This window comes from Saccharopolyspora shandongensis, from assembly GCF_900106995.1.
In the GTDB taxonomy this organism is placed as follows: Bacteria; Actinomycetota; Actinomycetes; order Mycobacteriales; family Pseudonocardiaceae; genus Saccharopolyspora; species Saccharopolyspora shandongensis.
On record NZ_FNOK01000027.1, the window covers coordinates 1 to 57,671 of the forward strand.

The window sequence follows — 57,671 nt, forward strand, 5'->3', positions numbered from 1 at the left end:
TCAGCCGAAGATGATGTTGAGGGCGATGATCAGGACCAGCGCGATCCCCGCCAGCAGACCCGGACGGCGATACCAGCCGGCATCCTCACCACTGGTCGACGCCTGCAAGCTCGCCCGCGGCGTCAACCCGTACACCAACCCCACCAGCTCCGCCGCCGGCTTCGGCCGCGTCACCAGCGACACCACCACACTCACCACGATGTCCACCACGAACGCCACACCCGCACCCACGAAACTCGCACCCTGCCCCGGCAGATCCAGCACCCCGGTCTCCGACAACCCGAACACCACCACCGCCGACACCGTCCCCAACACCAGACCCGCCCACCCCGCATGCGGCGTCATCCGCTTCCAGAACATCCCCAGGATGAACGTCGCGAACAACGGCGCGTTGAAGAACGAGAACAACTGCTGCAGGTAATCCATCAAGTTCGAATACCCCGCCGCGATGAACGCCGTGCCCACCGCCGCCAGCGTCGCCCCCACCGTCACCCAACGCCCCATGCTCAGGTAATAACCATCCGCCCGGTCCCGCACCACATAGGACTGCCAGATGTCATAGGTGAACACCGTGTTGAACGACGACAAGTTCGCCGCCATCCCCGCCATGAACGACGCCAGCAACCCCGCCAGCGCGACCCCCAGAATCCCGTTCGGCAGCAGATCCCGCATCAACAACAAGATCGCATCGTTGTAATCCACACCCCCACCACCGGACCCACCGGCCTGCTTGAACGCCGCCAACTCCGGGATCAGCACCGCCGCGATCATCCCCGGAATGATCACGATGAACGGAATGAACATCTTCGGGAACGCCCCGATGATCGGCGTCCGCTGCGCCGCCGACATGCTCTTGGACGCCATCGCCCGCTGCACCTCGACGAAGTTCGTCGTCCAATACCCGAAACTGAGCACGAAACCCAGCCCGAACACCAACCCCACCACCGACAACACACTGTTGTCGAACCCGGTCAACTGATTACCCGGCCACGCCGACAACTGCTCCGCACCACCCGGCCCCGCCGACACCTTCTCGACCAGACCCTGCACCCCACCGACCTTCACCAACCCGATGATCGTCAACGGCAACAACGCCGCCACGATCACGAAGAACTGCAACACCTCGTTGTAGATCGCCGCCGACAACCCACCCAACGCCGTGTACGACAACACGATCGCCGCCGCCAGCAACACCGACAACCACAACGGCCACCCCAGCAACGCATTCACGATGCTGGCCAGCAAATACAGATTCACCCCCGCGATCAACACCTGCGCCACCGCGAAACTGATCCCGTTCACCAGATGCGCCGCCCGCCCGAACCGGCGCAACATGAACTCCGGAACACTACGCACCTTCGAGCCGTAGTAGAACGGCATCATCACCACGCCCAAGAACAGCATGGCCGGCACCGCACCGATCCAGAAATAATGCATCGTCGGCATCCCGTACTCGGCACCATTCGCCGACATACCGATGATCTCGATCGCACCCAGATTCGCCGAGATGAACGCCAACCCCGTCACCCACGCCGGCAACGCCCGACCCGACAGGAAAAAATCCAAACTGGTGGAAACCGCACGCCGCGCCAGATAACCGATACCCAGCACAAAAACGAAGTACAACGCCAACAACGCAAAATCCACCGCGTTGGCGTCCAGCAGCTGACCTTGAGCCAGCACCTGGGTGGCGGCCCATCTCCCAGTGAACAAAGTGGTCCCCTCTTTTCGCAGGAGCGTCGGCGTGGCGCGCCGAGAACGCAGGACGCGAAGGTGTCCCCGGCCGACTCTAGGCCGATCGGGTCAATATGTTGTCCGCAGCAACTTATCATCGGGAGATGGCGACACCGCCGGGCGTAACCGCATCGCAATGTGCGTGTTTCCCAACCGGGGCAACGGTTTCCGCCGATCGGCTCAGCGGCTGGCCAGCACCTGCTCGAAGGCCAGCTCGGCGGCGCCGAGCAGCTTGCCGTCCGCGCCGAGTGAGGACGTGACCAGCTTGGTGCCGCCCATCGCGCGGCTGACCAGGCTGCGCTCGGTGACCAGCTTGCCGACGTGGTCGATCAGGGTGCGCGGCAGCGCGGTGAACAGATCGCCGAGCACCACCAGCTGCGGGCACAGCAGGTTGACCACATTGCACAGCCCGACGGCGAGCCACTCGCCGAACTCGCCGAGTCGCTGCAACACCTCGTCCGGCTGCTGCGCCAAGGCGTGCAGCTCGGCGACGACCACGCCGCGCGGCGAATCCTCCGGCAGGCCCAGCGCCCGGCTCAGGGCTCGCTCCCCCACCTCGGTCTCCCAGCATCCCCTGCTGCCGCAATAGCATTCGTGCCCGTCGGGCCGCACCACCATGTGCCCGAGCTCGCCGACGTAGCCGCCGCTACCGCGCAATGGCATCCCGCCGGAGATCACCCCGCCGCCGACGCCGACATCCGCCCCGACGAAGACCGCATCGGTCGCGCCGCGCGCCGCCCCGCGGAGGTGTTCGGCGAGCGCGCTGAGCTCCGCGTCGTTGCCGACCTCCACCCGCCGGCCGTCGAGCGCCCGGGAAAGCCAGTCGCCGAGCGGCACTTCGGTCCAGTGCAGGTTCGGCGCCTCGCGCACCATCCCGTCCGCGCGGCGCACCACGCCGGGCGCCGAGGCGCCGACCGCCACGACGTCGACGCCGGCCTCCTCGATGAGCACCGCACTGTTGTCGACGATCTTGGTGAAGACCTCGCGCGGATTCCGGCTGGTCGGGCGCAGGCTCCAGCTGCACCGGTTGAGGATCTCGCCGCCGAGCCCGATCAGCGCCATCGCCACCTGCTCGACCCGGATGTCCACCGCCAGCGTCACCGCCGCTTGCGGCTGCGGCAGCACCAGCAGCGACGGCCGGCCGGCGCCGCTGCGCTGGGCGGGCACCCGCTCCACCACGAGCCCGTCCTTGACCAGCTCGTCGACCAGGGCCTTGATGGTGCTGCGGTTGAGCCCCATCTCGGCGGCCAGCGCGGCCCGGGTGCAGGGCCCGCCGGTGTGCAGCCGACGCAGCAGTACCGCCCGGTTGTGCTGACGCACCTCGTCGGGCCGCGCTCCCGCTGTTGGTGTCGTGGTCAACTCGGCCGCTTCCTCCGCCTGCTTCGGGCTTCCGATCCGGGACAAGCTGTAGCACAGCGGATGCTTGCGCTGCGCACCGTGCTCCCCGGCTCAGCTGTCATGCTGCGCCGTCGACCGCCGCCGGGACAACGCGTCCACGCCTGCGGCGGCCACCAGGACCAGCCCGGTGATGATGTTCACCGGCGCGGCGGCGAAGCCCAGCAGGTTCAGGCCGTTCTGGACGGTGGCGAGCACCGCGCCGCCGAGGACCGCGTCCTGCAGCCGGCCCTTCCCGCCGAACAGCGACGTGCCGCCGATGACGGCCGCGCCGACCGCGAACAGCACGAGGTTGCCGTTGCCCGCGCTGCCGTCGACCGAGCCGACCTTCGAGGTGTAGACGATGGCGCCCACCGCCGCGACCGACGAGCAGATGATGAACGCGCTCATCCGGATCTTGGCGACGTTCACCCCGGCCCGGTGCGCGGCGTCCCGGTTGTTGCCGACGGCGCACAGGTGCCGGCCGAAGCGGGTGCGGTCCAGCACGTACGTGCCCACGATCAGCAGCACCAGGATGATCGGCACCACGTAGGGCACGCCGCGGATCGACGCCAGCTCCGGGTGCGGCGAACGGTTGAGCGTCAGCAGGTACGTCGCGACGCCGCCGCAGCCGAGGACGGCGCCGACCTTGGCCACCACCAGCACCGTCGGCTGCGCGACGAGCCCGCGCCGGAGCCTGGTCAGGTGCCGGTGGGCCACCACGGCGGCATATCCGGCGCCGGTCACCAGGAAAAGCAGCCAGCTGCCCGCCACGCCGAGGCTGCCGTTGGCGACGGCGAACAGCTCCGGGCTCTGCCGGACCGAGATCGTGCCACCCGGGCCGACCAGCTGGAGCACCACGCCGGACCAGGTGATGAACAGCCCCAGCGTCACGACGAACGACGGGATGCGGACCTTCGAGACCGCGAACCCCGTCACGCACCCGATCGCCGCCCCGACGCACACCGCCAGCAGCATCTCCAGCCACGGGTTCGCGCCGACCCCGGCGACCACGAGCACCAACGCCAACGCGGAAAGCCCGGCACCGAGCCAGATCCGCAGCAGCAGCGCCAGCAGCGCCGCGCCCGCGAGCCCCAGCGCGAAGGCGTAGAACACCGAACCGCCCATCGCGCCGAGCAGGTTCCCGTCGTGCTGGAAGTGCAGTGCGAGCACCGACGCCGCCACGCCGGAGGCCGTTCCGGCGGACAGGTCGATCTCGCCGATCAGCAGCACGTAGACGATGCCCATCGCGATGATCGCCTGCCCAGCGCCCTGGTGCAGCAGGTTGGCCAGGTTGTTGAGGGTCAGGAAGTCCTCGGACAGGGCGGCGAACAGCACCAGCAGCACGGCCAGCATCACCAGCGCGGGCAACGCGCCGAGATCGCCGCGGCGGATCTTGCCGACGTAGTCGCGCAGGGCCTCGCCGGTGGCGCGGGAGGTCGTGTCGATGCCGAAGTCGGCGATGCGCAGCGCCGGTTCGGCCGCGCCGGTCGGGCTGTTGGTCATGGACGCTCCTCAGAATCTTCTTTGAAGCGGCGCAGCCGCTTAGCCCACGTACGCAACCGGCACCGCCGCGGGTTCACGGTGCCGACCCCTCTGGGGTTCTCCCAGTGAGGACAGCCCCGACGTGATGAATTGGCATTCATGATGTCGGGGATCCCACAGCGAGAAGGCCTCTGTAACTCCCGCAGGGGGGCCTCCACCCGCACCGCTGTGCAAGACGAGTTCAACGCGGTACCTCACACTGCTGTCGGGCGGGCGAGGCCGAGGTCACCGGAGCGGCCGGCGGTCATCAGCTCGACGACCTGGCCGTGGGTCAGGTCCCGGGCGGGCAGTTCGGCGGCCATGCGTCCCAGGTAGAGGGTGGCGATCCGGTCGGCGACCTCGAACACGTCGGACATGTTGTGGCTGATCAGCACCACGCCGAGGCCCTGGTCGGCCAGGCGGCGGATGAGGTCGAGGACCTGCCGGGTCTGCGCGACGCCGAGCGCCGCGGTGGGTTCGTCGAGGATCACCACCTTGCTGTTCCACAGCACGGCCTTGGCGATGGCGACGGTCTGCCGCTGGCCGCCGGAGAGCGAGCCGACCTTCGCGCGCACCGAACCGACGGTGCGCACCGACAGGGAGCGGAGGGTGCGCCTCGCGGCCAGCTCCATCTCGGTGTCGTCGAGCAGCATCGCCGGGCCCCGCTCGCGGCCGAGGAACATGTTCTGCACGACGTCGAGGTCGTCGCACAGCGCGAGGTCCTGGTAGACGACCTCGATGCCCAGCGCGGCGGCGTCGCCGGGCCGCTGGATCTGCACGGGGTCGCCCTCGAAGAGCACCTCGCCGCCGTCGATGCGGTGCATGCCCGCGATGCATTTGACCAATGTGGACTTCCCGGCGCCGTTGTCGCCGATCAGCGCGGTGACCTCGCCGGCGCGCACGGTGAAGTCCACCTCCCGCAGCGCGCGGACCGGGCCGAAGCTCTTGTTGACCCGGCGCAGCGCCAGGATCGGCTCGTGCACACGCCCTCCTTCGAACAGGTTTCTTTCAGAATGCGGCGTCAGCCGCCACCCGCACCGCCACGCAAGCCAATTGAAGGCATCACCTCCATCAGGCGATGCCGAGCTGGCGGCAGGTGCTCGCCAGCTCGCCGCCGCAGATCTCCTCGGCCCGGACGTCCGCCGGGCCGAGCACCGACTTGATGTTCTCCCGCGTGATCAGCTGCGGCGGCAGCAGGACCGACTTCACCTCGCGCCCGCCGACCGGATCGGGCGTTCGCTGCTGGGCCAGCGCGTCGGCGGCCGCGGTGTCGCCGCGGGCGAGCGCGGCCGCCAGCGCCGCCGTCACCGACGCCTCGTCGCGGATCGGCTTGAACACCGTGGACGACTGGTAGCCCTGCAGGATCGCGCGCAGGCCGTCGACGGTCATGTCCTGGCCGGTGACCGGGACCGCGCCCGCCAGGCCGTACTTCTGCAGCACGGTGATCACCGCCGAGGCCAGCCCGTCGTTCGCGGCGAGGACGCCGTCCACCCGCCCGCCGTTGGCGGTCAGCAGCTGTTCGAAGACCCGGCCGCCGGCCTGGTTGTCCCAACCGTCGACGAACCGGCTGCTCGCCAGCTTCAGCTCGCCCGCGGCGTAACGGGGGCCGAGCTCCGCGGACTGGCCGTGGTGCACCAGCGTCGCGTTGTGGTCGGTCGTGGCGCCGCCGATCTCGATCACCTGGCCGCCGGGCTTGTCGCGCATCGCCGTCGCGAGCGCCCTGGCCTGCAGTTCGCCGACCTTCTCGTGGTCGAAGCTGACGTAGTAGTCGGCGCTGCCGCCGACGTTGAGCCGGTCGTAGTCGATCACCGGGACGCCGAGCCGGTCTGCCTTCTGCTCGACGGTGGCCCCGGCGTCGCCGCTGGGCGCGGCGATGATCAGCACCTGCACCCGCTGGCTGAGCATGCCGTCGGCGATCTGGGCGAACTTCTGCGCGTCGCCCTGCGCGTTCTGCACGATCGGCGTGAGGCCTTCCCGGCGCAGCGCCGCCTGCAGCATCGGCTGGTCGAAGTGCGCCCAGCGCGCGGAGGTCGCGGTGTCCGGGAGGATCACGCCGACCCGCGGACCGCCGGTGCCCGGCGCGGCCGCGTCGGCGTCCGGCTCCGGCAGCCTGTTGTTCCCGCAGGCCACCAGCAACAGCCCGATGCTGCAGGCCAGCGCGATCAGCGCCGCGGGCGTTCTCCCCATCGAGAAGCCTTCCCCACTCCCGAACGGAATCGTGCAGAACCAAACGTTGCGACAAACAACTTATGACACAACACCGCGAGCGGAGAAGTTGACCTGATCGATGCAGGGCCGAGACTTGATCGATGTAGCCCATCTCTCAGAGGTGGCATCCGATGGTATGTTGCCGCCTGCAACATATTCTTCGCGGCCCTTCTCCACCCAACGGCAGAGCGCACCCGCGCCCCGCGCAGGCCGCCGGTTCCGCAGTTCCACCCCGCACGGATGACCTCCGAACGCAGAGGAGAACGGCATGACCCGTTGGTTAGGCACGACCCGTTCGCGGCTCGCGCTGGCGCTCACCGCGGTGGCCTGCACCGCCGCGGTCACCCCCGCCGTGGCAGCGGCACCGCCCGCCTACCGCGACGCGACGCGTCCGGTCGCCGACCGGGTGGACGACCTGATGGCGCGAATGTCGTTGCAGGACAAGATAGGCCAGATGACGCAGGCCGAGCGGCTGGCCGCCGACCCGGGCGCCGCGGCGGCCGCCGGGATCGGCTCGATCCTCAGCGGCGGCGGATCGGCGCCGACGCCGAACACCGCGGAAGCCTGGGCGGACATGTACGACGCCTACCAACGTGCGGCCATCGCCGCCCCGCTGGGCATTCCGATCATCTACGGCGTCGACGCGGTGCACGGGCACAACAACGTGCACGGCGCGACGATCTTCCCGCACAACATCGGGCTCGGCGCCACCAACGACCCGGGGCTGGTCGAGCGGATCGGCCGGGCGACCGCCGAGGAAGTCGCCGGCACCGGCATCGACTGGGACTTCGCACCATGCTTGTGCGTGGCGCGCAACGACCGCTGGGGACGCACCTACGAGTCGTTCGGCGAGACCCCGGAGCGGCCCACCGCGATGGCCTCCGCCGTGACCGGCCTGCAGGGGTCCACTCTGGACGGTCCGGCGTCCGTGCTGGCCACGGCGAAGCACTACGTCGGCGACGGCGGCACGACCGGCGGCGACGACCAGGGCAACACCGAGGTCGACGAGGCCGGACTGCGCGCGGTGCACCTGCCGCCGTTCCAGGCCGCGATCGAGCGCGGCGTCGGCTCGGTGATGATCTCCTACAGCAGCTGGAACGGCGTCAAGATGCACACCGGCGACTACCTGATCAACGACGTGCTCAAGGGCGAGCTGGGCTTCACCGGTTTCGTCGTGTCGGACTGGCAGGCCATCGACAAGATCGACGGCCAGGAGGGCTTCACCGCCGACGAGGTGCGCGATTCGGTCAACGCCGGGCTGGACATGATCATGGTGCCGAACGAGTACCAGGAGTTCATGGCCCTGCTGCGCGCCGAGGTCGAGGCCGGCCGGGTGCCGATGGAGCGCATCGACGACGCCAACCGCCGCATCCTGACCAAGAAGTTCGAGCTCGGCCTGTTCGAGCGGCCGTTCACCGACCGCAGCCTCACCGGCACCGTCGGCAGCGCGGAACACCGCGAACTCGCCCGCGAGGCGGTCCGCGAATCGCAGGTGCTGCTGAAGAACGACGGGAACCTGCTGCCGCTGGCCAAGGACGGCGGCAAGATCTTCGTCGCGGGCAAGAACGCCGACGACATCGGCAACCAGAGCGGCGGCTGGACGATCAGCTGGCAGGGCGGCAGCGGCCCGATCACGTCGGGAACCACGATCCTGCGGGGAATCCAGCAGGCCGTCTCTCCCGGCACCGAGGTGACCTACGACCGCAACGGCAACGGCATCGACGGCAGCTACCGGGCGGCGATCGCGGTGGTCGGCGAAACCCCCTACGCCGAGGGCGAAGGCGACCGCCCGGAGGGCATGGGCCTGGACGAGGAGGACCAGACGACGCTGGCCCGGCTCCAGGAGTCCGGCGTGCCGGTGATCGTGGTGACGGTGTCGGGCCGCCCGCTGGACATCGCGGCGGACCTGCCGGAGTGGGACGCGCTCCTAGCGGCCTGGCTGCCCGGCACCGAAGGCGCCGGCATCGCCGACGTCCTCTTCGGCGACCACAACCCGACCGGAACCCTGCCGATGACCTGGATGGCGGGCGCGGATCAGCAGCCGATCAACGACGGAGACGGCCAGAAGCCCCTGTTCCCCTACGGCTACGGCCTGAACTACTGACGAAGCCCGAAGAGTGCCTGCCGCCGATCGGCTCGGCGGCAGGCGCCCTTCTCGCAGAACTACAACCCGATGTTCGTCGGGGCGGAGCCGGTCGGCGTCACCGGGTGGGTGGCGGACTTCCACGGCGTCGAAGCACCATTTCTCGATGCTCCACGAACGGCCGCCCGACCCGGCCAGTGCTGGTCATCGACCGGTGGCTAGCCTCGGGCTGCGTGACTGCGATCTCTAGTGTGGTGACCCGCTTCGTGGCCGGGTCTGTCCACGCCTACGACTTCTCCGGGAGCCCTGCGGTGGAGTCGGCGGCGGTGCCGGTCGCCACGTTTCCCGTCGGGGCGGCCATCGAGCCGAGAAGCCACGCGGTGGCGCCGAACCTACTGCGTGCGGTGTATGCGACGGCCGACGAGATGGTATGCATCGACCGCGAAGGCAAGACGCTGTGGCAGCTCGGCTTCGGCCCTGGGGCGCAGGAGCCGTACAACGCCATGGCGAGTTGTGAGTTTTCGCTGGCCGGGACCGTGGTGTGGCTTTACATGCCGGACGCCATGGCAGGGCGCGGTGACGGCCTGGACCACTGGCTCGCCATCGACGCCGAGACGGGAGGCGTCATCGCGCGGACCGAACTCGACTGCGCCGGTCACGGTGGGCACAAGTTTGCCCACCCCGATGGCGCGCACATGCTGCTCGACGTCGGCGAGGGGCAGGACGGTTCGCGGGTGTACCGAGGTCATCTCGACCGGGACGTCATCGAACTGACCGCCTACCCGTGGACCGACCGTAGCCTCGTAAGTCTCGCGCCGGACGGCCACCACTTCATGACCGTCCATCACGACCAGGAGGACGTCGCCTTCCACACGTACCCCGGTGGCGAGCTGTTGGTCCAGATTGCGGTGGAGTCCTTCGGCTACGACCCCGACGAGGCGTACGTGGAGTGGGCCGGTGGCTATCTCGACTCCGAAACCGCCATCGTCGCCATCGGCGGGGAGACCGAGGACGAACAGGAGTGGTACCGGCACCATCTCGTCGACGCACGCACCGGACAGGTACGCGGAACGCTCGACACCCAGACCCGCGACGCGTACGACATCGAACCACTTGGCGACGGCTCGTGGCTCAGCACCGATGACGACGACCGGCTCCGGCGCCGCACCCGATAACCGGCCCATCGAGGCGCCGTTCACCACGGCGCAATCGGATGATCTACGTCGTAGTTCAGCCCAGGACCAGGCCCGATGATGATCTCGTGTAGCGCTACGACCAGCAGACGCTGCATCAAGATCGACTACACCGGGCCTGACCTTGGAGGACACATGCTGTCCGATTTATCGGTCAGATGCGCCCTTCGGCACCCCGGCACCTGTACGACGTTCGTCCGGGTCAACCGCTCGCGGGCAGGATCCGGCCCGTCACCTCGCCGAAGCCGATCCGGGAGCCTCCTGGGCCCGGTGCCGTCGCCGTGATGGTGACCTCGTCGCCGTCCTGGAGGAACGTTCGCTCCTCCCCACCGACCTCGACGGGTTCCTTGCCACCCCAGGTGAGTTCGATGAACGCGCCGCGCTGGTTCTTCTCCGGGCCCGAGATCGTGCCGGACGCGTACAGGTCGCCGGTGCGGCTGGTCGCCCCGTTGACCGTCAGGTGCGCCAGCATCTGGGCCGGGGACCAGTACATCTCCCGGTACGGCGGGCGGGAGACCTCGTGCCCGTTCCAGGACACCGCGAGGTCGATGTCCAGGCCCCACGGCTCGGTTTCCCGCAGGTACGGCAGGGGTTCCGGCTCCTGGTCCGGGACCGGGACGCGCGCGGCCTCCAGCGCGAGCAGCGGGACCACCCACGCGGAGATCGACGTGGCGAAGCTCTTGCCGAGGAACGGGCCCAGCGGCACGTACTCCCACGCCTGGATGTCGCGGGCCGACCAGTCGTTGACCAGCACGACGCCGAACACGTGGGTGGCGAAGTCCGCGGCGGGCACGGTGGCGCCCAGGTCGGAGCCGGTGCCGACGATGAAGCCGAGCTCCGCCTCGATGTCCAGGCGGCGGCAGGCCCCGAACGTCGGGGCGCCCTCGTCCGGCGCCTTGCGCTGGCCGCTGGGGCGGACGATGTCGGTGCCCGACACCACGACCGTGCCACTACGCCCGTGGTAGCCGACCGGCAGGTGCTTCCAGTTCGGCATCAGCGGCTCGGCGTTCGGCCGGAACAGCCGGCCGAGGTTGGACGCGTGGTGCTCCGAGGCGTAGAAGTCGACGTAGTCGGCGACCTCGATCGGCAGGTGCGTGGTGACGTCGGCGACCGGGTGCACCGCCGCGTCCGGTACGTCCCCCGACACCAGCTCGGTGATCTGCCGCCGCACCTGCACCCACCGCTCGTGGCCCTGCGCCATGAACGCGTTCAGGCTCGGCCGCGCGAAGACCTCGTCGCCCAGCGCCACCGCGAGGTCCACAACGGACTCCCCCACGCGGACGCCGACCCGCGGCTCGGTGCCGGGAGTGGAGAACACGCCGTAGGGCAGGTTGTCGAACCCGAACGGCGAACCGGCGGGGATGTCGATCACGGTCACGAGGCGACTCCTTCTGCGCTGAGCACCACCGCGGGCACCAGGCCCAGGTCCACCAGCTCGGTCAGGGGCTCGACGATGCTGCACGTGCCGAAGGACAGGAACCGCTCGCGGGCGGCCGCGACCCGCGCGTCGTCCAGGGTCCCGACGCGCTCGGCGACCTTGCGCGCATCGCGTTCGGCGAGGATCTCGGCGATCTCGGACTCGTCGGCGAAGTCCACCGCCGCGTCGGTGGCCAGCAGCAGGTTCAGGTAGCCGTGCTGCTCGAAACCGGTTGCGGGATCGGTGTTGCGGATCGCGTGGTGCAGCCCGGCGGTGGCCTTGAACGGCACCCGCGCGTCGACGACCGCCCGGATCGCGGCGGCCAGTTCCGCCTCGTCCGGGTACAGCTCGGCCTTCACCCCGCCGGTGCGGAACTTGGCCTGGTACCGGGTGGCGGCGCAGGCGGCGATGACCTCCGGGCGCCGCTGGTCGCGGGGCACCTCGACGAAGACGGCCACGTCCTCGGCCGCCGCGCAGGCCCGGTCGAGCTCGGCGAAGAACTCCGCGGGAGCCTGCCCCGCGGGCACCGCGACCTCCAGGGCGCGCAACCGGACCGGCAGCGCTCCGGCGGCGTCGAACACGGCCCGGAGCTGCCCCGGCCCCTCGGGCGCGGTGATCGAGAGGTCGAGCCGGTCGCCGGGGTCGAGCAGGCCGGCGAGCTCCGCCAGCGCCGGTGCCGCGAGCACCAGCGGCCCGACGAGCTCGGCATACGGCGCGGCCGTGTGCCGGGCGTGCGCGGCGACGGCGTCGGGCAGCGGCGCCAGGCCCGGCGGGAACACCGCGGCGTCATCGCACAGCGACTTCGCGAAATCCGGGATGGTCACTGCTTCGGCCCCCGTCCCGCCCAGGTCCAGGCGTAGCCGGGGTCTTCGGCCGCGCGGCCGCCCTCGCCGAGCTCCAGCGGGCGGAACGTGTCGACCATGACCGCGAGCTCGTCGAAGAACTCCACCCCGATGCTGCGCTCGTAGGCCCCCGGCTGCGGGCCGTGCGAGTGCCCGCCCGGGTGCACTGAGATCGAGCCCTGCCCGATCCCGGAGCCCTTGCGCGCCTCGTAGTCCCCGCCGCAGTAGAACATCACCTCGTCGGAGTCCACATTGGAGTGGTAGTACGGCACCGGGATGGACAGCGGGTGGTAGTCCACCTTGCGCGGCACGAAGTTGCACACCACGAAGTTGTTGCCCTCGAAGACCTGGTGCACCGGCGGCGGCTGGTGCACGCGGCCGGTGATCGGCTCGAAGTCGGACACGTTGAAGGTGTACGGGTACAGGCAGCCGTCCCAGCCGACCACGTCGAACGGGTGCTCCGGGTAGACGAACCGGGTGCCGACGATGCCGGTGCTGCCGCGGTGCTTGACCAGCACCTCGACGTCGGTGCCGTCGGCCAGGACCGGCTCGGTGGGGCCGTGCAGGTCGCGTTCGCAGTACGGCGAGTGCTCCAGCAGCTGGCCGAACTTCGACAGGTACCGGCGCGGCGGCGTGATGTGCGAGTTGGCCTCGATGCAGTACGCGCGCACCGGCTCGTCGCCCTGCGGCAGCCAGCGGTGCGTGGTCGCCCGCGGCAGGATCACGTAGTCGCCCTGCCGGAACGGCAGCGCGCCGAACACCGTCTCGACGACGCCCTCACCGGACTCGATGTACACGCACTCGTCGCCGATCCCGTTGCGGTACAGCGGAGAGGCCTCGCCCGCGACGACGTAGGAGATGCGCACGTCGGCGTTGCCCAGGACCAGCCGGCGGCCGGTCACCACGTCGTGGCGCTTCCACTCCTGGCCGCCGAAGAGCTCGTGCAGCTTCAGGTGCCGCGGCCGAAGCGGGTGGTTCGGCTCGGTACCCAGGTCGGGCAGTTCCCACACCGTCGAGTCGACCAGTGCGGACGGGAGGTTGCGGTGGTAAAGCAGCGACGAGTCGCTGGAGAAGCCCTCCTCCCCCATCAGCTCCTCGTAGTACAGGCCGCCATCGGGCCTGCGGTGCTGGGTGTGCCGCTTCGGCGGCACCTCACCGACCTGCCGGTAGTACGCCATCGCCCTCGCCTCCTTGCAACGGCCCAGGAACCCTCCGGCCCCGGCGCATTTAGTCAATGTATTTACTACTTGCCGCGCGGCGCAACAGCCGAAGGGATCAGTTCCGGCCGCGGATGTCGAACTGGTCGCGGTTCGTGATGAGCTTGTCCAGCAGCATGATCAAGATGCGTTGCTCGGTCTCGGTGAGCACGCTCGTCCACTCGTGTTCCCGCTCGTTCTGCGCCCGGAACACCTCGATCATCTCCTGCCGCCCGCGCTCGGTCAGCGACAGCAGCACGGAGCGGCCGTCGCGCTCGCCCGGCGCCCGGTCCAGCAGCCCGTCCGCGACCAGCGTCTTCGCCAGGTTCGACACCGCGGCCCGGCTCATCCCGGTCAGCTCGGCGGCCTTCTTGGCCTCCAGCGGACCTGCCAGCCAGGTGACGAACAGCAGCCGGAAGCCCGACCAGGACCGGCCGCGCGGCCGGTGCACCGCCGCCTCCAGGTCGTAGGTGACGATGTTGGACGCCCGGTTGAGCGTCAGCAGCACCTCGGTGGCCAGCTGGTGCCGGAACCCGTACTCGCTGGCCAGCCGGTGGTTCGCCAGCTCGACGAAGGACCAGAAATCCAGCTCGTCCGCGGCCATCGCATCCTCCGTCGCCGAACTGATCAATGCGTGAACTATCTCAGCTCGGCCCGAAAACCACCACCCGTCTGAGCCGGTTCTCAGCCTGCGGGCCGCTCTCAGCGTTATCTCAGCGACCTTCAGCCACGCTTGACCCAGGACCCGACAGGAGGAGTCTCATGAAACGGAAGAACGTGGCTTATGCGGCGACCGCCGGTGCCGCGGTGGGCGTGCTCGGCCTGACCGCGCTCGCGCTGCCCGCCGGCGCCGGCGCCGCCCCGGCGTTACCCCCGGTGGCGCCGGAGCAGCTGGTGGAGTCGGTGATGCGGGCGACCCCGCCGGCTCTGACCGGCACCGTCGAGGTGGACAACGCGCTCGGCCTGCCCGCGATCCCGGGCGCGGGCCAGGCCTCCGAGCTGCTTTCCGACGGCACCAGCAAGTTCCAGGTGTGGGCCGACGGCCAGGGCCGCCACCGCGTCTCGGTGCCCTCGCACAACGGAGAGATGACCGTCGTCGACGACGGCTCGACGGTGTGGAAGTGGGATTCGAGCGAGCAGAAGGTGGTCCGCTCGACGGAACACGCGCCGGAATCCGGCGAGCACCAGGGCCCGGCCGATCCCGCCGCGGCGGCCCGCCAGATCATCGACAAGCTCCGGCAGACCAGCGACGTGAAGGTGGACGGCACGGCCAGCGTCGCCGGTCGCGACGCCTACGAGCTGGTGCTCACGCCGAAGCCGACCGAGCGCACCCTGCTGCGCGAGGTGCGGGTCGCGGTGGACGCGGAGAAGCGCATCCCGCTGGAGCTCTCGGTGCTCACCAACGGTTCGAACGACCCGGCGTTCCAGGTCGGCTTCAGCGACATCGACCTCAGCGCCCCGGACCCGGCCCTGTTCCGGTTCACCCCGCCCGCGGGCGCGGAGGTTACGGACGGCAAGTCCGAACACGCACCGCAGCAGCGCCCGGACCGCCCGGAGGGCGAGCACAAGGTCGTCGGCGACGGCTGGGACGCGGTCATAGTGGCCCAGGTGCCGCAGCAGCAGGAGAAGCAGCAGGGCGGCCAGGACTTCCGCCAACTCGCCGAGCGGGTCGGCAAGCCGGTCAGCGGTCCGTGGGGCAACGGCTGGATCATCGGAACGGCGGCGGGCAACGCCCTGCTCACCTCCGACGGTCGCGTCGCGGCCGGTGCGGTGCCGGAGCAGGTGCTCACCGCCGCACTCGGCGGGGCGTGATGACGAAAGCAGTCGAAGCGGTGGGGGCGGCGGCGACCGCCCCCACCGCGGGTGAGCTCGCGGCGCGCACCGTCGGCCTGCGCAAGAGCTACGGCCGGACCGTCGCGGTGGCGGGCGTCGACCTCGCGGTCCCGCGCGGCGGCGTGGTCGGCGTGCTCGGCCCCAACGGTTCGGGCAAGACCACCACGATCCGGATGCTGCTCGGCCTCACCGCTCCCACCTCCGGCACGGTCGAGTTACTCGGCCACCGGCTGCCGGAGCACAGCGGCCGGGTGCTGCCGCAGGTCGGCGCGCTGGTCGAAGGGCCGGGCTTCCACCCGTTCCTGTCCGGCCGGGAGAACCTGCTGCGCTGCGCGGCGATGGAACCGGCGCTGCGCGGCCCGGAGATCCGCGGCGTGGTCGAGCAGGCGCTGGATCGCGTCGGCTTGGGCGCGGCCGCGGGCCGCCGGTACCGGGGCTACTCGCTGGGCATGAAACAGCGGTTGGGCCTGGCCGCGGCGTTGCTGGTGCCGCGTGAGCTGGTGGTGCTCGACGAGCCGACTAACGGCCTGGACCCGGCGGGCACCCGCGAGATCCGCCGGATCATCGCGGAACTGCACGCGGCGGGCACGACGGTGCTGGTGTCCTCGCACCTGCTCGCCGAGATCGAGGCGACCTGCACGCATGTCGCGGTGCTGCACCGCGGTTCGCTGGTCGCGCAGGGCGAACTCGCCGCCATGCTGGACGCCGGCGCACCGCACCTCGTGGTGTCCACATCGGATGCTTCCGGCGCGGTGACGACGCTGAGCGGCAAGGGCGTGCAGGCCAGGGAGGAGGCCGGGGCGGTCCGCGTCGATCTGTCCGATGTGGACTCCGCGGAGGTCGTGGCGATCCTCGTCCACGGCGGTATTCCGGTGCACGAAGCGCGGCTGGCCCGGACCGGCCTGGAGGACCTTTTCGCCCGGCTGACCGAGGAGGAGCTGTGACGGCGATCGACGCAACCGCGACGGCGGCGCGGACGTCCGCCCCGCTGGGGCGCGTCCTGCTGGCCGAGCTGCGGTGGGTGCTGCGCAGGCCGCGCAACCTGCTCGCGCTCGTCCTGCTGGCGGGCCTCCCGGTACTCCTCGGCACCGCGATCGCCGTCACCGGCGGGCCGGGCGGCCGCGGCGGAGGTTCCCTCCTCGCCGCGGTGGCCGGAAACGGCCTGGTGCTGCCGATCGCGGCGTTGGTGCTCGCGCAGACGCTGCTGCTGCCGCTGGTCGTGGCGATGGTCGCGGCCGACGCGCTGGCCGGCGAGTCGGCGCACGGCACGCTGCGCGGGCTGCTGCTCGCGCCCGTGGGGCGGGTGCGGCTGGTCGGCGTCAAAGCCGCCGGCGTGCTGGTGATGGCGGTGCTCTCGGTGATCGTCATCGCGATCAGCGGCGTCCTGACCGGGCTGGTCATCGTCGGCGGCGACGGCATGGTCACGCTGTCCGGGACCACGTTGCCGATCGGCTCGGCGCTGGGCCGGGTGGCGCTGGCCGCCGGGTGGTCCGCGGTGCAGATGGCCGCGGTCGGGGCGATCGCGCTGGCGATCTCGTCGCTGACCGAGCACCCGTTGGTGGTCATGGCCGCCACCATGGGCGGCCTGATCGTGTTCGGGGTGCTCGGCACGATCCCGGCCCTGGACTGGCTGCAACCGCTGCTGATCACCACCGACTGGTCGGCGGTGATGGACGTGCTGCGCGACCCGATCAGCGGCGACACGCTGGTCACGGGCCTGCTCCGCGCGGGTTGCTACCTGCTCATCGGCCTGTCGGCGGCCATCGCGCGCGTGGTCACCAAGGACGCCTGACGGTGCGGGGGCGGCGACGCCTCCGCACCCCGGCATCAGCGAAGCAACATCGCGTACAACTCCAGCCACGCGGCCCGCAGCAGCAGGCGCGTCGTGCCGGCTCGGTCCCACCCGAGCGTCGTCCGGTCGCTTCGAACTGATCGCGGCTGCCGGTGGTGGCGCAATTCGAACCCTTCGATCCCGCCGGACCGGACGCCCGCGGCGCCCGCTCCGAATCCCCGACGCCTGGCAAGACTCCGTTGTCCCGCCAGGCCGCACCTCGTCCGGGGGCGATGCCCCGTCCGGAACGTGCGACGGACACATTGCTCGTTACTCGCCGGTTGCGCAAGAAAAATTTTCACCGCGCCCCGCCGGGCGGGCCGGTAGGTTCGAGTCCGTCGTCCGCCTCCGAAGGGATGTCATGGAGTTCCGCCATCTCGGCCGCAGCGGCCTGGTCATCAGCGAGATCGCCTACGGCAACTGGGTCACCCACGGGTCCCAGGTCGCCGAGGACGCCGCGACCGCGTGCATCCGCGCCGCGCTGGACGCCGGCATCACCACCTTCGACACCGCCGACGTGTACGCCGCAGGCCGCGCCGAGGCCGTCCTGGGCCGCGCGCTGCGGGGCGAGCGGCGCGAGGGGCTGGAGATCTTCACCAAGGTCTACTTCCCCACCGGCCCGGGCCGCAACGACCGGGGGCTCAGCCGCAAGCACATCATGGAGTCCATCGACGCCTCGCTGCGCCGCCTGCAGACCGACTACGTCGACCTCTACCAGGCGCACCGCTACGACCCGGAAACCCCGCTGGAGGAGACCATCGAGGCGTTCGCCGACGTGGTCCGCGCTGGCAAGGCGCACTACATCGGCGTGTCGGAGTGGACCGCCGAGCAGATCCGCGCCGGTCATGCGCTGGCTCGCGAGCTGCATGTACCGCTGGTGTCCAACCAGCCGCAGTACTCCGCGCTGTGGCGGGTGATCGAGGACGAGGTAGTGCCGGCCTCGGCGGAGCTGGGCATCGGCCAGATCGTCTGGTCGCCCATCGCGCAGGGCGTGCTCACCGGCAAGTACCTGCCCGGGGCCGCGCCACCGGCGGGTTCCCGCGCCACCGACGAGAACGGGGGCGCGACCTTCGTCTCCCGCTTCCTCCGGGACGACGTGCTGCAGCACGTGCAGAAGCTCAACCCGCTGGCCGCCGAGGCGGGCCTGTCGCCGGCGCAGCTGGCGGTGGCCTGGGTGCTGCAGAACCCGAACGTCTCGGCGGCCATCATCGGCGCCTCCCGGCCCGAGCAGATCGCCGAGAACGTCGCGGCGTCCGGCGTTCGGCTCGAAGCCGGGCTGCTGCGGCGAATGGAGGAGATCCTCGCCCCGGTCGCGGAGCGCAACCCGGCGAAAACCGCCGAGAACGCACCGAAGGCCCAGAAGTGAACTAGTGGCTCAGCTTCTCCCACAGCGGCGACGAACCTTGGCGCGGCGCGGGCACGAACGGCGCGTCCACCAACGTCGCGTGGCGGCGCCTCGCCCGGGAGACCGCGCCCGTGACCAGCCCGACCGCGCAGGCGCAGACGAGCACGCCGAGCCCGACCGCGGCCGCCTGGTCGAAAGTCAGGTCGCCGCGCACTCCGATGGCGAAGGTGTCGTAGAAACCCCAGCACACAGCCGTGGTCGCGGCGGCGGCCGGCACGGTGGTCACCGCCGATACGACCGCGACCAGGATCGCCAACCCGATCGCCGCGGCCGCGGGACGCGCCGCATCCCCGACGGGGATGCACGCCGCGGTCACGACGAACCCGCTGGCGAACCCGAGCGGATATCCGAAACCCCCTGGCAAGACCTGCGAATGCGGATGCCTCATCCCCCCATTAGACACCCCGGAACCCGCGACACCCCGACGTCGCAGCCGGATTGACATCCCACATACGCCATTTTGACGAATCCCCGACGGCGGCATCCGGCCGATTCCGGCCTTGCCTTCGCCTGGTTCGGCGTTGCAAGCTCGACTGAGCGATCGATCAGTTGCCGAGCGGCCACCCGCCCAGCCAGCCCGCGAAGAGGGAGTGTGCAGCCGGATGAACGAACACGACCCGCGGTACGACGCGATCATCATCGGCGCCGGTTTCGCCGGCATGTACATGCTCAAGACGTTGCGCGACAAGGGATTCCGGGCGCACGTCTACGAGCGCGGCACGGACGTCGGCGGAACCTGGTACTGGAACCGGTATCCGGGCGCCCGCTGCGACATCGAAAGCCTCTACTACTGCTACTCCTTCTCCGACGAGCTGCAGCAAGAATGGCGGTGGACCGAGCGATACCCGTCGCAGCCGGAGATCCTGCGCTACGCCCGGCACGTGGCCGACCGCTTCGACCTGCGTCGCGACATCTCCTTCGACACCAACGTCCGCGCCGCCGCCTTCGACGAGCGGGCCGGCCGGTGGACCGTGCGAACCGACGACGCCGAGATCACCGCGCGGTTCCTGATCACCGCGGTCGGCTGCCTGTCGGCCACCCAGACCCCCGACTTCCCAGGCATCGGCACGTTCCGCGGCGAGTCGTACCACACCGGCCGCTGGCCGCACGAGGAAGTGGACTTCACCGGCAAGCGGGTCGGGGTGATCGGCACCGGCTCGTCGGCGATCCAGGCGATCCCGGTCATCGCCCGGCAGGCCGCGCAGGTCACCGTGTTCCAGCGGACAGCGCAGTTCAGCATTCCGGCGCAGAACCACCCGCTGAGCCCGGAAGAGCAGCGCCGCGTCAAGGCCGACTACGCGCGGCTGCGCGCCGAGGCGCGGATGACGCAGAGCGGCATCCTCGCCGAGCGGTTGCAGCACAACGCCACCGAGGTGCCCGCCGCCGAGTTCAAGGCCGAACTCGACCGGCGTTGGGCCATCGGCGGAACCACGTTCACCGCGACGTATCCCGACACCCTGCGCGACCCGGCGGCCAACGAGCTCTCGGCGAACTACGTGCGGGGCAAGATCCGGGAGATCGTCGACGATCCCGCGACCGCCGAGCTGCTCTGCCCGCACGACCACCCGATCGGCACCAAGCGGATCTGCGTCGACACGGACTACTACGCCACGTACAACCGCGACAACGTGTCCCTGGTCGACATCCGGCACACGCCGATCTCGGCGATCACGCCCGGCGGGCTGCGGGTCGGCGACCGGGACTTCGAGTTCGACATCATCGCGTTCGCCACCGGTTACGACGCGATGACCGGGCCGCTGAACCGCATCGACATCCGGGGCGCCGGCGGCCTGCGCCTGCGGGAGAAGTGGGCCGACGGGCCGCGGACGTACCTGGGCCTGGCCAGCTCGGGCTTCCCGAACCTGTTCACCATCACCGGGCCCGGCAGCCCTTCGGTGCTCAGCAACATGATCGTGTCCATCGAGCAGCACGTGGAGTGGATCGGCGCGCACCTGGAACACCTGCGCGACAACGGGTTCACGCGCAGCGAGGCCGCCGCCGACGCCGAGCGGACCTGGGGCGAGCACGTGAACGCGGTCGCCGCCGAAACCCTCTACCCGCGCGCGGCGTCCTGGTACATGGGCGCGAACGTGCCGGGCAAGCCGAGGATCTTCATGCCCTACATCGGCGGCGTCGGCACCTATCGGGAGCACTGCCGGGAGATCGCCGCCGGCGGCTACCGCGGCTTCCACCTCACCGTGTGAGGAGCTAAGCCGGTCCGGAGTGGACGATCAGCACCAGGGCAGGATCCGGGCCGGTGCGGCGATGCCGGTGCTCGGTGTGGCCGGGGTAGGCGATGCTGTCGCGCGGGCCGAGCGCGTGCACCGTCGGCTTCTCCGGCTCTTCCAGGAGTTCCACCTCCAGCGAGCCCGAGACCACGTAGACGAACTCGCGGCGGGCGTGGCTGAAGTACTCCTCGAACTCCTCGGTGCTGACCACCATCTCGGTCACGTCGGCGCCCTGCTCGAAGTGGTCGAGCAGCCGCGCCGAGTCCACCACCTGCCCGGCACCGCGCTCCAACCGGACGCCGCCCGCCGGCGGCGTAGCCTCGGCCAGCAGTGCCTGCTGCGTCGTGCGCAGCGATTCGGCGATCAGGAACAGCGAGCGCATCGACGGCCGGGCCCGCCCGCGCTCGACCTGGCTCAGGAACGGGTGCGAGAGCCCGGTGTCCGCGGCGACCTGGACCAGGGTGCGCCCGAGCTCCTTGCGGCGGGACCGGATCGCCGCGCCGAGGCGGATGTCCGCGTCCTGCACACCGCGCCGCCTGTCCCCCACCGCTGCCCCTTCCACGGGTCGCCGCCGTCCCACCCGATGTTACCGCCGTCAACATTCCGCGCGGCCACCGGAGTTGCCCGGCCCGGTGGTCGGTGCTGCACTGACCGCGCGGAAACGTTGCCGGGGGGACGAGGGGCGATGACCGAGGCCGAACCAGTTTTCGACAACCTGCGGGCGCTGTTCATCAACTGCACGCTCAAGCGCTCGCCGGAACGCAGCAACACCGAAGGCCTGCTGGAGCTCAGCGCGGGCATCATGCGCCACCACGGCGTCGAGGTCGACAGCATCCGGGCGATCGACCACGACATCGCCGTCGGCGTCTGGCCGGACATGACCGAGCACGGCTGGGCCACCGACGAATGGCCTCAGCTCTACCAGCGCGTGCTGGCCGCCAACATCCTGGTGCTGGCCGGGCCGATCTGGCTCGGCGACAACAGTTCCGTGATGAAGCACGTGATCGAACGGCTCTACGGCTGCTCGTCGCTGCTCAACGACGCCGGCCAGTACGCCTACTACGGCCGCACCGGCGGCTGCCTGATCACCGGCAACGAGGACGGCGTCAAGCACTGCGCGATGGACGTCCTCTACAGCCTCCAGCACCTCGGCTACACCATCCCGCCGCAGGCCGACGCGGGCTGGATCGGCTCGATCGGCCCCGGACCGTCCTATTTGGATCCCGACTCCGGTGGACCGGACAACGACTTCACCAACCGCAACACCACGTTCATGACCTACAACCTCATGCACGTGGCGGCGATGCTCGACCGGGCGGGCGGATTTCCCGCCTACGGCAACCAGCGCACGGAGTGGGACGCGGGCTGCCGGCCCCACTTCGAGAACCCCGAACACCGCTGACCTCCGCCGTTCGGGCACTGGCGACCGGCGCCGATGCGACCCTAGGCTGGGCGTGCCGACCAGTGAGAGGTGCGCATGACCGACCAGACCACGCCCGCGGTGTTCGAGCGGGTGCTGCCGTTGTTGTCGCCCGCGCCCGAACACCCGGACTTCGACGGCGGATACCTGGACCTGCTCGGCGGGCACGCGGCGGAGCCGTCCGGCCCGATCCAGTCGTTCTGGGAGTCCGGCGCGGGTTCGGCGTGCTACGACCACCTGCAGTCGGTCACCCGCCGGGCGCTGCCGATGTGGTACCGGCTGCCCACCCAGGCGCGGCCGCCCTCCGGCGGACTGGTGCTCGACGTCGGCTGCGGGCCGGGCAACGTCACCGCGCAGCTGGGCCGCGCCGTCGGGCCCGCCGGGCTCGCGATCGGCGTCGACGTCTCCCGCCCGATGCTCGCGCGGGCCGCCCGGACCGAAACCGCCGACAACGTCGGTTTCATCCGCGCCGACGCGCGCGACCTGCCGTTCCCCGACGGCACGTTCGACCTGGTCACGAGCCTCGCAGCGCTGCAGCTGATCCCCGAGCCGCACGAGGTGCTCGGCGGCATGGCGCGGGTGCTCGCGCCCGGCGGCTGGCTGGCGGTCATGGTGCCGACGCCGCGCGGCGGCCTGCTGCACCAGGCGGCGAAGCTGACCGGCGGCCGGTCCGGCCTGAAGTTCTTCGACGCCGTGCAGGTCGCGGATTCGCTGCGGGACGCCGGGATGGACGTCGTGCACACCCACCGGGCCGGACCGGTGCTGTGGATCAGCGCGCGCCGGGCCGCCTGACCTCCACAGTGGACTATTCGGGGCGGACCCGCGGCCGGGCCTGGATCAGGTAGTCGTCGATCGCGTCGCGGTTCGCGGTCAGCGACTCGATCCGCCGCTGGATGTTCGCCCGCTCCCGCTCCAGGTTCGCGAGCATCTCCGGGGCGACGATGCGCATGTGGATGGCGCCCGGTTTGTCCAGGCAGGGCAGGATCTCGCGGATGATCCGGGTCGGGATCCCGGATGCCAGCAGGCCGCGGATCTTCAGCACCCGGTCCACCGAGCCCTCGGTGTACGCGCGGTGCCCGAGCTCGTCCCGGGCCGGCCGGATGAGGTCCTGCTCCTCGTAGTAGCGCAACAGCCGCACCGCCACCCCGGTCCGCTCCGCCAGCTCACCGATCCGCATGCGGCCATTGTCCCAGGGCACCCGGTGTGTGCCACGTCACCGGCGGATCGCTTGCCCTCACACTTGTGTGAGGTCTTCAGGGTGGGGCCATGACTTCGGAAGTGGGGGCCCGCCCAGCGGGTTCGAGGGCGAAACTGCCGATCGGCGCCCTGTCGGCGTTCGCCACCGTGGTGCTCATCGGCTGCCTGACCGAGACGCTGCCCGCCGGGGTGCTGCTCCCGATCAGCGCCGATCTGCGGGTCTCGGAGTCGCAGGCCGGGCAGCTGGTCTCGGTGTACGCGATCAGCACCGCGGCCACGTCGGTACCGCTGACGGCGCTGACCCGGCGGCTGCCGCGCCGCGCGCTGCTGCTCGGCCTGATCCTCGGCTTCGCCGTGGTCAACGGCATCACCGCGATTTCGCCGTGGTACCCGTTGACGCTGGTTGCGCGGGTGCTGGCGGGCGCGGTGTCCGGGGTGATGTGGGCGATGATCGCCGGCTACGCGATGCGGATCGTGCCGGCGGAGCGCGCCGGCCGGGCGCTGGCGATCGCGATGGTGGGCACGCCGATCGGGTTCGCCATCGGCGTCCCGGCCGGGACGGTGCTCGGGGAGTTGATCGGGTGGCGGTACGCCTTCGGCGCCATGGCGGTCATCACCGCGGCGCTGGTCGGCTGGGTGCTCTGGCTGGTCCCGCCGCTGCCCGGACAACCGGCGCAGCACCGCACGAATACCCTGGAAGTCCTTGCCACCCGCGGTTTCCCGGCCCTGCTGGCCACCACGTTCGCACTGGTCCTCGGGCACAACGTGCTCTACACCTACATCGCCCCAGCGCTCGCCGCAGCCGGGCAGGTGGAGCTGCTCAGCGCCGTCCTGCTCGTCTTCGGCGTCGCCTCGGTGCTGGGCATCTGGGTGGTCGGCGCGCTCATCGACCGCCTCCTGCGCCTGCTGGTCCTCTCCTCGGCGTTGTTGATCGGCATAGCGGTGTCGCTGATCGGAATCGCCGCGGCACTGCCGGTGGTGCTGTTCGCCTCGGTCGCGTTGTGGGGCTTGGCTTTCGGTGGCGCGCCGACGATGTTCCCGGCCGCCGCGGCCCGGGTCGCGGGGCGGGACGCGGACGTGGCCCAGTCGCTGACCATCACCGTCTGGAACGTCGCCATCGCGGCGGGCGCCTACCTGGGCGGAGCGGCGCTCGACCTGGCGGGCGACGCAGCCCCGCTGCCGTGGATCACGGCGGCTCTCGCGCTGCTGTCACTGCTGATCTACGCGGTGTTCACGGCTGATCGGCCGCCGCGTAGTGCGCGATGAGCCGCTGCAGCAGCGCGCGGGCCTCGGCGCCCTCCAGCGCAGCGGACAGCAGCCCGTCGAAGAGGCGGTGGAACCGCGCCAGGTCGTCGGGATCGGCGATGGTCATCTCCGTGTTGACCGTCTCCACCAGCACGAGGTCGTCGATGATGACGAAGCCGTGCAGCGGAACGACGGGCAGCTGCGCGTCCAGCGGCACGATCGCCAGCCGCATCGTGGACATGCCCGCCAGGGCCAGCAACCGGTCGAGCTGGCCGACCATCACCTGCGGCGGGGCGATGGGATGCCGCAGCGCGGCCTCGGAGCAGAGGATCTCCACCGACGTCCGCCGGCTGAACAAGACGCCCTGGCGGGCCATCCGCTGCTCGACCGACTCGGCGATGTCCCGCGAGCTCTGGTGCAGGTCCGCGACGACCTCGAAGACGTGCCGGGCGTATTCTGCGGTCTGCACCAGGCCGGGAACCAGCGCGATCTCGAACAGCCGGATGCGCTCGGCGCCGTCCTCCAGCTGCTTGCCGTACTCCTGCCGCGCGCGGTTTCCGGTGCGCAGCTGGCGCTTCCAGCTCGCCGCCTCGATGCGGATCTCGCGCAGCTCCTGCCGCAGCTCGGCGGCCGCGTCGTCGGCAGCATCGGTCAGCCGGCAGTAGGCGACCACGTCCGCGTCGGAGACGGACTGCTTCGCCGTCTCCACCCGCGAGACCTTGGACGGCGTCCACCCGGCTAGTTCTGCGAGCTGTTTCCCGGACAGCCCGGCCGCCAGGCGCAGCCGACGCAACGCGTCGCCGAACGCCAGGTGGCGAGTGTCGAAATCCGTCACCGGCTCCTCTGGGGCAGGTCGTGCAGGTAAACCATCAACGGAATCGCATGATCGCATGCGATCTCCCGCCAGGCCCGGTAGCGGTTCACCTCCCGTGGGCTGGCGATGATCTCGGTGCCAGCGAATCGCTGGTCCTCGTAGTGCATCAACGCGACCCTGGTCTCGTCGAAGAGCCAGAAGTCGCTGGTCGGCAGGCCCAGCTCATCCGCTTCGGCCTGGGGCAGCACCCGGATGTCCTCGCCGGCGGCGACGTTGGCCGGGCTGACGTCGAGCTGCCAGCGCTGGTACTCGGTGGGCGGTTCCCCGAAGACCCGCACCCGGGAGACAAGCCGGCCCGTGCGGGTCGCCGCCGCGACCTCGTCCAGCCAGGGCCGCAACCAGCGCAGGTCGTCCGGCTCGCCCGCCCGCCAGCGGCGCCAGGGTTCGGCTTCGTCGGGCTGGCGGTAGGTGCCCTGGCATTCCCACCGCCACGCCCGGCGCTCGAAGGAGCGCAGGAGTTCGTCGAACTCCGCGCCGGGTAACACCCAGGAACTCACGGTGCCGCCTTCGGCACGAAGTCGAGCAACGCGGCCGGGACCTCCACCGCGGTCTCGTGGTCGGGGAGCCCGCGTTCGCGGAGCGCGGCGAGCGCTTCGGGGTCGGTGACCTTGTAGCCCTGGACGACGTAAGTTCCCTGGTCGGTGCTGTACAGCGTGGGACAGGTGCCGGCGTGCGACGTCGTTCCCTGGAAGGTCAACTTCACGTGCTCCTCCTCGTCGAGAAGATTCATGCATCGTCTGTGCAATACAAGCATTCGGTCAAGCACCGGCCCGCCGCGCAACTCAAACAGCCGAACCGGGTGATGCACCGACGTGATCAACTGGGCCGTTCGGGTTGGAATTCCAGAGAATTGCTTGAATTGCTTGAAATGCGCGCGGCCGGTTCTCCATACTTCGATCATCGACGGACTCGGGGAGACCGACTGGCGGGCGAGCTCTCCCCGGACCTCCAGAAGTCCCCGGCCCGGTGCTGAACCCCGACTCGCACCGGGCCGGCCTGGAACCATCCACAATGGACCGCCGCGACCGCGCAGCGCCGCGCGGTCGCGGCGGAAACCACCTTGTTGGCTCGGCGCCGAAGGGGTGAATCCGGGCCGTCGAACGACTTCCGGGCGAGTGACAAACCCAGCCGTGGGCCCGAAACTGGCTCCGGTCCGCGAGGACCACCGAGCCAGAAGGGGGCGTTCGATGGATCGCGGCTCGTCCCACCCGACGTTCGGGATCGAAGAGGAGTTCCTGGTCCTGGATCCCGGCACCGGCCGGCCGACGCCGCGAGCCGCCGACGTCCTGCGCGAGGTCCCGGCGGCCGGGAGCGACGCCACCAGCAACTTCACGGCGGAGTTCGCCCGCTTCCAACTGGAGGCCAACACCCCGGTGTGCCGCACCGCGGCCGAGGCGCGCGACCACCTGATCTCGGCCCGGCGCAGCCTCGTCGCCGCGGCGGGCCGGCGCAACCTCCGAATGGTCTCCACCGGCTACTCCCCGCTCGGCATGCCCGATCCCGTCCCGATCACCGACAAACCCCGGTACCGGCGCATCAGCGACCGGTTCGGGCTGCTGCTGGACTCGCACGCCACCACCGGTTGCCACGTCCACGTCGGCATGCCCGACCTGGCCACCAGCCTGGCCGTGTCCAACCACCTGCGTCCGCACCTGCCCGCGCTGCTCGCACTCACCGCGAACTCACCGTTCTGCGACGGCCGGGACACCGGGCACGCCAGCTGGCGGACGATCGTCTGGTCCCGGCTGCCCTCGGCCGGACCGCCGCCGGTGCACCGGGACCCGGCGTCCTACCAGCGCGCCGTCGACCTGCTGCTGGCCAGCGGCGCCGCGCTCGACCCCGCCATGGTCTACTGGCTCGTCCGGCCGGCGCCACATCTGTCCACATTGGAAATCCGGGTGGCGGACGCAGTCGGCACGGCGGACGAAGCGCTGCTGTTGGCGCTCCTGGTGCGCGCACTGGCCACGGTGGCGCTGCAGGACGTCGCCGAGAACCGCCCCGCGCCGGAGCTGCCCGACGAGCGGCTCCGCCTCGCGCTGTGGCGCGCCGCCCACGACGGGCTGGAGGGCCAGGGACTCGACGACACCGGGGAACTCGTGTCCGCGCGCTCGCTGCTGGACGAGCTGGTCAAAACGGCCCTGCCCGCGCTGGACGCCAGCGGTGACACGCAGTTCGTGACCGGCGCCCTCGACCAGCTGCTGCGGCACGGCGGCGGAGCCCACCGCCAGCGCCTCGCGCATGCCCGCAGACAGGACATCTCGGACGTCGTCGACCTGCTCGCCGAGCAAACCGGCACGTCCCCGCCCGTCCGATCTATTATCCACAGTGGACTAACGGATTAACGCTGCTGTTGAGCAGATCTCACCTAGTTGATCTGCATTTCGCCACGCCGCCTTGCTAGGCTCGGCCCTCGAAGCGTCACCCGACAAAGGGAGATCCAGCGATGGCCGCAGCTCCGCAGCGAATCGTGGACGCCGTCCTCTTCGACACCTTCGGCACCGTGGTCGACTGGCGGTCCGGCGTGACCGACGCAGTGGAGGCGATCGCGTTCCGGTGCGGCGTCGAGGTCGACGCAGCCGAGTTCGCGCTCCGGTGGCGGGCGCGCTACCAGCCTTCGATGGCACCCATCCGCAACGGCACCAGGGAGTTCGTCAACCTCGACGAGCTGCACCGGGAGAACCTGATCGCGACGGCGGAGGAAATGGGCCTGCCCGTCGACCGGATCGAGCCGGCGGACCTGGAGTGGCTGAACCGGTCCTGGCACCGGCTCGACGGCTGGCCCGACAGCGTGCCCGGGCTGGCCGAGCTCAAGCGGCACTTCATCATCGGCCCGCTGTCCAACGGGCACCTCGCGCTGCTGACCAACATGGCCAAGCACGCCGGGCTGCCCTGGGACGTCATCATCGGCTCCGACGTGATCCACGCCTACAAGCCGGACCCGAACGCCTACCTCGGCGCGGCCCGGCTGCTCGACCTGCCGCCGAACCGGGTCATGCTGTGCGCCGCGCACAACGAGGACCTGGGCGCGGCCCGCAGCGTCGGGTTCCGGACGGCGTTCGTGGCGCGACCGCAGGAGTACGGGCCCACCCAGCAGACCGACCTGCACGCCACCGACACCTGGGACGTCATCGCCCGCGACATCCGGGACCTGGCGACGCAGCTGCGCGACCACGCGGCCTGACGCCGGCGGGCCTAGTCCGCTTCCGGCGCGAAGGCCTGCAGGAAGGTGCGGACCGCGGCCGCTGCCACGGTCCGGAGCTCGTCGTCGGGCACCTGGCGGGTGCCCAGGCGGGCCCGCGCTTCCATCGGGCCGGTCAGCAGCGCCGCGAACTGCTCGGCGGCCTCGGCCGGATCGCACGCGCGCAGGCGGCCCGCCAGCGCGAGCCGGGCGAGGCGGTCGGCGAGTGCTTCGGTGACGCGGTCCGACGCGCGGCCCCGGACGATGTCGATCAGGTCGGGGAACCTGCCCAGCTCGGCGTAGAGCAACCGGCGCAGCGCCCAGGACCGGTCGTCACAGTGGCACTGGAGCAGGCGGAAGCCGACCTCTTCCAGCATCGGCCGCAGGTCGCCCTCGCTGCGCAGCTGGTCGACGACCTCCATGTTCCGCGCGAGGGCCCGGTCCGCGTCGGCGGCGATCGCCTGCCGGAACAGGTTCTCCTTGTCGCCGAAGTGGTTGTACACGGTGGGTTTGGCGACGCCGGCCTCCGCCGCGATCGCGTCCACCCCGGCCTGGGCGTATCCCTCGCGGGCGAAAACCCGCATCGCCGCGTCCAGGATCGCCTGGCGCTTGTCGATGCGACCGCGCGAGGCGCTGCGCCCCGACGCCGCCGTTGTGCCCGCTCCGCTCACGCCGACATGCTACCCCTCGCTGAACTCGCGGGTTCACTCGAATGGACACTCCCACCCAGCGGCTCCCAGCCCCGCGTCGCCGCGTCGAGGAGTTCTTCCGCAGCCGCGTGCTTCGGCGCCGAGAGGACCGCCTCGGTCTCGCCCTGCTCCACGATCTCCCCCTCGTGCATGATCAGGAGGCGGTCGGTGAGGCTCGCCGCCACCGCCAGGTCGTGGGTGATCACCACCAGTGCCGTGCCCGTGTCCCGGTGCACCCCGTTGAGCAGGTCGAGCAGCTCGGCCTGGGTCAGCGCGTCGAGACCCGAGGTGATCTCGTCGCAGATCAGCAGCTCCGGCCGGCTGAGCAGGGCGCGGACCAGGGCCGCGCGCTGGAGTTCGCCGCCCGACAGGGAACGCGGCAGGCGGGCCGCGCTGGACTCCGCCACGCCGAGGCGGGCGAGGCCCTCGACCGCCTCGGCGCGCGCCGCCGAACTCGTTGCGCCGCGCAGCCTTTCGGCGGTCCGGGCGACCTGGTCCAGGACCGGGACGAACTCGTTGAACGACGCCCGCGCGTCCTGGAACACGTACTGGATCCGGGCGAGCTGGTCCCGGGTGCGCCTGCGGAGCTTGGGTGGCAGCAGATCGCCGTCCAAGCGGATCTCGCCGAGGCGGTGCGGGTGCAGGCCCGCGATGCAGCGCGCGAGCGTGGTCTTGCCGCTGCCCGAGCGCCCCACCACCGCGAGCTTGTCGCCCGCCCGGATGTCCAGCGTCACCTCGCGCAGCGTGTCCACCCGGCCATGACCCGCGGTCACCGCCCTCACAGTCACCAGCGGTCGCCCTCCTCCGGCGCGACCGGGCTCGGCGGTGCGGCCGGGCTGCGCGGTGACCAGCCGCTTCGTGTAGGCGTGCCGGGGAGAACCGAGGACCTCCCGACGCGGGCCGGACTCGACGATGCCGCCGCCGTTCATGACCAGCACCTGGTGCGCCAGCTCGCGCACCAGGTCCAGGTCGTGGGTCAGCAGCAGGACCGCGATGCCCTGTGCCGCAACGGCTCTCAGCTCCCCGGCCAGCCGGGCGCGGGTCACCGCGTCCTGACCGGTGGTCGGCTCATCGGCGACCACGACGCGCGGGCGGCCGACGAGCTCGTGCGCCAGCACGACGCGTTGCTGCTGCCCGCCGGAAAGCTGGTGCGGGTATCGCCGCAGCAGCTCCTCGCCGTCCGGCAGCTGCGCCTGGCGGAGCGCTTCGAGCACCCGGGCCCGCACCAACCGCCTGCGCTCCGCGCGGGTGCCGGTGCGGATGTGCAGGCGCGCGATCTCGTGCAGCACCGAGCCGACGCGGCGAACCGGGTTCAGCGCCGCCGAAGGATGCTGCGGGACGTAGCCGACGAGGCCGGGTTCCGGCGGGTGGTCGGCATCCACCGCGACACCGGCGACCTCCACCTGGCCCGTGACGCTCGCACCCGCGGGCCGTTCGCCGAGCAGCGCCAGGGCCGTGGTGGTCTTCCCGCTGCCGGACTCGCCGACCAGCGCGGTCACCTCGCCCACGGCCAGGGCGAACGACACCCCGGAGACGATCTCGCGCCCTCCCGTGGCGACGGTGAGGTTGCGGACTTCCACGACGGTCAACGTGCCTCCAGGGCGGTCGAACGAGCGCGCAGCCACCGGTCGAACGCGAGGTTCACGCCCACCGACAGCAGCACGATCAGCAGTGCGGGCAGCGCCACCGCCCACGGCTGGATGAACAGGCCGGTCCGGTTGCGGTCGACCATCGCCGCCCAGTCGCTGGCGCCCGGCGAGATCCCCACGCCCAGGAAGCTCGCCGACGCGACCAGGTAGATCGCCCCGGTGAAGCGGGTGCCCAGGTCCGCGGCGAGCGTCCGGCGCATCGCGCGGGCCACGTAGCCCGCACCGATGCGCAGGCGGCTCTCGCCCTGCAGGCGCATCGCCTCCACCGCGGGCCCGCTGGCCAGCGAAAGCGCCGCCGCGCGGCTGATCCGCACCACATCCGGCAGGTTGATCAGCGCGACGATCCCGATCAGCACCCACGGGGCGTCGGGCGCGATCGAGGCGAGCAGCAACAGCATCAGCATCGACGGGATCGCCAGCACCAGGTCCAGCGGCCGCATCAGCGCCTCGTCGAGCAGGCGGCTCTTCGTCATGCCCGCCGCCAGCCCCAGCGGAACCGCCGGCAGGTAGGTGCAGGCCGTCGCGATCGCGGCGGTCAGCACCAGCGACCGGCCGCCCAGCAGCACCTCGTTCCACACGTCCCGGCCGACGAAGTCGGTCCCGAACCAATGACCGCCGCCGAGCGCGAAGGCCACGTCCTTGGCCGTGTCGCCGGTGGCGAACAGCGGCCCGAACAGCGCCAGCAGGACCGGCACGCCCACCAGCGCGGCGGGCAGCGCGTACTTGTTCACCGGCCCGCCTCCGACGCCGGCGCCAGGCCGCGGGCCGCGATGTCCGCCGCCAGGTTGACCAGCACCGTGGTCCCGGCGAGCACCACCGCCAGGCCCTGGATCACCGGCAGGTCCCGCGCCGAGACCGCCTCGACCAGCGTCGTGCCCAGGCCGGGGATGACGAAGATCGCCTCGATCACGATCACGCCGCCGATCAGCCAGTCCGCGGTGCGGGCGAGCTGCTGCACCGCGGGAGCGATGGCGTTGGGCAGCGCGTGCGCGAAGCGGGCGCGGACCGGCGAGATCCCGAGCCTGCGGACGTGGCGGACGTACTCGGCCCGCTGCGCGTCGATCATGCCCGCGCGCACCAGCCTGCTCAGCGAGCAGATCGGGCGCAGCAGCAGCACGAAGACCGGCAGGACCAGCACCGCCGGATCGCCGAGCAGCGAGCCTGATCCGACCGCGGTGGGCGGGAACCAGCCCAGTTGCACCGCGAACACGGTCACCACCAGCACGCCCATCGCGAACTCCGGCGCCGAGTACAGGCCGAGCGTGCCACTGGTGACGACCCGGTCGATCCGGCCACCTTCGCGGCGCGCGGCGAGCATGCCCAGCGCCACCGACAGCGGCACGAGCAGCACGAGGGTCAGCCCGGCCAGCAGCAGCGTCGGGCCCAGCGCCGCGCCGATGATGTCGGCCACGGCCCGCGGCCCGACCAGCGACTGCCCGAAATCGCCGTGCAGCGCGCCGAGCAGCCACCCGCCGAGGCGCTGCCACGCGGGCTCGTTCAGGCCGAGCTGTTCGCGCAGCAGCGCGATGATCGCCGGGTCCGGGTTGTCCCCGGCGATCGTGACGGCCGCATCGCCCGGCAAGGCCTCGGTCAGGAAGAACACCGCGGCCATCACCAGAACGACCTGCACCACGCCCAGCAGCACCCGCCGGAGGACGTAGCGGGTCACGCCAGCCACACCCTGTCGTAGCGGGCCCAGTCCAGCGTGTTGGCCGGGGCCCGGTCGTCGACGCCGCCGACGTTCGGCGCCGACGCGACGATCCAGTCCGACACGCCCCACCACAGGAAGCCGCCCTCGCGGTGCAGCCGGTCCTGCATCTGGAAGTACAGCTGCTCGCGGCGGGCATCGTCCGCTGTGGACTGCGCCTCGTGGTAGAGCGCGTCGAAGTCCGGGCGCTGCCACCTGGTGTTGTTGGTCGTCGAGGTCGTGAGCAGGCGCTGCGAGATGTGCGATTCGAGCGGCATCGCGCCGGACCGGTAGCTGGCGAGCACCCCGTTCTTGGCGATGTCGGACCAGTAGGTGTCCTTGTTGCCCAGCCGGACGTTGAGGTTCAGCCCGGCCTGCCCGGCCTGGTCGGCGATGGCCAGCGCCGCCTCCTTCAGCCCGGTCGAGGCGTCGGAGGTGTCGAAGTCGATCGCCAGGCCCTCCGCACCGGCCTGCTTGATCAGGGCGCGGGCCCGGTCGAGGTCCTGGGCGCGCTGCGGCAGCGCGTCGGCGTAGTACCGGTAGCCCTTGCCGTAGAGGTCGTTGCAGAGCTGCCCGGAGCCCTGCAGCACCGACCTGACCAGCTCGTCCCGGTTCACCAGGTGGAACATCGCCTGGCGCAGCTCGGGCCGGTCGAACGGCGGCCGGTCGGTCTTCATGACCAGCCCGTGGAAGTTGCTCAGCGGCAGCCGGTGCACCTGCACCCGGCCGGTGTTCTCGTGCGTGCGGGCGCTGGTCGGCGTCAGGTCGTGGGCGTACTCGACCTGCCCGCCCAGCAGCGCGTTGACCCGCGCCGCCTCGTCGTTGGTCACGACGATCTCCAGCTCGTCCAGGTGCGGCGCGCCGTCCCAGTGGTCGGGGTTGCGGGCCGCGACGAAGTTGCGCCCGGGCTGGAAGGAGACGAAGCGGAACGGTCCGGAACCCACCGGCCGGTCGAAGCCGGTCGTGCCCTCCGGGACGATGTAGGCGCCCAGCGTGGCGAGCGCGTTGGGGAACTCCGCGTAGGGCCGCTTGAGGCGGAATTCGACGGTGCGGTCGTCGAGCTCGCGGCTGCCGGGCAGGTCGATCACCTGCAGGCTGGCCTTGGCCCGGCGGCTGCTGCCCGGCTCCACGATTCGCGCGAAGCTGGCCAGCACGTCGGCCGGGCGCACCGGCCGTCCGTCGTGGAAGGCCGCCTGCCGCAAGGTGATCCGCCAGGTGAGCAGGTCCCGGCTGGGCTCCCAGCGCTCCGCCAGCCGGGGCTGCGGGGACATGTCCGAGCCGTAGTCGGCGAGCTTGTCGAACAACGCCTTGGCGCGGGCGATCTCGATGTAGAGGTCGGTTTCGTGCGGGTCGAGCACCTCGGCCGCGCCGCCGCCGGAGAACGCCGCGCGTAACCGCCCGCCGGGGCGGGGCGGCCCGGCCGCGGTGGCACCGGTCCCGCCGGCGCAGCCGGACAGCGCCGCGGCGGCACCCGCCGCCGTCAGTCCCAGGAAACCGCGCCGGCTCAGCCCGCGAACGAGCCTGGATTCGTGTTGCATGCTGGGGTTTTCTCCATTCGAAGGCGTCCCGAACCAAGACCATCGACAACGATAATGATTTTCATCTAGACCGCCAAGGGGTGGCCACGAGGCGCATCTCACTCATTGCGGCGGAGCACCACGTGCAGACGGTCTCCGCTGAGCCGGGTGGACAGCGCCGCATCGCGCCGCCACGGCGTCTCGGCGCGCGGGCCGGGCTCGTCGAACAGCGCGACGACCGAAAACCCGTTCCGCGCCGCGAAATACCGGATTTCCTGCGGGAACAGCAGCCGCCATGCCGAGCGCTGGATCAGCGGCTCGGTCCGTCCCGGCCAGTCCCAACGGCGTTCCCGGCGCAGGAGCTGCTCCGCGTGATCGATCCACAGCCGCGTGCGCGACCGGTACTCCACCCCTTCCCAGGCGACCACCTGCTCCCGCACCTCGTCGAGCAACTCGGTGTTGCCCAGGAAGAACGCGCCATTGCGCATCTCGGCGATCAGCAGGCCGCCCGGCCGCAGGTGCTCGTGGCAGCGCCGCAGGAAGGCGTCGACGTCATCGTTGCCGTGGCAGTACAGGAAAGCGCTGTCCAGGCAGGTGATGACGTCGAAATCCGTCGGCAGGGGCCCGAACGACCGCATGTCGGCGACCACGAAGTCCGCCTCCGGGCAGTGCTCCCGCGCGTGCGCCACCATCTGCGGCGAACTGTCCAGGCCCGTGACGCGGTAGCCGAGCGCGGTCCAGCAGCGGGCGTCGCGGCCGGTGCCGCAGCCCACGTCCAGCAGCCGCTGCCCCGCCCCGAAGCGGTGCACCAGGTCGTCGACGAAGCGGGCCGCGAGGTGCTCGGGATCCGGGAACCGCTGCTCGTAGATGGCCGGGTTGTCGGTCAGGAAGTTGGCGCTGACGATGTTGGGGCGCACTGGGAATCTCCCGTTCTCTGGTCCGGTCCGATGCCGCCGCGGCGATCCAGCACGAGCACCGCGAGCGCCGAGCACCCGCCGATGAGGACGCACAGCGCCGAGGGCAGCCACGACCACTCGTCGCCGGAGAGGTCGGTCAGCCAGCCGATCAGCGCGTTGCCCGCGGCCGCCGCGACACCGGAAATCAGGTAGAAGACGCCGAAGTAGGTGCCGGCGAGCTCGCGCCCGCCGAACGACGGGATCAGCTCGTAGACGAACGGCTGCGTGAGCATCACGCCGACCGCCAGGAACAACGCCGTGATCAGCACCGGCGCCAGCCGCGCGAACGTCTCCCCCGCGCCGGCCGGAGGTGTCGCCGGTGCCGCGGCCGCGGCGATCGCGGTGGCGACGAAGCCCGCGCCCATCAGCCCCAGCCCGGTCGCGATGGCCCGGCCACGGCTCCACCGGCGCTGGGCCAGCTCGGTGATCCGCACCTGCAACGCCAGCGTCGCCGCCGTGGAGACCAGGAAGATCACCGCCACCGCGGCCGCGGACCCGGTGAGCCGCTCGGCCTGCATCGGCAGCACCAGGTAGAGCTGGTTCTGCAGCGCGAACATGCCGATCAGCGCCCCGGTGAAGGCCAGGAACCGGCGGTCGGTCAACACGCCCCGCCAGTCCGCCAGCACCGACGTCGCGGGCCGCTCGACGCGGCGGACCGGCAGGACCACGACCTGAGCGACGGTCAGCAGCGCGAAGACCACCGCGGCGACCACTGCGGACAGCCGGAAGCCGACCACCATCAGCACGCTTCCCAGCAGCGGGCCCAGCAGGGCCCCGGCGTTGGCGAAGATGTTGAACAGCGAGAAGGCCGCGGCGCCCCGGTCGCCCGCCTCCCGCGAGAGGTAGGCGCGCACGGCCGGGTTGAACAACGCCCCGGCCAGCCCGCTGAGCACGGAAGCCAGCAGCAGCACCGAGAACGACGTGCCGATGGCGAACAACCCGAATCCCACTGATCGCAGCGCACATCCGGCGGCGATGACGCCCCGCGCGCCCAACCGATCCGCCGCCGAACCACCCAGCAGGAACAGGCCCTGCTGGCTGAGGTTGCGCACGCCGAGGACGACCCCGACCAGCACCGCCGACATGCCCAGGTCGTGGGCGAGGTATCCCGCCAGGTAAGGGACCAGCAGGTAGAAACCGGCGTTGACACCGAGCTGGTTGACCAGCAGCACCTGCACGGCCGGCGGGAAACCCCGGATCAGCCGCCACGTCTTCATAACGACACCACTGGGCGCACCCCCAATCCGCGATCGCCGGCGATCCGCAGCACCCCGTCGTCGCCGCCGATCCCGGTCCACGGGTCATGCGCCAGCAGCAGGTGGCCGTCCAGATCGACCCAGCGGGCGAAGCCGGTGAGGTGCACGGCCGGGGCGATGCCGAGCGAACTCGACACCAAGCACCCCAGCATCACGTCCACGCCGTTGTCCCTGGCGAGGCCGATGATCTCCTGCGCGGCCCGGATTCCGCCGCACTTAGGCAGTTTCACGTTGACCCCGTGCACCCGCGAGCCCAGAACCCGCACATCGGCCGCGGTGGCGGCGTCCTCGTCGGCGATGACCGGTACCGGCGACCGGGCGGCCACCTCGGCGAGCAGGTGCGGCGTGCCCGGCTTGATCGGCTGCTCGACCGCGTCGACCTCGAACTCCGCGACCGCCTTGAGCAGCCGGATCGCCTGCCCCGGCTCCCACGCGCCGTTGGGGTCCAGCAGCAGGCGGGCGCCCGGCGCGGCCTCGCGAATCGCCGCCAACCTCGCGAGTTCCTGCCGCTCGTCCCCGGCCCCGAGCTTCACCTTGAGCACCGTGAAACCCCGGCCGGTGAGCTCGCGCGCCGTCCGCACGGCGCGTTCCGCGGGCATGATGCCGATCGTGTAAGCCGTCGGGACGGGCTGCCAGTGCGCCGTGCCCAGCAGCTCGAAGACCGGCACACCGCGGCGCGTCGCGACGAGGTCGTGCACGGCCGCATCCAGTGCCGCCGACACGCCGGGCGACGCGCCGAACACGGGGATCCGGCCAGGATCGCGCACCTCCGCCAGCGCTTCCCGGGCGGCCGCCAGCTCCTTCTCGATGCGCTCGATGGTCAAGCCGTAGTACGTGCTGGTGACGACCTCACCGCGGCCGACGGCGCCGTCGTGCTCGATCTCCACCACGACCGCATCCCGCTCGGACATCACCGATCGCGAGATGCGGAACGGCTCGCGCAGCGCGAGGCCCCGCACCGCCCAGCTCAGCCTCATGCCGGAACCTCCATCGCCAGCAGCGGATCCGACACGAGGCGGCACCGCGTCCACCCCGTCGCCTCCACCGCGGGGTGCGCGATCTCCACCGGCCGGGACGCCGTCGGCCCGGCCAGCAGGCCCCGTGCTCGGCAGTAGTCGTCGTCGAAGATCGTGCCCAGGTAGCGGTGCGGACCGTCCGGGAACACGGTCACCACCTGCGCGCTCGGCTCGACCCGCGCCGCCCACGCCGACACCAGCGCCACCGCCCCGGTGCTCCAGCCGCCGGTGATGAACGCGTGCCGGGCCAGCGTGCGGCAGGCCTGCACCGCCTCGCCGGGCCCCACCCAGTGCACCTCGTCGAACTGTCCATATGCGACGTTGCGCGGATGGATGCTGCTGCCCAGCCCGCGCATCACGCGGGGCCGGGCCGGCTGCCCGAAGATCGTCGAGCCGACGGTGTCCACGCCGATCAACCGCACGCGCGGCCACCGGCGCCGGATCGTGCGGATCGTGCCGGCGCTGTGCCCGCCGGTGCCGACGCTGCACACCAGCACGTCCACCTGGTCGATCTGGCGGGCGATCTCCTCCCCCAGCGCCTCGTAGCCGGCCGGGTTGTCCGGGTTGTTGTACTGATCGGGCCAGAACGCATCCGGCCGCTCGCGGCGGACCTGCTGCACCCGGTCCAGCCGGGCCTGCTGCCAGCCGCCGGTCGGATGCGGCCGGTCGACCACCTCGAGGCAAGCGCCGTGCGCCCGGAGCAGCGCCCGCATGGCCGGTTCGAGCTCGTCGTCCACGACCAGCACCACCGGATGGCCCAACGCCTGCCCCGCGAAGGCCAGGCCCACGCCGAGCGTCCCGCTGGTCGACTCGACCACCGCCGCGCCCGGCCGCAGCTCGCCGCGACGCCGGGCCGCAGTGAGCATCGATACCGCCGCGCGAGCCTTCATCCCGCCCGCGCTCAGGCATTCCAGCTTCGCCCAGAACCCCGGCTGCGGATGCGGCAGCGGCGCGCTCACCCGCGCCAGCGGGGTGTCTCGGAGCAGACCGAGCAGATCGGGATTGCCCCACATCAGCGCACCTCCGTGCGGTAGCGGTAGAGGGTGCTGGGACCGCCGTCGAGCCAGAAGAACGGATACGGCTCCGCCGAGACGGCGGTGACCCCGCCGCCTAGGAAGCACGGCAGGATGCCGCTCGCGGACTGGGCGAACATGACCAGCGGCTTGCCCGTGGCCCTGGCGTGGTCGAGCAGCGGTTGGAACGTGCCGTTGCCGACGACCATGCCGGACGCCAGCACGGCATCGCAGCCGTCCAGCGCCGCGACGGCATCGGTCGCGATCGGCTCGCCCCACTCGGTCTCGCCACCCTTGAAATCGCACGCGACGTAGCCGATCCCGCGCTCGCGGAGGTGGTGCAGCAGCGAGTTGACGACGCCGACGACCAGCACCCGCCGGCTCCGGGGCAGCAGGTCCACCACGGATTCGGCGCGGTGCAACGACTTCTGCAGCGAGTTGCCGCGCCCGATGGCGACTTCCTCGGCGTGGTCGTGATGCGGGCGCAGCCACTGCAGGTAGGCGTCCAGCGCCGCGACGCGCACCGCGGGCAGCGGACTGCGCAGCAAGTCGCGGACGGGCGTCCCGATGCAGCCGAGGACGACCTCTTCGAGCACCTCCCCCGGTTCCACCGCGCAGGAGCCCACGGCGTCCTCGACCCGCAGGCTCAGCACGTGGTTCCGGTACGCCTGCGCCCGGTCCGCGTGCCGCACGCCCTGCTTGGTCAGGAACCCGACGCTGACCTTGGCCCCGTCCGCGCCGAACCGTCCGCTCAGGACCTGCTCGGTCAGGTCCGCCACCGAATTCGGCGTCACTTCCCCGCCTCCGCGTAGCGCACGTCCAGCCCGGCGACCAACGACTCGGCGCGGGCGCGCGCCGCCCCGGCCTCGGAACTGGTGACCATCACGTGCCCGAGGTAGTTGTTGTTGCTGGTGGCGGCGCCTGCGCGGTGCCCGGGGTCCTTGACGACCCAGTCGACCACCGCCGGATCGGCCGCCACCTCCACGACCCCGCCGATCTCGGCGATCGTCCCCTCCCCGGGCGGGAGCAGGAACGAGATGGCCGCGCTCGCCGCGCCGGTGTCGACGGGGTGCAGGTCCGGCTTCTCCCCCAGCGCGATCTGGGCGTAGACGGCGGCCAGGTCGATGCCGGTCACCCGCCGGACGAGCTCGGTGATCTGGTTGCCCGCCGGGCGCGGGTTCACCTCCACCACGCGGGGGCCCTGCGGGGTGAGCTTGACCTCGGTGTGCCCGACGACGTTGTCCAACCCGAGCGCTTCGACGGCGGCGACCGCGGTTTCCACCACGGCCTCCGCCGTCGCGGCGTCCAGCGCCGCCGGGAACATGTGTCCGGACTCGACGAACCAGGGCTGTCCGGCGACGCTCTTGTCCGTCACGCCGACGACCGTGGTCTCGCCCCGGAACGTCACCGTTTCCACGCTCACCTCGGGGCCTGTGAGCAGCTCTTCCAGCAGCACAACGGGATTGCGCCGCTGGCCGCGCGCGTTCACCGGGAACTCCAGCAGCTCGGTGTGCGCCTCGCGCAGCTGGTCCGGCCCGTCCACCCTGCGCACGAACATGCCCGCGCACAGGTCGACCGGCTTGATGACCAGCGGGTATCCCAGTGCTTCCGCGGCTTCCTCCAGGCCCGAGGCCGTCTCCGCGAGGGCGAACGCCGGGCCCGGGACGCCGGCTTCGCGCAGGGTCTTGCGGGTGAGGTCCTTCGAGCAGGCTCGCTCGACGGCGTCTGGTGGTGCTCCCGGAAGCCCCAGCCGCTCGGCGGCTTTCGCGGCCGCCGGCAGGTAGTAGTCGCAGGAGGTCAGCACGCCGTCGAAGCCGAGGACCGGCTGCAGGCGCTCCAAGCGGTCGAGCAGGTTCGGCACGTCGTTGGTCTCGACGGTGAGCAGATTGTCCGCTGCCAGCAGCGGATGCGGCCCCGGGGCCGATCTGGCTCGGAGGTAGTGCTGGAGGTCGCGGGTCACGAAGCTGAACCTGTTGCCGCCCTCCCTGATGCTCCTCGGCAGCAACGTGCTCATCGCACCTACCCAGCTTTCCACCAACAGCAGGTGGCCCACTCCGTCTCCCTTCGGATGCCTTGTCGACGGTCGGTGATGATAATCGTTTTCAGTAGGATAGGCAATTCGCTCGGCGGGGCGATGTTGGCGGGGTTGGGCGGGGGTGGTCGGTTGTCTTGAGCCGGGGTGGGGTTGGGGCTTTTGGAGGTTCGGCGTGCCTTTGGGGCCATCCCCGCGATTGATGGATCGTGGGGGCTGCGTTCCGGAGGTCAAGCCCGGCCTGGCGGCCGCCCCTTCGGGGTTTCAGGCTTGACATCCGGCCCGCAGCCCCAGGGCGGCTTTGTATCGCGGGGATGGCCCGGAGTGGGATGGCTCGTTCGCGGCTTGCATTGCCGGGTGGGGTTTTTCGGGTTGGCTGGGGCTGGTAGGAGTTCCGTTTCGGGTTGATCCGTCGCCGGGGTCCGGTCACACAGGGGGCGCGAGTCTGCGAGGAACCGACATCCGCCCGGAAGTCGAACGCATAGCCGGTAGGGCCGATGGTGGCGCGGGGTTTGGTGGCGGATGTGGTCGCCTTCGGCGTGTCGTGACCCTTTTCCTTGACATGGCGCGATATTTGCAGCCTTGGCCGTGGGTTTCACCTGATCAAGCGACCATAAAAAACGTGCGAACGCGTGTTCGAGTGCGGGACAATGGAGGCATGACACCGCTGACTCATACCCAGGATTCGACCGGGGACCTTGCTGGTCCGTGGTCGGCGGTGTCCTGCACCGACGCCGAACTCGCTGCCCGCATCCAAGAACTAGAGAAGGAGATGCGGGTGCTGATGTGGGAACAGCTGCAATACATCGCCGAAGCCGACCACCGCGCCATCCACACCGACACCACCGCCCGATCACTCCCCGTCTGGCTACAAGGACTGCTCAACATCGACCCGCGCGACGCGAAAACCCGTGTCACGGTCGCCCGGAACGTCGAAGACCGACGAACCCTCTACGGCGAGACGATGCCGCCCGACATGCCCGACACCGCCGCCGCATTGTCTGAGGGCGCGATCGGGCTGGACCACGCGCGTGTCATCGTCAACGGCATCCGGCGCCTACCCGACTACGCCCGCTGCCACCAGGTCACCGAGGTCGAGGCGACTCTCGCTAGGTATGCGCGGACGATGTCGCCGAGGGAGCTGGAGAAACTCGCCGAACGCATCCGCTACCTCCTCGACCAAGACGGCGCCCACCGCAACGAAGAAAACCAACACGAAGCACGGGAACTCCACTACGCGACCGCCCGGGATGGCATGACCGTCATCAAAGCCAAACTGGACCGCGAAACCGGAGCGAAGTTCGCCGCACTGATCGAGCCCCTTGCCGCACCCCGCCCCGAGATCGACGGGGAGAAAGACCCCCGCACTGCGGGGCAGCGGAACGCCGACGGCTTCACCGCACTACTGGACCTCGCGCTGGACCACGACGGGACGCCGCGTACCGGTGGGCAGCGTCCGCAGATGACCATCTCTATCAACTTCGACGACCTCAAACAGAGCCTCGGGTTCATCAACGAGGATGGCATGCCCGGCACGCTGAACACCGAACGTGCCATCACCGCGCAGAACGCACGCCGCATCGCCTGCGACGCCGAGGTACTGCCCATCGTCCTCGACGGCGACAGCCTCCCACTGGACGTCGGCAGGGCGAAACGCACCGCACCCACCCACATCCGCACCGCACTACTCCGACGCGACGGCGTCTGCGCATTCCCAGGATGCGACCGGCCACCGGGAACACCCGAAGCACACCACGTCCAGCACTGGGTCGACGGCGGCGCCACCGACCTGGACAACATGGTCATGCTCTGCGCACACCACCACCGCACACTCCACAACCAACGATGGGACATCACCATGCACGACGGCAGACCCGAATTCATCCCACCACCCACAGTGGACCCCAAACGAACACCAAGACCAGGCGGCAGAGCACTACCCGCCCAGCACCGCGAACACCTCCGGGACCTCATCCCCGCACCACGGGACCCGGCGGGCGAATCGTGACGCCCGGATTCGATTCAAGCGGACGGTGGCACGTCGCCGTCCGCTTGGCTCTCAGATCGGAGCACCACTCCCCTCGCTAGTTGCCGCTCGCCTCATCCGATGCCTTCGGAAGCAGCGTCGCCCGTGGCAGAATTGATCGGTTTGCCGGGAGGGGTCTCGGCTTCGGTGCTCATGATGCGAAAACTCCCTGGCCGCGTCGCGACCGTCCACGAAAGGTCGCACTGGCGCGCGAGGAATGACCTGATCCCGAAAGATGGCTGTCGGAAGGATGCTCATGGAGTGGACGAATGACGCGGCGATCCGCAAATGGGCCGCGATGCCCGAAGCGGTATTGGACCAGATGGAGCCGGAGGGTGACTTCTGTCGCCGCCATTTGCTGAACGCGTCTTTGCTGCGGTTGCTGGGGCAACTCGATGGCGTTCGGGTGCTCGACGCCGGGTGCGGTCATGGATATCTCAGCCGGATGCTGGCCGATCGCGGCGCCGAGGTGGTCGGTGTCGAGCCCGCTCAGGCTCTCTACGACTACGCCGCCAAGAAGGAGGCGTCGCAGCCGCGTGGGATCCGGTACGTGCAGGCCGACCTGTGCGATCTGCCGGATCTCGGCGGTCCTTTCGATGCGGTGGTTTCCAACATGGTGCTGGCCGCCATTCCCGACTGGTCGACCGCGATGCGGGCCTGCGTCGAATCGCTCGCGCCCGGCGGCGTTTTCGTCTTTTCCATCAACCACCCGTGCTTCGAGCAGTTGGCGCCGACCTGGCGGCAGCACGGTGAATACCGCATACGGGAGTACCTGCGTGAATATCCGATCGAGCAGACCCACGCGCCCGACTTCCACCGCACGCTGTCGACCTACCTCAACGAGCTGACGCGGTTCGGCTGTCGCTTGCGCGAACTGGACGAGCCGGGGCTCGACCCTGCCGCCGCGTCGCCTTCCGACGGCACCGAGGCATACGTCGAGCTGCCGAACTTCCTCCTGGTCGCGGCGGAACGCCGCTGATTGCCCGGTCAGTCGAGAAGTCTGCGGACGACGCCGTCCAATCCTGATCGGACGGCGTCCGGCAGGGCGTTGTCCAGGCCGTGGACAACTTCGTACCAGGGGCCGAGCCGGTGCCACCGCAAGGCTCGGTCGTGGAGCTGCCGGGTCACCCCGTACTCCTCCGCAAGCGCGGCAGCGAACTCCGGTGGTGTTCCGTGCAGCGCCCACGCCAGGTCGATCGCGCCGTCGCCGACGTGCGCGTCCGAGAAGTCGATGACCCCGGACAGGCCTGCATCCGAGCACAGCACGTGCTCTGGGCCGAGGTCGCCGTGGACCACGGTGTCGGCGGGCAGCTTCCCGAAGGCGTCCAGCAGGGCGCGCGCCGCGCCGAGGTGTTCGGCGGGGACCAGCGGCAGCACGTCAGCCCGGAACCTCGCCACGATTTCGGCGAGCTCACGGCCCGCCCGTTCTGGCCCCTGCAAACCATGACGGACCGCCTCGGTCGTGTCGACGGCGTGCAGCGCTCGCAGAAAGGCTCCCAGCTGGCGGCCGTGCTCGGCGGTGGGCTCGGAAAGGGGTTCACCGACCACCAATTCGTGCCGGACCACCAGCGGTTCCATCGCCACGACGTGGGGTTCGGGCACGTCGAGCGGCAACTGCGGCGCGAGCCAGGGCATCAACTCGGTTTCCATGCGCAGGCGATCGGCGACTTCCGGCCGCCGCGGCCGGCGCTCGATCCAGCGGCCTTCGACCAACGTCGCCGCACTGTCCCAACCACCGTCGATGTTCACCGGTTCCGCCACGCCGCTTTCCACCGTTTCAGTAGAGCACGGGCATCCACCGATTAATTCCGGCGGCGGCCCTTGTCGGTACTCACGACGACAGCGGGACGGCGCCGCGGGAGCGGTCGCCGGAGGAAAGGGTTTCGAGCGTGGATACGACACCGAGGGCGGGACGGCGTGAGTGGATCGGGCTAGCGGTGCTCGCCTTTCCGACCCTCCTCCTGTCGTTGGACATGAGCGTGCTGCACCTCGCGGTGCCGCACCTCGCCGCCGACCTGCAGCCCACCAGCACCGAACTGCTCTGGATCATCGACAGCTACGGCTTCATGATCGCCGGTCTGCTGATCACCATGGGCACCCTCGGCGACCGGATCGGGCGCCGGAAGCTGCTGATGATCGGCGGCGCCGGGTTCGGCATCGCGTCGATCGCCGCGGCCTTCGCCCCCAGCCCCGCGATGTTGATCGCGGCGCGGGTGCTGCTGGGCGTCGCCGGGGCCACTCTGATGCCCTCGACGTTGGCGCTGATCAGCAACATGTTCCAGGACACCCGGCAGCGCAGCACCGCGATCGCCGTCTGGATGAGCTGCTTCATGGGCGGCATGGTGATCGGGCCGGTCGTCGGCGGCGTGCTGTTGGAGAACTTCCGGTGGGGCTCGGTTTTCCTGATGGGCGTGCCCGTCATGATCCTGCTGCTGGTGACCGCGCCCGCGCTGCTGCCGGAGTACCGCGATGAGAACGCGGGCAAGCTGGACCTCGTCAGCGTGGCGTTGTCGCTGGGCACGATCCTGCCGATCGTCTACGCGCTCAAGGAACTCGCCAAGTACGGCCCGCAGTTGCCGAACATCATCGCACTGGTCGCCGGGCTCGCTCTCGGCGTGGTCTTCGTGCGGCGGCAGCGGCGGATCGCCGAACCCATGCTGGACCTGCGGCTGTTCCGGGTGCGCACCTTCAGCACCGCGCTGGGGATCGTGCTCGTCGGCGCGATCACCATGGGCGGCATCTTCATGCTGGTCAGCCAGTACTTCCAGCTGGTCGCCGGGTTGTCGGCGCTGGAGGCCGGGGTCCTGATGGTGCCGCAGGCCGGAGCCGTGGTGGTCGGGTCGTTGATCGCGCCGCGGCTGGCCAAACGGTTCCGGCCGGAGTTCGTGCTCGGTTTCGGCATGCTCGTCGCGGCCACAGGGCTTCTGCTGTTCGTGCTGGTAGATGCCGGGAACGGGGCGACGCTGGTGACCATCGGCATCGCGTGCGGGAGCTTCGGCATGGGCCCGCAGGGCGTGCTCTGCACCGAGATGGTGGTGGGCTCGGTACCACCGCAGAAGGCGGGCGCGGCTTCGGCCTTGTCGGAGACCAGCGGCGAATTCGGCATCGCGATGGGCATCGCGGTGTTCGGCAGCCTCGCCACCGCCGTCTACCGCGGCGTGGTCGAACTCCCGCCGGACCTGCCGTCCGGCATCGCTGCCGAAGCCGCAGACGGAATCGCCGGCGCGGTGACCGCGGCGGGCCGGCTGGCCGATCCCGAAATCGTCCTCGGACCGGCCAGGGACGCCTTCACCAGCGGTTTCCAGGTGGTTTCGATCGTCAGCGCCGCCATCGTCGCGCTGTTCGCGGTCATTGGCATGGCGCTGCTGCGCAAGCGCTCCGGCATCCAGGCGGAACCGGAGGAGGCCGGCCGGCCGGAAGCCGCTGCGGTGTGAGGCGGACTCAGCGGTCTGCGACGCGGTGATCCGCCACCAAGTCGCGGGCCCTGCCGAGCAGATCGTCCGTCAGGTGCGCCGGGACGAGGCCGTACCGCTCGTCGTAGGCCGCGACGACATCCGCTTCGAACTCGTCCAGGGACGCGCCGGGCGACTCGGCGGCCACTGACCCCACCGAGTCGTCGTCGAAGGGCAGCTCCAGGTGCCGGTAGATGTCGGTCAGCAGCGGCCTCAGCAGCTCGTCGTCGCCGAAGATCGCCACCGCGCTGAACAGCCAGGCACCGCGCACCATCCGCTGCGCGGTGCCGACCAGCTTCACCCGGCCTCGCGCGTTCACGCTGTGCGCGCCCGGGCAGTACTCCCCCGGCACCGCGCCGACCTGCGCGCCGACGCCGTGTTTGCGCAGCACGTCGGCCCACAGCTCGGCGTAACCCACGAACCGCTCGTCCATGCCCGCCAGGTAGCCGGGGTCGGGGCCGACGTGGTCGACCACCAGCGAACGCTCCGTGTACGCCACCGCGCGGCCGCCGGGGGCGCGCACGACCGGCGTGAACCCGGCATCCCGGACGGCTCGGACGGCGTCGGGGAAACCCGGCAGCAGGGTGTCCCGCCTGCCGAAGGCGACGACGCGGTTGTCCGGCCGGTACACCCGCACGGTCGACCCCGCCTCGCCACCGCTCACACGGCGCAACATCGCATGCGCGACCGCGACCTCCAGCGCCTGGTCCGAACCGACGCCGAGCGCGCCGCGAAAGAGCTCCACGCGCCGATTCTACTGGCCGGAAATCGCCGCTCCGGCTACAGCGAGGCCGGGATGGCCGGGTACCGCTCGAACAGGATCGTGCCGCGCACGATGGCTTCCTTGTACAGCGCGGCCTTCCGCCCGGTCAGCACCGCTTCGCGCGGGCTGTCGTCTGCGTGCACGAACTGGACCAGCGCGTCCCGCCTGCCGAGGCTGATGCACTGGTTGAGGTAGCGGAACCGGATCGGCCGCGGCGCACGCCCGGCCAGCCGGTCGGCGATCGCCCGCGCGGCGTGTTGCGCCGACGGCAGCCCGGTCGCGCACGCCATCCGCAGCTCCTGCCCGCTCCGCAGGCGCACTGCCGCCGCGTCGCCGACCCCGGTCACCTCCGGGTGCGAGACCGAACGCAGCATCTCGTCCACGACCAGCCTGCCCTCCTCGTCGACGGCGAGACCGGCCTCGCCGGCGAGCCCCGGAACCGTGAAACCGGTCGCCCAGACCACGGTGTCGGCGCCGATGTGCCCGCCGTCGGCCAGCACCAGCCCGTCCGCGCGCACTTCGGAAACCCGCGCCTGTTCGACGACCTCGACGCCGAGCCGGTCGAAGGTGCGCCGCAGGTAGTCGCGTCCGCGCCGGGAGAGCCCGGCACCGAGCTCGCCACCGTTCACCAGCCGAACCTTCAGGTCGGGGTGCGCCTCGGCCAGCTCGGCGGCGGCTTCGATGCCGGTCAGCCCGCCGCCGACCACCGCGACGACGGAGCTGTCGTCGATGCGCTCCCGCAGCCGCACGGCCTCGTCGGCGGTGGCCACGGTGTAGGCGTGCTCCGCGACGCCGGGCACCGAATCCATATCCGCCGCACTGCCCAGTGCGTAGATCAGCATGTCGTACCGCACGGCACGGGCCGAGTTCTCCAGCCGCACGGCCTTCTCCTCCGCGTCGATCCCGGTCACCCGGTCGACGACCAGGTGCACGCCGGTGCCCGCGAGCAGGCCGGCCAGCGGCAGGTCCCGCAGCTGCTGCCCGGCGGCGAGCTGGTGCAACCGGACCCGCTCGACGAACCGGTCCTCGGCGTTGATCAACGTCACCGCGGCGTCGGTCCACCGCGCCACGAGCTTCGCGGCGGCCAACCCCGTGTAACCAGCCCCGACAACCACAACCCGAATAGCCATGATCCCGTCCTCCCAAGGTCTGCGCTGCCACGTGCGAAGGAGGAACGGGACACCAGACCGAAGTGTGACACCCTGTGACTGAGGTCACTTTCATTCCTCGGATTCCCGATGCGGGACGCAATTCCGGCGTTCGGCGTATTGGTTGCGGCGGTCGTGTTGTTCGGGTGGCGAAATCTTGATCTCATCCGCGCGCCGCTTGTACGTTCGGGTTCGCTTGTTCTCCTTGCGAATTGGAGGTCTCGTGATGGCCGCTCCTGCCGAATCCGCCCCCGCTCCCGCGCCGCCGAGCTGGACTCCGCCGCTGGTCGAGCAGTATGAGACCCGCCCCGAGGTCACCGCTTACGCGCACGACGGCAATCGGTGACGCAGCCCCCTGCCGAATCCGAATTCCGGGAATCGCTGCAGCGGTTGGCGAATCGCTACTGGGCGCACCACCCCTTTCACCTGCGGCTGCACGATGGCCGCTGCAGCGCCGCGGAAGTCCGGCTGTGGGTGGCCAACAGGTGGTACTACCAGCGGCACCTGCCGCAGAAGAACGCGGCCATCGTGGCGAACTGCCCGCTGCCCGAGGTGCGGCGCATCTGGGTCGAGAGGATCGCCTTCCAGGACGGGGCCGGTGATGCCGACGGCGGCCTGCACGACTGGCTGGTGCTCGGCGAGGCCGTCGGCCTGCAGCGCGACGAGGTGGTCGACGAGCGCCACGTGCTGCCCGGTGTTAGGTTCGCCGTCGACGCGTATCTGGACTTCTGCCGCCGAAAACCGTGGATCGAGGGCGTGGCCGCGGCGTTGACGGAGATGTTCTCGCCCGGGCACATGGCCGACCGGATGGCGGCCTGGAAGCGCCACTACGACTGGATCGAACCCGGCGGCCTGGCCTACTTCGAGCGCCGCATCCCGGCCGCCCGCGCGGACAGCTCCGTCACGCTCGGGGTAGTGCTGAAGCACTGCGTGACGCGCGAGCAGCAGGACGCCGCGGTGCGGGCGCTGTCGTTCAAATGCGATGTGCTCTGGGCGATGTTGGACGCCATCGACTACAAAGGACAGTCATGGGCGTGACTCTGGACAGCCGCCCTGGGTTGCGGCGCGGGGTCCGGTTCGTCCGCGACCGGGTCCGCGGCAAGCATGCCTTGCTGTACCCGGAGGGCGTGCTGCTGCTCAACGACACGGCGGCCGACATCGTGCGCCGGTGCGACTCCAGCCGCACGGTCGCCGACATCGCCGGCGAGCTCGCCGCCGCGTACCAGGGCGCCACCGCCGAATCCGTGCTCGAACTGCTCGCGGACCTGGACCGGCGCCGCGTGCTGGGCACCGAGCCGGTCGGCGTCGCGGAGTCCGGGCAGCAGTCGGGAGCGGCGCGGCCCGGGCTGCCCCTGGGGCTGCTGGCCGAGTTGACCTACCGGTGCCCGCTGCAGTGCACGTACTGCTCGAACCCCTTGAACCTGGCGGACTACCGGGACGAGCTGGACACCGAGACCTGGTTGCGCGTCATCGAGCAGGCCCGGTCCATCGGCGTCCTGCAACTGCACCTCTCCGGCGGCGAGCCGGCGTTGCGCCGCGACCTGGTCGCCCTCGTCGCGGCCGCCCGCGAGCACGGCATGTTCACGAACCTGGTCACCAGCGGCTTTTCCCTGCCGCAGCGGCGGTTGCGCGAGCTCGCCGCCGCAGGGCTCGATCACGTCCAGCTGTCGGTGCAGGACTCCGCCGCGAAGTCCGCGGACGTCATCGCCGGGCGCCGCGCGCACGACCGCAAGCTGGACGTCGCGCGCGACATCGTGGCGGCCGGGCTGCCGATGACCGTCAACGCCGTGCTGCACCGCGGCAACATCGGGCGGTTGCTCGACATCGTCGAACTCGCGGTGGGCTTCGGCGCCGAACGCGTGGAGCTGGCCAACACCCAGTTCTACGGCTGGGCCTTGCGCAACCGCGCCGCGCTGATGCCCAGCCGCGAGCAGGTGCAGCAGGCCGACACGGACGCGGCGGCGGCCCGCGAGCGCTACGGCGACCGGCTGGAGATCGTGTACGTGGCCGCGGACTACTTCAGCCCGCGCCCCAAGCCGTGCAACTACGGCTGGGGCAACCGGCAGCTCGCGGTGGCGCCCAATGGCGACGTGCTCCCCTGCCCCGCCGCGGCGCAGCTGCCCGAACTGGACGTGCCGTCGGTGCGCGATTCGGCGCTGGATTCGATCTGGTTCGACTCGGCGGCGTTCAACCGCTTCCGCGGCACCGAGTGGATGCCCGATCCCTGCCGCAGCTGCGCGCTGAAGGACGTCGACTTCGGCGGCTGCCGCTGCCAGGCGTACCAGCTGGTGGGCGACGCGGCCGCGACCGATCCGGCCTGCTCGCTGTCCGAGCACCACGACCTGGTCCGCGCCGAGTTCGAGCCGCGGCCCGCCGTCCCGAGGCGGATGTGATGCGGGTCCGCATCCTCGGCACCGCCGCGGGCGGCGGGCTTCCACAGTGGAACTGCGGGTGCCGGAGCTGCAGCCGGGCCGCGGAGCTGGGCGTGGCGCGCAGCCAGGACTGCCTGGCGATCAGCGGCGACGGAACCTCCTGGTACCTGGTCAACGCCTCGCCCGACCTGCGCACCCAGCTGCTGGCCAGCCCCGAACTCCGGCCCGCACCGGGCACCCGGCGCACGCCCCTCGAAGGCGTCCTGCTCACCAGCGCCGAACTGGACCACACCCTCGGCCTGCTCACCCTGCGCGAAGCCGCCCGGCTCCCGATCTACGCCACCGCCGCCGTCCACCAAGCCCTTCGGCAGGCCTTCCCGATCGCGGACGTCATCGGCAACTACACCCAGGTTCGGCAGGAGGTCATCGCCGACCGCCGGCTGCTGGCCGGTGGACTCGTGGTCGAGGCCGTCGGCGTCAGCGACAAGCGCCCCCGCTACGCCCGCGAGCTGCCCGGAACCGGCTGGGCCGTCGCCTACCGGTTCACCGGCTCCGGCCGCCGCCTGGTGTACGCACCCTGCCTGCCCGCCTGGAACGACGCGTTCGAGCGGATCATCGACGGCGCCGACGTCGTGCTGCTCGACGGCACCTTCCACACCGAGGACGAACTGACGCACGCGTCCGGCAGCGATCGCCCCGCGCGCAGCATGGGGCACCTGCCGATCCGGGACGCCCTGCCGGAGATCGCCCGCCACCCCGCGACGCGGTTCCTGTTCACCCACCTCAACAACACCAACCCGCTGGCCCACCCCGACGCGCCGGAGCTCGCCGACGTGCACGGGGCCGGGGCGGAGATCGCCGCCGAAGGCCAGGTGCTGGTGCTGGGCTGACCGTCCCCGATTTTTGCTCGCGCCCGATATCGGGTAAGTGGGAGACGTGAACGACCAGCGGCTGGCGAAGTACCGGGAGATGCGCGACTTCACCCGCACCGCCGAACCGAGCGGCGACGGCGAGGTGCGCGCGACCGGCGAACGGTTCGTCGTGCAGCGGCACCGGGCCCGCCGCCGGCACTACGACCTGCGGCTGGAGCTGGACGGCGTGCTCGTGAGCTGGGCCGTGCCCAAGGGGCCGACGCTGGACCCGGCGGTGCGGCGCATGGCGGTGCGGGTCGAGGACCACCCGCTGGAGTACGCCGATTTCGAGGGCACCATCCCGGCCGACGAGTACGGCGGCGGCGACGTCATCGTCTGGGACCGGGGCACGTGGGATTCCCCGGACGAGGATCCGGCCGCCGCGATCGAGGCCGGGACGCTGCACTTCGATCTGCACGGCGAGAAGCTGGCGGGCACGTTCGTGCTGGTGCGGCGCGGTGACAAGCAGTGGCTGCTGCTGCACAAGAAGGACGAGCACGCCGAATCCGGCTGGGATCCGGAGGACCACCCGCGGTCGGTGAAGAGCGGGCGCACCAACGAGGAGGTCGCCGCCGCACCGGAGGCGATGTGGCGCAGCGACCTCCCGCCATCGGAGGCCGAAATCCCCTTGGACACCAACGAATTCCGATCCGAGAAACGGTGGGAGCCGCCCACCGCGGGCGAGCTGGCGGCGCTCGACGAGCTCGGCGCCAAGGGCCGCTGGCGGCTCGCCGGGCGGGATCTCGCACTGACCAACCTCGACAAGGTGCTGTTCCCGGGCCGCGACGGCGAGGCCCCGGTGACCAAGCGCGACCTGATCCGCTACCACGCGCTGATCGGCCCGGTGATGCTGCCGTACCTCGCCGGCCGGCCGTTGAACTCGCACCGCTTCCCCAACGGCGTGGACCAACCCGGCTTCTGGCACAAGGAAGTCCCGAGCCACGCGCCCGACTGGCTCCGCCGCTGGCGCTACGAGGACGCCGAGCCGGACGACACGCAGTGGTACCTCGTGCCGGACAGCGTTCCCGCGCTCGCCTGGCTGGCCAACTACGCGGCGCTGGAGCTGCACGCGTGGACCTCGCGCGCCGCCGACCCCCAACACCCGACCTGGGCGTTGTTCGACATCGACCCGGGCAGCCGGACGACGTTCGACGAGGTGCTCGTCCTCGCCCGCCTGCACCGGACCGCGATGGAGCACCTCGGCGTCGAGGCCCGGCCGAAGGTGACCGGGCAGCGCGGCATCCAGATCTGGGTGCCGGTCGAACCGCGCTACACCTACGCGGAGACCCGGGCCTGGGTGGAGAAGGTGTCCAAGGCCGTCGGCGGCATCGTCCCCGAGCTGGTCAGCTGGGCGTGGACGAAGCAGGACCGCCGCGGCCTGGCCCGCCTGGACTACACCCAGAACGTCATCAACAAGACGCTCGTCGCCCCCTACAGCGCCCGCCCGCGGCCGGGCGCGCCGGTGTCCGTGCCGCTGGAGTGGGATGAGCTCGACGACCCCGACCTGGCCCCGGACCGTTGGACGATCCGCACCGTCCTGGACCGGATCGCGGCGGTCGGCGACCCGTTCTCCGCCCTCCTCGGCGTCGAACAGCGACTGCCGCCGGTCTGAGCCGCGTCAGCGGGCGGCCGCGACCTCCAGAGCGGCCGGCTCGTGCAGGGTTCGCCCGAGCAGCCACGCGATGACCGGGAACACCAGCAGCGTCGTCAGCGCCGTTTGCAGCGACGTCGCCTCAGCGATCGCCCCGAGCACCGGCGTGGCGATGCCTCCGACGCTCACCGCCAGGCCGAGCGTCACGCCGCTGGCGGTGCCGACCCGGTTCGGCAGGTAGTCCTGGCCCAGCGTGACGTGCAGCGAGAACGGGATGTACAGCAGGACCGCGGCGAGCGCCACGAAGACGTACACGGAGGCACCGGGCGCGTAGACCACACCGGCGACCGCGGGGATGGACGCCGCGTACGACAGCCGCAGGGCCCGGATGCGGCCCCACACCGTGGCCAGCTTGCCGCCGAGCACGGTACCCGCCGCTCCGCCGGCGAACAGCACGAACAACGCCGCCGCGCCGGCGGTCTCGCCGCCGCCCACGCGCTGCTGCACCCACAGCGCGACGAACGCGCTCAGTCCGATGTAGACGATCGACCGGGCGATGACGATCGCCGTCAGGCGGAGGAAGACCGGCCAGTCGTCGCGGCCCCGATCGGCCTTGGCGCCGCCGGTCGTCGCGGAACCGGCGATCAGCGAGCGGAGCACGGTGGTGGTCACCAGCCCGCCGAGCAGGGCCGGGATGATCAGCCACGGCGAGGCCGACAGGCCGCCCGCGGCGAGGATCGGGGTCACCACGATCGGCGCGAGCGCGAAACCGATGTTGCCGCCGAGGGAGAACCAGCTCATCGCCAGGTGGTTGCCGCCGGAGGCGGCGCGCGCGAGCCGGGCCGCCTCCGGGTGGTAGGCCGCCACGCCCAGCCCGGACAGCGCGACCGCCATCCACGTGAGGACGTAGGAGTCGCCGACCCCGCACAGCGCCACGCCCAGCCCCGCGGTCACCATGCTCACCGGGATCAGCCACGGCATCCGCACCCGGTCGGTGAGCGCCCCGAACACCGGCTGCACGACGGACGACAGCAACGTCGCCGCCAGCACGATGCCGGACACCGCGACGTAGCCGTACTGCCGCTCCAGCACCAGGAACGGGACGACGGCGGGCACCGCCCCCTGGTAGATGTCCACGCCTGCGTGCCCGACGGCCAGCAGACCAACAGATCGAGTTCGTCCTCGCGTCACCGTGCGATCGTCCGGCAGGCAAAGCGTGTCCCGCTTTCGACAAACTGCCATGTTGTGTCGAAAATCCGCCACACGCCGGGCGATCAGCGCAACCGCTGAGTCATTCGGGCAGCCGGGCGCCCTGGCGGTTGAGCTCGGCCCGCACCGCCGCGGTGTCGGCATCGCCGCCGGCGGCGGTGAAGGCGGCCGCGACACCGGCCGCGTGCCCGGTGGCGAACGCCGTGCCCATGGCGCGCAGCGACGCGCCCGCGCCGCGGTCGCCGTCCACGGTGCGACCGGCGGCGAAGAGGTTCGGGGTGTCCCGGCTGTGCAGGACGTCCAGCGGAATCCCGTAGAAACCGGGGTCGCCGATGAACCTCCACTCCGACGGGATGCCCGGGCCCGGGTGGTACTCGATCGGCCAGGCGCCGATCGCGACCGCGTCGTCGACCGGGCCGGGCTGGAGCACTTCCTTCTCCGTGAACCGGTACCGGCCGACGAGGTGCCGGGACTCGCGGGTACCCATCTCCGGCCCGGTGCTGACGATGTACGCCTCGTCGCAGCCGGGCAACGAGCGGACCACCTGCAGGTACGCCTGCGCCTGCCGCCGGGCGCCGATCTCGGCGCGGGTGGTGTCCGCCGCGCTGCGCGCGTCGTAGCCCTCGTCGGCCAGGTAGGTGATGAGGTCGCCGGAGATCGGCATCCGCGCGATGAGCCCGCTTTCCGCGGTCAGGCCGGGCGCGCCGGCCTTCTTCGCCGCGCGCACCGCGGCGCCGATGGCCTCCCTGGTGACCTCGGCGTTCGCGGGGATGCCGCCGAAGCGCACCCCGAGCGTGCCGTTCTGCACCCAGCCGTCGTTGCCGTAGCGGACCTCCGCCCCGGCGTGGTGGGCCAGGTCGGCCTCGCCGGTGGCGTCCACGAAGGCCTTCGCGGTGAACTCGTGGATCCCCGAGTGGTCGGCGACGCGCACCGCGGTTACCTGGTCACCTTCGCGGTCGGCGCCCAGCACGTGGGTGTGCAGCAGGACATCGACCCCGGCCTGCGCGCACAACTCGTCGGCGACGCGCTTGACGCTCTCGGGATCGAAAACCGCCGCCACCGCGGTGAACCTGGTCGGGTCGCTGATCGCGCCCATCCCGCGCAACGCGGTGATCACCTCGTCGGCGACGCCGAAGACGGCCTGCTGCTGGTCGTCGCGCGTGTAGAGACCGCAGTAGGTCACCACGTTGCGGAGGGTCGCCGCGCCGCCGAGACACGGCCCGCGCTCGATCAGCAGGGTCCGCGCACCGGCGCGGCTGGCCCCGATCGCTGCGGCCACCCCGCCAGATCCGCCGCCGGCCACGATCACGTCGTAGTGCTGGGTCACGTTCGCTCCACTTTCCTCGTCAAGCAACAGCTTTGGCGGTGTCGCCGGTCTTGTCGGCGGCCGGCGGGGCGGCGCCGTGCTCCCGCACCCCGAGCATCAGCACCATGCCGAGCAGCGGCCCGGCGGCGAGCGTGGCGAAGGCCAGGAAGAACGATCCGGTCGCCTGGAAGACGACGCCGAGCACCACCGGCACGATCGTGCTGCCGAGCTGCCAGAACGCGTTGGTGGCGCCGGCCGCCGAACCGGCCAGCCGCACCCCGGAGAGGTTCGGGATGAGCGCGACCATCAGCGGGCTGTAGACGTAGGCGGCGATGCCGAGGAACGGCGCGATCCACATGAACGCGGTCAGGTTCGTCGCCGTGCCGAACAGCAGGAGGGTGACCACGAAGGCGCCGAGCACGACGATCGTCAGGACCTTGCGCTTGCCACCGAACACGTCGCTGATCACGCCGATGAGCGGCTTGGCCACCACCGCCGCGATGCCGAAGATCGCGACGACCGCGCCGGCCTGCACCGGGGAGACGTGACTGCCCTTGATCATCAGCGCGTTGGACCAGGTGATGAAGCCGTAGGTGCCCCAGAGCCCGCCGAACCCGGCCAGCCCGAGCAGGAAGAGATCCCGGTTGCGCAGCAGCGAACCCAGCTTCGGCACCTCCCGCGCCGAGGAGTCGGCGCTCTCGGATCCGTTGCGCAGCAAGAAGAAGCACAGCACCGCGACGACCATCGAGGCCGCGCCGAACACGTGGTACGAGGTCTGCCAGCCGGAGGACTCGATGAGGCTCGGCACGATCGCGTTCGCGATCACCGTGCCCAGCGAGGTGGCGGTCATGAAGATGCCCATCGCCAGCCCGCGGTCCTTCGCCGGGAACCACTGCGAGATCAGCTTCACGCCGGCCGAGTAATCGCACCCGGCGAACACGCCGATGCAGGCCTGGAACGCGATGCCCATCGCCACCGAGGTGGTCTCACCGAACAGGATCATGAACCCGCCGGCCACGAACAGGGTGGAGGCGATGACCATCCGCCCGCCGAGCCAGTCGGTGAGGAAGCCACCGCCCGCGTTGGAGATGACGTAGCCGACGTAGTAGCCGGTGGCGAAGACACCGAGCCCAGCCAGCGAGACCCCCAGGTGCTCGCCGACCGCGACAGACGCAGGCCCCCACGTGGAACGGTCCACCGCGGTCATGGTGAACGCCGCCCAGGACAACAGGAGCACGACCCACCGGTACGGGTGGCGCACTCCACTGGCGGTCGGGATGGGACTCATCGTTGAGCGCTCGCTTTCTGCGATCCGGTTGCGACGTCCTGCCCATAAGGCAGAGGTTCGGCACTCCGAGGCTGGTGCGCCGCCCTGCTACCGACGAGGATTCCAGATAGGACGTGCGACTTCGGGAAGTACACCGTCTTGACAGCGTGACGTCCAATACCACCTAATCAGATAGGCCATGCTCCGCAGGCATGGCTACTGCGTGGAGGTGAAATGGAACTGCGCCATCTGAGGTACTTCGTCGCCGTCGCGAGCGAGCGCTCGATGTCCCGCGCCGCGGAACGCCTGCACCTGACGCAACCATCGCTGAGCAGGCAACTTCGCCAGCTCGAACGGGATGTGGGCATCACGCTGTTCGAGCGCACGCCGACCGGCACGACACTGACCCCGGCGGGCGTCGCCCTGCACCAGCACGCGCTGCTCCTGCTCCGCCTGGCCGACGCGAGCCGCGACGCGGCGCATTCGGCGAGCGAGCACACCCGCGAGGTCGTCGACATCGGCATCCCGCCGGGACTGGCCACCGACTGGGTCCTGGAGACGCTGGCGGCGCTGCGCGCCGAGATCCCGCACGCGTCGGTGACGCTGACCGAGGCGAGCAGCACCGACCAGCTGCGCATGGTCCGGGAGGGACGGCTCGATCTGGGCCTGGTGCACGAGCGGCCGCTGGCGCTGCGCGGCACCCGGCTCTTCGACCAGGCCTTCGGGATCGCGGTGCGGGCCGGGCACCGGCTGGCGGGGCGCAGCACCTGCCTCGTCCGGGATCTCGACAACCTGCGGCTCCTGGCGCACGGCCGCGAGCAGGTGCCGGTCGCGCACGACCGGCTGATCGTCGCGGCGCACGACGCGGGCGCCGTTCCGCTGTGGCGGTTCGCGCAGTTCTCCGAGCACGCGCTGGCCTGCGCCGAGGCATCCGAGGCCGAGGCGGTGCTGCTCACCGAGCACTCCGCGCACCGGCTGCTGCCCGGCTGGCCGTGGGTGCCGCTGGTCGACCCGCCGCTGGAACTGACC

General features: G+C 70.9%; 52 protein-coding genes (1 of these 52 running past the window's edge). 20 read left to right on the plus strand and 32 right to left on the minus strand.

Going from position 1 to position 57,671, the window contains the following annotated elements; translation table 11 throughout:
• The 5 genes from BLW84_RS25615 to BLW84_RS25635 form a co-directional block, all read right to left on the minus strand.
• Window positions 1-1,683, minus strand: coding sequence for a sodium:solute symporter family protein (locus tag BLW84_RS25615; RefSeq protein ID WP_093270155.1), 1,683 nt, complete (start codon window positions 1,681-1,683; stop codon window positions 1-3).
• A gap of 231 nt (window positions 1,684-1,914) precedes the next feature.
• Window positions 1,915-3,093, minus strand: a complete 1,179-nt coding sequence (locus tag BLW84_RS25620) for an ROK family transcriptional regulator (RefSeq protein WP_093270157.1) — start codon at window positions 3,091-3,093, stop codon at window positions 1,915-1,917.
• A 90-nt stretch (window positions 3,094-3,183) separates the two neighbouring features.
• Window positions 3,184-4,614 carry a sugar ABC transporter permease gene (locus tag BLW84_RS25625; protein WP_093269884.1) on the minus strand — a complete coding sequence of 477 codons (1,431 nt, stop codon included), beginning with the start codon at window positions 4,612-4,614 and terminating at the stop codon, window positions 3,184-3,186.
• A 233-nt stretch (window positions 4,615-4,847) separates the two neighbouring features.
• Window positions 4,848-5,615 carry an ATP-binding cassette domain-containing protein gene (locus BLW84_RS25630; RefSeq protein WP_093269887.1) on the minus strand — a complete coding sequence of 256 codons (768 nt, stop codon included), beginning with the start codon at window positions 5,613-5,615 and terminating at the stop codon, window positions 4,848-4,850.
• Between the two features lie 88 nt (window positions 5,616-5,703).
• Window positions 5,704-6,819 carry a sugar ABC transporter substrate-binding protein gene (locus BLW84_RS25635; RefSeq protein WP_093269890.1) on the minus strand — a complete coding sequence of 372 codons (1,116 nt, stop codon included), beginning with the start codon at window positions 6,817-6,819 and terminating at the stop codon, window positions 5,704-5,706.
• 289 nt (window positions 6,820-7,108) lie between these two features.
• Here BLW84_RS25635 and BLW84_RS25640 point away from each other — a divergent pair, with 289 nt between their 5' ends.
• The gene (locus BLW84_RS25640; RefSeq protein ID WP_093269893.1) at window positions 7,109-8,944 is read left to right on the plus strand and encodes a glycoside hydrolase family 3 protein; all 1,836 of its coding nucleotides are present in this window, start codon (window positions 7,109-7,111) and stop codon (window positions 8,942-8,944) included.
• A 290-nt stretch (window positions 8,945-9,234) separates the two neighbouring features.
• A complete protein-coding gene (locus BLW84_RS25645) occupies window positions 9,235-10,098 on the plus strand; it encodes a hypothetical protein (RefSeq protein WP_143061103.1) in 864 nt (287 codons plus the stop codon).
• A 220-nt stretch (window positions 10,099-10,318) separates the two neighbouring features.
• Here the strand turns inward: BLW84_RS25645 and fahA are convergent, their stop codons facing one another.
• From fahA to BLW84_RS25665, 4 genes are all read right to left on the minus strand, one after another.
• Window positions 10,319-11,494 carry a fumarylacetoacetase gene (gene fahA, locus BLW84_RS25650; protein ID WP_093269898.1) on the minus strand — a complete coding sequence of 392 codons (1,176 nt, stop codon included), beginning with the start codon at window positions 11,492-11,494 and terminating at the stop codon, window positions 10,319-10,321.
• Entirely contained in the window at window positions 11,491-12,357 is an 867-nt protein-coding gene (locus BLW84_RS25655) for a hypothetical protein (RefSeq protein ID WP_093269904.1), read from the minus strand. The genes fahA and BLW84_RS25655 overlap by 4 nt, the downstream gene beginning before the upstream one ends.
• Window positions 12,354-13,553: a homogentisate 1,2-dioxygenase gene (locus BLW84_RS25660; RefSeq protein ID WP_093269907.1), complete on the minus strand. Its 1,200-nt coding sequence runs from the start codon at window positions 13,551-13,553 to the stop codon at window positions 12,354-12,356. Before BLW84_RS25660 ends, BLW84_RS25655 begins: the two co-directional genes overlap by 4 nt.
• Before the next feature lie 97 nt (window positions 13,554-13,650).
• The gene (locus BLW84_RS25665) at window positions 13,651-14,175 is read right to left on the minus strand and encodes a MarR family winged helix-turn-helix transcriptional regulator (protein WP_093269912.1); all 525 of its coding nucleotides are present in this window, start codon (window positions 14,173-14,175) and stop codon (window positions 13,651-13,653) included.
• 158 nt (window positions 14,176-14,333) lie between these two features.
• Here BLW84_RS25665 and BLW84_RS25670 point away from each other — a divergent pair, with 158 nt between their 5' ends.
• The 4 genes from BLW84_RS25670 to BLW84_RS25685 all read left to right on the plus strand — a co-directional run bounded on the left by BLW84_RS25670 (window position 14,334) and on the right by BLW84_RS25685 (window position 18,601).
• Window positions 14,334-15,383 carry a LolA family protein gene (locus tag BLW84_RS25670; RefSeq protein ID WP_093269915.1) on the plus strand — a complete coding sequence of 350 codons (1,050 nt, stop codon included), beginning with the start codon at window positions 14,334-14,336 and terminating at the stop codon, window positions 15,381-15,383.
• Window positions 15,383-16,348, plus strand: coding sequence for an ABC transporter ATP-binding protein (locus BLW84_RS25675; protein ID WP_093269917.1), 966 nt, complete (start codon window positions 15,383-15,385; stop codon window positions 16,346-16,348). Before BLW84_RS25670 ends, BLW84_RS25675 begins: the two co-directional genes overlap by 1 nt.
• Window positions 16,345-17,196, plus strand: a complete 852-nt coding sequence (locus BLW84_RS25680) for an ABC transporter permease (RefSeq protein ID WP_093269921.1) — start codon at window positions 16,345-16,347, stop codon at window positions 17,194-17,196. The genes BLW84_RS25675 and BLW84_RS25680 overlap by 4 nt, the downstream gene beginning before the upstream one ends.
• Before the next feature lie 400 nt (window positions 17,197-17,596).
• A complete protein-coding gene (locus BLW84_RS25685) occupies window positions 17,597-18,601 on the plus strand; it encodes an aldo/keto reductase family protein (protein WP_093269923.1) in 1,005 nt (334 codons plus the stop codon).
• A 1-nt stretch (window position 18,602) separates the two neighbouring features.
• Here BLW84_RS25685 and BLW84_RS25690 read toward each other — a convergent pair whose 3' ends face one another.
• Complete coding sequence (locus tag BLW84_RS25690) at window positions 18,603-19,028, minus strand: hypothetical protein (RefSeq protein WP_143061104.1); 426 nt, start codon at window positions 19,026-19,028, stop codon at window positions 18,603-18,605.
• A gap of 214 nt (window positions 19,029-19,242) precedes the next feature.
• Between BLW84_RS25690 and BLW84_RS25695 the strand changes: the two genes are divergently transcribed.
• The gene (locus BLW84_RS25695; protein ID WP_093269931.1) at window positions 19,243-20,844 is read left to right on the plus strand and encodes a flavin-containing monooxygenase; all 1,602 of its coding nucleotides are present in this window, start codon (window positions 19,243-19,245) and stop codon (window positions 20,842-20,844) included.
• Window positions 20,845-20,848: 4 nt separating this feature from the next.
• Here BLW84_RS25695 and BLW84_RS25700 read toward each other — a convergent pair whose 3' ends face one another.
• On the minus strand, window positions 20,849-21,415 hold the full coding sequence (locus BLW84_RS25700) for a helix-turn-helix domain-containing protein (protein ID WP_093269934.1): 567 nt from the start codon (window positions 21,413-21,415) through the stop codon (window positions 20,849-20,851).
• 138 nt (window positions 21,416-21,553) lie between these two features.
• On the opposite strand from BLW84_RS25700, the gene BLW84_RS25705 reads away from it, so the two are divergent.
• Window positions 21,554-22,270: a flavodoxin family protein gene (locus BLW84_RS25705; RefSeq protein WP_093269935.1), complete on the plus strand. Its 717-nt coding sequence runs from the start codon at window positions 21,554-21,556 to the stop codon at window positions 22,268-22,270.
• A gap of 75 nt (window positions 22,271-22,345) precedes the next feature.
• On the plus strand, window positions 22,346-23,080 hold the full coding sequence (locus tag BLW84_RS25710) for a methyltransferase domain-containing protein (RefSeq protein WP_093269938.1): 735 nt from the start codon (window positions 22,346-22,348) through the stop codon (window positions 23,078-23,080).
• A gap of 13 nt (window positions 23,081-23,093) precedes the next feature.
• Here the strand turns inward: BLW84_RS25710 and BLW84_RS25715 are convergent, their stop codons facing one another.
• Window positions 23,094-23,465 carry a MerR family transcriptional regulator gene (locus BLW84_RS25715; protein WP_093269941.1) on the minus strand — a complete coding sequence of 124 codons (372 nt, stop codon included), beginning with the start codon at window positions 23,463-23,465 and terminating at the stop codon, window positions 23,094-23,096.
• A gap of 89 nt (window positions 23,466-23,554) precedes the next feature.
• Between BLW84_RS25715 and BLW84_RS25720 the strand changes: the two genes are divergently transcribed.
• On the plus strand, window positions 23,555-24,751 hold the full coding sequence (locus BLW84_RS25720; RefSeq protein WP_093269944.1) for an MFS transporter: 1,197 nt from the start codon (window positions 23,555-23,557) through the stop codon (window positions 24,749-24,751).
• Here BLW84_RS25720 and BLW84_RS25725 read toward each other — a convergent pair.
• The 3 genes from BLW84_RS25725 to BLW84_RS25735 are packed head-to-tail and all read right to left on the minus strand — an operon-like array spanning window position 24,717 to window position 26,334.
• A complete protein-coding gene (locus BLW84_RS25725) occupies window positions 24,717-25,565 on the minus strand; it encodes a helix-turn-helix domain-containing protein (protein WP_093269948.1) in 849 nt (282 codons plus the stop codon). The two genes, BLW84_RS25720 and BLW84_RS25725, sit on opposite strands and share 35 nt — an antisense overlap.
• The gene (locus tag BLW84_RS25730) at window positions 25,562-26,101 is read right to left on the minus strand and encodes a DUF6879 family protein (protein ID WP_093269951.1); all 540 of its coding nucleotides are present in this window, start codon (window positions 26,099-26,101) and stop codon (window positions 25,562-25,564) included. Before BLW84_RS25730 ends, BLW84_RS25725 begins: the two co-directional genes overlap by 4 nt.
• Complete coding sequence (locus BLW84_RS25735) at window positions 26,098-26,334, minus strand: hypothetical protein (RefSeq protein ID WP_093269954.1); 237 nt, start codon at window positions 26,332-26,334, stop codon at window positions 26,098-26,100. The genes BLW84_RS25730 and BLW84_RS25735 overlap by 4 nt, the downstream gene beginning before the upstream one ends.
• 457 nt (window positions 26,335-26,791) lie before the next feature.
• On the opposite strand from BLW84_RS25735, the gene BLW84_RS25740 reads away from it, so the two are divergent.
• The gene (locus tag BLW84_RS25740) at window positions 26,792-27,946 is read left to right on the plus strand and encodes a carboxylate-amine ligase (protein WP_093269957.1); all 1,155 of its coding nucleotides are present in this window, start codon (window positions 26,792-26,794) and stop codon (window positions 27,944-27,946) included.
• Between the two features lie 101 nt (window positions 27,947-28,047).
• A complete protein-coding gene (locus BLW84_RS25745; RefSeq protein WP_093269960.1) occupies window positions 28,048-28,785 on the plus strand; it encodes a haloacid dehalogenase type II in 738 nt (245 codons plus the stop codon).
• Window positions 28,786-28,796: 11 nt separating this feature from the next.
• On the opposite strand, the gene BLW84_RS25750 is transcribed toward BLW84_RS25745, so the two are convergent.
• The 11 genes from BLW84_RS25750 to BLW84_RS25800 form a co-directional block, all read right to left on the minus strand.
• On the minus strand, window positions 28,797-29,453 hold the full coding sequence (locus BLW84_RS25750; protein ID WP_093269962.1) for a TetR/AcrR family transcriptional regulator: 657 nt from the start codon (window positions 29,451-29,453) through the stop codon (window positions 28,797-28,799).
• Window positions 29,450-31,051, minus strand: a complete 1,602-nt coding sequence (locus BLW84_RS25755; RefSeq protein WP_245761383.1) for an ABC transporter ATP-binding protein — start codon at window positions 31,049-31,051, stop codon at window positions 29,450-29,452. Before BLW84_RS25755 ends, BLW84_RS25750 begins: the two co-directional genes overlap by 4 nt.
• Before the next feature lie 5 nt (window positions 31,052-31,056).
• Window positions 31,057-31,851, minus strand: a complete 795-nt coding sequence (locus BLW84_RS25760) for an ABC transporter permease (RefSeq protein ID WP_093269965.1) — start codon at window positions 31,849-31,851, stop codon at window positions 31,057-31,059.
• Complete coding sequence (locus BLW84_RS25765; RefSeq protein WP_245761371.1) at window positions 31,848-32,789, minus strand: ABC transporter permease; 942 nt, start codon at window positions 32,787-32,789, stop codon at window positions 31,848-31,850. The genes BLW84_RS25760 and BLW84_RS25765 overlap by 4 nt, the downstream gene beginning before the upstream one ends.
• Window positions 32,786-34,345: an ABC transporter substrate-binding protein gene (locus BLW84_RS25770; protein WP_093269967.1), complete on the minus strand. Its 1,560-nt coding sequence runs from the start codon at window positions 34,343-34,345 to the stop codon at window positions 32,786-32,788. The genes BLW84_RS25765 and BLW84_RS25770 overlap by 4 nt, the downstream gene beginning before the upstream one ends.
• A gap of 98 nt (window positions 34,346-34,443) precedes the next feature.
• Window positions 34,444-35,241 (minus strand): class I SAM-dependent DNA methyltransferase, encoded by a 798-nt coding sequence (locus BLW84_RS25775; protein WP_093269970.1) that lies wholly within the window; start codon window positions 35,239-35,241, stop codon window positions 34,444-34,446.
• Window positions 35,208-36,497: an MFS transporter gene (locus tag BLW84_RS25780; RefSeq protein ID WP_093269971.1), complete on the minus strand. Its 1,290-nt coding sequence runs from the start codon at window positions 36,495-36,497 to the stop codon at window positions 35,208-35,210. Before BLW84_RS25780 ends, BLW84_RS25775 begins: the two co-directional genes overlap by 34 nt.
• Window positions 36,494-37,513, minus strand: coding sequence for a dipeptide epimerase (locus BLW84_RS25785; RefSeq protein ID WP_093269974.1), 1,020 nt, complete (start codon window positions 37,511-37,513; stop codon window positions 36,494-36,496). Before BLW84_RS25785 ends, BLW84_RS25780 begins: the two co-directional genes overlap by 4 nt.
• Entirely contained in the window at window positions 37,510-38,565 is a 1,056-nt protein-coding gene (locus BLW84_RS25790) for a PLP-dependent cysteine synthase family protein (RefSeq protein ID WP_093269975.1), read from the minus strand. Before BLW84_RS25790 ends, BLW84_RS25785 begins: the two co-directional genes overlap by 4 nt.
• Entirely contained in the window at window positions 38,565-39,359 is a 795-nt protein-coding gene (locus BLW84_RS25795; RefSeq protein ID WP_093269978.1) for a Rossmann-like domain-containing protein, read from the minus strand. Before BLW84_RS25795 ends, BLW84_RS25790 begins: the two co-directional genes overlap by 1 nt.
• On the minus strand, window positions 39,356-40,579 hold the full coding sequence (locus tag BLW84_RS25800) for an ATP-grasp domain-containing protein (protein WP_245761372.1): 1,224 nt from the start codon (window positions 40,577-40,579) through the stop codon (window positions 39,356-39,358). Before BLW84_RS25800 ends, BLW84_RS25795 begins: the two co-directional genes overlap by 4 nt.
• Before the next feature lie 676 nt (window positions 40,580-41,255).
• Between BLW84_RS25800 and BLW84_RS25805 the strand changes: the two genes are divergently transcribed.
• Entirely contained in the window at window positions 41,256-42,605 is a 1,350-nt protein-coding gene (locus tag BLW84_RS25805) for an HNH endonuclease signature motif containing protein (RefSeq protein ID WP_093269983.1), read from the plus strand.
• Between the two features lie 274 nt (window positions 42,606-42,879).
• Window positions 42,880-43,602, plus strand: a complete 723-nt coding sequence (locus BLW84_RS25810) for a class I SAM-dependent methyltransferase (protein WP_245761373.1) — start codon at window positions 42,880-42,882, stop codon at window positions 43,600-43,602.
• An 8-nt stretch (window positions 43,603-43,610) separates the two neighbouring features.
• On the opposite strand, the gene BLW84_RS25815 is transcribed toward BLW84_RS25810, so the two are convergent.
• Window positions 43,611-44,384, minus strand: coding sequence for a phosphotransferase family protein (locus BLW84_RS25815; protein ID WP_245761374.1), 774 nt, complete (start codon window positions 44,382-44,384; stop codon window positions 43,611-43,613).
• Window positions 44,385-44,512: 128 nt separating this feature from the next.
• Between BLW84_RS25815 and BLW84_RS25820 the strand changes: the two genes are divergently transcribed.
• Window positions 44,513-46,057 (plus strand): MFS transporter, encoded by a 1,545-nt coding sequence (locus BLW84_RS25820; RefSeq protein WP_093269986.1) that lies wholly within the window; start codon window positions 44,513-44,515, stop codon window positions 46,055-46,057.
• 7 nt (window positions 46,058-46,064) lie between these two features.
• Here BLW84_RS25820 and BLW84_RS25825 read toward each other — a convergent pair whose 3' ends face one another.
• Both BLW84_RS25825 and BLW84_RS25830 read right to left on the minus strand, forming a co-directional pair.
• A complete protein-coding gene (locus BLW84_RS25825; RefSeq protein WP_093269988.1) occupies window positions 46,065-46,820 on the minus strand; it encodes a lipoate--protein ligase family protein in 756 nt (251 codons plus the stop codon).
• A 35-nt stretch (window positions 46,821-46,855) separates the two neighbouring features.
• Entirely contained in the window at window positions 46,856-47,968 is a 1,113-nt protein-coding gene (locus BLW84_RS25830) for an NAD(P)/FAD-dependent oxidoreductase (protein ID WP_093269991.1), read from the minus strand.
• Between the two features lie 360 nt (window positions 47,969-48,328).
• Between BLW84_RS25830 and pqqC the strand changes: the two genes are divergently transcribed.
• Genes pqqC through BLW84_RS25850 form a run of 4 tightly spaced genes read left to right on the plus strand, consistent with a single transcriptional unit; the run spans window position 48,329 to window position 52,881 of the window.
• Window positions 48,329-49,024 (plus strand): pyrroloquinoline-quinone synthase PqqC, encoded by a 696-nt coding sequence (pqqC, locus tag BLW84_RS25835; RefSeq protein ID WP_093269994.1) that lies wholly within the window; start codon window positions 48,329-48,331, stop codon window positions 49,022-49,024.
• Window positions 49,021-50,379 (plus strand): pyrroloquinoline quinone biosynthesis protein PqqE, encoded by a 1,359-nt coding sequence (pqqE, locus tag BLW84_RS25840; RefSeq protein WP_425441755.1) that lies wholly within the window; start codon window positions 49,021-49,023, stop codon window positions 50,377-50,379. The genes pqqC and pqqE overlap by 4 nt, the downstream gene beginning before the upstream one ends.
• Window positions 50,379-51,248: a pyrroloquinoline quinone biosynthesis protein PqqB gene (pqqB, locus tag BLW84_RS25845; protein WP_093270001.1), complete on the plus strand. Its 870-nt coding sequence runs from the start codon at window positions 50,379-50,381 to the stop codon at window positions 51,246-51,248. The genes pqqE and pqqB overlap by 1 nt, the downstream gene beginning before the upstream one ends.
• A gap of 46 nt (window positions 51,249-51,294) precedes the next feature.
• Entirely contained in the window at window positions 51,295-52,881 is a 1,587-nt protein-coding gene (locus BLW84_RS25850; protein ID WP_093270004.1) for a non-homologous end-joining DNA ligase LigD, read from the plus strand.
• 6 nt (window positions 52,882-52,887) lie between these two features.
• Here the strand turns inward: BLW84_RS25850 and BLW84_RS25855 are convergent, their stop codons facing one another.
• The 3 genes from BLW84_RS25855 to BLW84_RS25865 all read right to left on the minus strand — a co-directional run bounded on the left by BLW84_RS25855 (window position 52,888) and on the right by BLW84_RS25865 (window position 56,663).
• Window positions 52,888-54,051 (minus strand): MFS transporter, encoded by a 1,164-nt coding sequence (locus BLW84_RS25855; RefSeq protein ID WP_245761376.1) that lies wholly within the window; start codon window positions 54,049-54,051, stop codon window positions 52,888-52,890.
• A gap of 100 nt (window positions 54,052-54,151) precedes the next feature.
• Window positions 54,152-55,396: an FAD-dependent oxidoreductase gene (locus BLW84_RS25860; RefSeq protein ID WP_093270009.1), complete on the minus strand. Its 1,245-nt coding sequence runs from the start codon at window positions 55,394-55,396 to the stop codon at window positions 54,152-54,154.
• Between the two features lie 19 nt (window positions 55,397-55,415).
• Window positions 55,416-56,663 (minus strand): MFS transporter, encoded by a 1,248-nt coding sequence (locus BLW84_RS25865; RefSeq protein WP_093270012.1) that lies wholly within the window; start codon window positions 56,661-56,663, stop codon window positions 55,416-55,418.
• A 213-nt stretch (window positions 56,664-56,876) separates the two neighbouring features.
• Here BLW84_RS25865 and BLW84_RS25870 point away from each other — a divergent pair, with 213 nt between their 5' ends.
• On the plus strand, window positions 56,877-57,671 hold the 5' portion of the coding sequence (locus BLW84_RS25870) for a LysR family transcriptional regulator (protein ID WP_093270015.1). 90 nt of this gene lie beyond the right edge of the window; 795 of the gene's 885 nt are visible here — the first part of the coding sequence; the start codon lies at window positions 56,877-56,879; its stop codon lies off the right edge, out of view.

What these genes read in the sequence shown, in the direction of transcription:
- BLW84_RS25660 (WP_093269907.1), bottom strand. Translation starts at nt 13,553, where the DNA reads ATGGCGTACTACCGGCAGGTCGGTGAGGTGCCGCCGAAGCGGCACACC.
- BLW84_RS25625 (WP_093269884.1), bottom strand. Translation starts at nt 4,614, where the DNA reads ATGACCAACAGCCCGACCGGCGCGGCCGAACCGGCGCTGCGCATCGCC.
- BLW84_RS25790 (WP_093269975.1), bottom strand. Translation starts at nt 38,565, where the DNA reads ATGTGGGGCAATCCCGATCTGCTCGGTCTGCTCCGAGACACCCCGCTG.
- BLW84_RS25635 (WP_093269890.1), bottom strand. Translation starts at nt 6,819, where the DNA reads ATGGGGAGAACGCCCGCGGCGCTGATCGCGCTGGCCTGCAGCATCGGG.
- BLW84_RS25715 (WP_093269941.1), bottom strand. Translation starts at nt 23,465, where the DNA reads ATGCGGATCGGTGAGCTGGCGGAGCGGACCGGGGTGGCGGTGCGGCTG.
- BLW84_RS25770 (WP_093269967.1), bottom strand. Translation starts at nt 34,345, where the DNA reads ATGCAACACGAATCCAGGCTCGTTCGCGGGCTGAGCCGGCGCGGTTTC.
- BLW84_RS25695 (WP_093269931.1), top strand. Translation starts at nt 19,243, where the DNA reads ATGAACGAACACGACCCGCGGTACGACGCGATCATCATCGGCGCCGGT.
- BLW84_RS25685 (WP_093269923.1), top strand. Translation starts at nt 17,597, where the DNA reads ATGGAGTTCCGCCATCTCGGCCGCAGCGGCCTGGTCATCAGCGAGATC.
- BLW84_RS25745 (WP_093269960.1), top strand. Translation starts at nt 28,048, where the DNA reads ATGGCCGCAGCTCCGCAGCGAATCGTGGACGCCGTCCTCTTCGACACC.
- BLW84_RS25830 (WP_093269991.1), bottom strand. Translation starts at nt 47,968, where the DNA reads ATGGCTATTCGGGTTGTGGTTGTCGGGGCTGGTTACACGGGGTTGGCC.
- BLW84_RS25800 (WP_245761372.1), bottom strand. Translation starts at nt 40,579, where the DNA reads ATGAGCACGTTGCTGCCGAGGAGCATCAGGGAGGGCGGCAACAGGTTC.
- BLW84_RS25720 (WP_093269944.1), top strand. Translation starts at nt 23,555, where the DNA reads ATGACTTCGGAAGTGGGGGCCCGCCCAGCGGGTTCGAGGGCGAAACTG.
- BLW84_RS25705 (WP_093269935.1), top strand. Translation starts at nt 21,554, where the DNA reads ATGACCGAGGCCGAACCAGTTTTCGACAACCTGCGGGCGCTGTTCATC.
- BLW84_RS25665 (WP_093269912.1), bottom strand. Translation starts at nt 14,175, where the DNA reads ATGGCCGCGGACGAGCTGGATTTCTGGTCCTTCGTCGAGCTGGCGAAC.
- BLW84_RS25805 (WP_093269983.1), top strand. Translation starts at nt 41,256, where the DNA reads ATGACACCGCTGACTCATACCCAGGATTCGACCGGGGACCTTGCTGGT.
- BLW84_RS25670 (WP_093269915.1), top strand. Translation starts at nt 14,334, where the DNA reads ATGAAACGGAAGAACGTGGCTTATGCGGCGACCGCCGGTGCCGCGGTG.
- pqqB (WP_093270001.1), top strand. Translation starts at nt 50,379, where the DNA reads ATGCGGGTCCGCATCCTCGGCACCGCCGCGGGCGGCGGGCTTCCACAG.
- BLW84_RS25785 (WP_093269974.1), bottom strand. Translation starts at nt 37,513, where the DNA reads ATGAGGCTGAGCTGGGCGGTGCGGGGCCTCGCGCTGCGCGAGCCGTTC.
- BLW84_RS25865 (WP_093270012.1), bottom strand. Translation starts at nt 56,663, where the DNA reads ATGAGTCCCATCCCGACCGCCAGTGGAGTGCGCCACCCGTACCGGTGG.
- BLW84_RS25740 (WP_093269957.1), top strand. Translation starts at nt 26,792, where the DNA reads ATGGATCGCGGCTCGTCCCACCCGACGTTCGGGATCGAAGAGGAGTTC.
- BLW84_RS25710 (WP_093269938.1), top strand. Translation starts at nt 22,346, where the DNA reads ATGACCGACCAGACCACGCCCGCGGTGTTCGAGCGGGTGCTGCCGTTG.
- BLW84_RS25690 (WP_143061104.1), bottom strand. Translation starts at nt 19,028, where the DNA reads ATGAGGCATCCGCATTCGCAGGTCTTGCCAGGGGGTTTCGGATATCCG.
- BLW84_RS25735 (WP_093269954.1), bottom strand. Translation starts at nt 26,334, where the DNA reads ATGAATCTTCTCGACGAGGAGGAGCACGTGAAGTTGACCTTCCAGGGA.
- BLW84_RS25810 (WP_245761373.1), top strand. Translation starts at nt 42,880, where the DNA reads ATGGAGTGGACGAATGACGCGGCGATCCGCAAATGGGCCGCGATGCCC.
- BLW84_RS25675 (WP_093269917.1), top strand. Translation starts at nt 15,383, where the DNA reads ATGACGAAAGCAGTCGAAGCGGTGGGGGCGGCGGCGACCGCCCCCACC.
- BLW84_RS25780 (WP_093269971.1), bottom strand. Translation starts at nt 36,497, where the DNA reads ATGAAGACGTGGCGGCTGATCCGGGGTTTCCCGCCGGCCGTGCAGGTG.
- BLW84_RS25640 (WP_093269893.1), top strand. Translation starts at nt 7,109, where the DNA reads ATGACCCGTTGGTTAGGCACGACCCGTTCGCGGCTCGCGCTGGCGCTC.